A 56,425-nucleotide genomic window follows, 5' to 3' on the forward strand; every position below is an offset into this window, starting at 1 on the left:
ATCGGCGACCCGGTGCTGCCGCTGTTGCTGGAGCACTTTCCCTTCGCCATCGCCGCCGAACGCGCCGTCATCGTACACCTCATCGCCGAGACCGGGCGCCCCGGCAACGAGGAACTGCTCTTCGCAGCACTTGAGGATGACGGCGCCGAGGTGAGGCGCTGCGCGGCAGTGGCCCTCGGGGTGCTGGCGCCGGAAGGGGCCGCGGCACGGGTGGGCCGCCTGCTCGACGATGAAGACCCCCAGGTACACGAAGGTGTCCTGGATGGGCTGCAGCGTCTGGCCGGCAAGGATCCCGACGGGGTGAGCGCCATCTGCTCCGAATTGCTGCGGAGCCGGGACGCGCGCCGGCGCCGCGATGCCGCCATCGTCCTGGGTCCCCTTGGCGACGGCGAGAGGCTTGCCCGGCTGGTGAAAGACGAAGACGCCACGGTCCGTCGGGCCGCAGTCGCCTCCCTGGCGCGCGTGGACCTGCCGCAGGCCCTGGGCGCCCTGGCCCTGTCGCTCTCCGACGAGGAACCGGAGGTGCGCGTCGCGGCGGCCCAGGCGCTCGCCGAAAGGGGAGGGCACGAGGTGCTGGCGCCGCTTAGCGTCGCTTTGAACGACACCGATCCCTGGGTGCAGACCGCGGCCCTCAAGGGGCTCGCTTCTCTGGGCGACCCGGAGGCCCTGCCGGGAGTGACCGCGCTCCTGGAGCAGGCACAGGGGCCGGTGCTGATCGCCGCGCTGTCGACGCTGGGCGCTCTGGGCGGTGCTGACGCGCTCGGGCCGGTGCGCAGCGCGCTTTACAACGGCGACGAGGAAGTGGTGGAGGCGGCCATCGGGATCCTCGCGGCTTACGGTGCCGACTGGATCGACGAGCACGGTCAGGCGCTTTTGGCGCACCCGCACTGGATGGTGCGGCGCTCCTTCGTGCGGGCGCTCGCCCAGTTGCAGGGGGCGGATGCGGTGGCGGTACTGGATCAGGCGTTGGCCCGGGAGTCGGACCCGCTGGTCAAGGGCGAGATTGTAGAACTGCTCGACAGGCTGCGCTGATGCCATACTTTGAACCTGAATTGCAACTGACGGAAGAAGAATTCCGCCTGATCAGGGACCTGATCTACAACCACTGCGGTCTCTTTTTCGACGACGACAGTAAGTACCTGCTGGACCGTCGGCTCGGGCAGCGGGTGGCTCATCACAACCTGTCCGGCTTCCGCGAGTACTACCAGTTCCTGAAGTACGACCGCAGGAGGGACGAGGAGATCGCCGACATCATGGATCTCCTCACCACCAACGAGACCTACTTCTTCCGCGAGGCGTTCCAGCTGAAGGCCTTCACCGACGAGATCATACCCGAGGTGATGAAGCTCAAGCAGCGCGAGCGCACCCTGCGCATCTGGAGTGCCGGGTGTTCCACCGGCGAGGAACCCTACACCATCGCCATGCTCCTGCTGGAGATGGGGTGCTTCCACGGCTGGCGCATCGAGATCGTCGGCTCCGACATCAGCCACCGCGTGGTGCAGCATGCCCGCAAGGGGATCTATACCAAGGCCTCCTTCCGCGCCACCGACGAGCGCTACCTCAAGCGGTTCTTCACCGAGACCGACGAGGGGTACCGGATCTGCGACGAGGTGCGGGAACTGGTCACCATCAGCCAGATGAACCTGTTCGACGCCAATCGACTGGCGCTTCTGGGGAAGATGGACGTAATCTTCTGCCGCAACGTGATCATCTACTTCGACCAGACTTCCAAGAAGCGGGTCATCGAGTCGTTCTACAACACGCTGCGCGGCGGCGGGTACCTCCTCTTGGGGCACTCGGAATCCCTGATGAACCTGTCCACCGCGTTCGCGCTGAAGCACCTGAAAAACGACATGGTCTACCAGAAAACGGATACGACCGGCGGCGGAGTGCCCAAGTGAAAAAGATACGGGTAGTAGTCGTAGACGATTCGGCCTATAATCGGCGCGCCATCACGAGGATGCTGGAGGAGCTTCCGGGTGTCCAGGTGATCGGGTATGCCACCAACGGCGAGGAGGGGATCCGCAGGGTGATCGATCTCACCCCCGACCTGGTGACGCTCGACCTGGAGATGCCGCGCATGGACGGCTTCACCATGCTGCGCATCCTGATGGCGAGTACGCCGGTCCCGGTGATCGTGATCAGCTCGACCTCAGGCGACGAGAAGGTGTTCAAGGCGCTGGAACTGGGTGCCGTCGACTTCATCGCCAAGCCGACCAGCGTCATCTCCGACGAGCTTTTGAAGATCCAGCAGGACCTGCACCAGAAGGTCCAGGCGGTGTTCAAGCTCAACATGGCGCGGGTGCAGAAAAGGGTCGAACCGGCTCCCGCCGCGGCCGCGGTCGCCGTTCCCGCGGCTCCCGTGGGGGTGCCGAGCAACATAGACATCGTCGCCATCGGTTCCTCCACCGGAGGGCCGCCGGCCCTGCAGCGCATCTTCTCCTCCTTCCGGGAGGCGCCTCCCTTCGCCATGGTGATATCCCAGCACATGCCCGCCGGGTTCACCACCGCCTTTGCCGAGAGGCTGAACCGCAGCACCGGGTTCGACGTGCGCGAGGCAAAGGACGGCGACGAGGTACTGCCGGGGCGGGCTCTCATAGCACCCGGCGGCAAGAATCTCGTCTTCGCCAGAATGGGAGACAAGGTGGTGGCGCGTATCGTCCCCCCGGGGCCCAAAGACCGTTACGTCCCGTCGGTGGACGTGATGTTCCGCTCCTGCGCGGAGCTCTACCGCAGCCGCATGTTGGCCGTGGTGCTGACCGGCATGGGCAACGATGGGGCCGCCGGGGTGCGCGAGGCAAAGAAGGTGGGTGCCCAGGTGGTGGCAGAGTCCGAGGAATCCGCCGTGGTGTTCGGCATGCCGCGTGAGGCCATTGCCACGGGGGTGGTGGACAAGGTGGTATCGATGGACGGCATGGTGCGTGAGATAGTGCTTCGTTGCGGCCTGTTGCCGCGATTCGGTTGATCAACTAGACGTAAATTCGGGGTGCGCATGCAAAAGGACGATGAACGACTGGTTCATAGCAGGGGCGAGGAGTTCCTGCAGGTTTTCAAGAAGGGGGCTGAGTTCACCCAGGAGCTTTTAAGGGAGAACGAGCGTCTCAGGTTCCGCGTGCTGGAACTGGAGAAATCCCAGGTGACCGGCGACGCGCCACCCGCTTCCGAGCTTAAGAAGCTCAACGAGCGGATCGCCGATCTGGAGCAGGAGAAGCAGGAAATCCTGGACCGGATCAAGCACGTCGAGGAAGAAAACCAGGATTTCGCCGCACGCTACCTGGAGATCGAGGACGAGAACAACAACCTCGCCAATCTCTACATAGCGAGCTACCAGCTCCACTCCACGCTCGACTTCAAGGAAGTGCTCCAGATCATCACGGAGATCATCATCAACCTGATCGGTGCCGAGGAGTTTGCCATCATGCTGCTCGACGAGAAGAGCGACGAGCTGCAGGCGGTCTCCACCGAAGGGATCGAGCGTAGCGAGATCCCGGCCTTCCGTCTCGGCAAGGGGATCATCGGGAGCGTGGCGCAGTCCGGCGAGAACCATTTCGCCAGCGACTTCGACAGCTATGAGCGTGACTTCAGCGCTCCGATGGTCTGCATCCCGCTCAAGATCAAGGAGCACGTCATCGGCGTCCTGGCCATCTACAAGCTGTTGATGCAGAAAAAGGAATTCGCCGCCGTCGACTATGAACTTTTCACCCTGCTGGCCGGCCATGCCGCCACCGCCATCTTCAGCTCGCGGCTCTACAGCGATTCGGAGCGTAAGCTGTCGACCATCCAGGGGTTCATTGATCTTTTGACGAAATAGCCAGCTGTGCAATGGGGGATACAGTTCAGATGTCAGATTACAACGTATTGATAGTTGAAGATTCACCCACCATGAGGCAGCTCATCGCCTTTGCGCTGAAGCGGATCAGGGGGGTGCGGATAGTCGAGGCCAACGATGGTGTCGACGGTTTGAAGAAGCTTTCTTCCGAGCGTTTCGACCTGATCCTGACCGACATCAACATGCCGATCATGGACGGCCTGAAGTTGGTGAGCCTGGTGCGAAACGACGCCAACTACAAGGCCATACCGATCGTGGTGATCACCACCGAGGGTGCCCAGGAAGACAGGGAGCGTGCCTTGGCGCTGGGTGCCAACGACTACATCACCAAGCCGATCCAGCCGACCAAGATCCTGGACGTGGCCAAGGCCCTGCTCCGGATCGCCTAACCGGTTCCGCCCGGTCCGCACGTCCCCCCCTTGCCGCCCTCCCTTGAGAGAGGTGGGGAAGGGGGCATCCCCGGCACCGTCCATCGTTGCCACAGGTCGTGGTGTCCCCGTGTTCGCAGCTTCAGCCGTTTCCACCGGCTCCACCAGGTCCACCAGGTCCACTAAAGTATCCGCAACCCACGGTTGCAGACATTAAAATATTGCGCGTCCCCTCGGGGACGCTGGAAGGCGGGTTTAATGGAAGAAAAATACGTCCCCTCAGCAGTAGAGGGCAAATGGCAGCAGTTCTGGGCTACCCACAACAGCTTCAAGGCGACCGAAGACGCGAGCCGCAAGAAGTACTACCTCCTGGAGATGTTCCCGTACCCCTCCGGCAAGATCCACATGGGGCACGTCAGGAACTACTCCATCGGCGACGTCATCGCCCGCTTCAAGAGGATGCAGGGGTACAACGTGCTGCACCCGATGGGTTGGGACGCCTTCGGCATGCCGGCTGAGAACGCGGCCATCCAGAACAAGAGCCATCCCGCCAAATGGACCTACGAGAACATCGCCTACATGCGCGGCCAGTTGAAGCGCCTGGGCCTTTCCTACGACTGGGAGCGCGAGCTCGCCACCTGCGACCTCGACTACTACAAGTGGGAGCAGAAGATCTTCCTGGAGATGTACAAAAAGGGGCTCGCCTACAAGAAATCCTCCGCCGTCAACTGGTGTCCCAAGTGCGAGACGGTTCTCGCCAACGAGCAGGTCGAGGACGGCTGCTGCTGGCGCTGCGACTCCCTGGTCCAGCAGAAGGAGCTCGAGCAGTGGTCCTTCCGCATCACCAACTACGCACAGGAACTGCTGGATGATACCTACAAGCTGACCGGCTGGCCGGAGCGCGTGCTCACCATGCAGCGCAACTGGATCGGCCGCTCGGTGGGCTGCGAAATCGATTTCGCCCTCGAGAGCGGTCTCGGCAAGATCAGGGTCTTCACCACCAGGCAGGACACCCTTTTCGGCGCCACCTTCATGTCGCTGGCCGCAGAGCACCCGATGGCGCAGGACCTCGCCACCGCCGGGCAGCGCGCCGCCGTGGAAGCCTTCATCGACAAGGTGAAGAAGACCGACCGCATCAAGCGCTCCGCCGACGACCAGGAGAAGGAAGGCGTCTTCACCGGCTCCTACTGCATCAACCCGGTCACCAACGCGAAGATGCCGATCTACCTCGCCAACTTCGTCCTCATGGACTACGGCACCGGCGCCGTCATGGCCGTCCCGACCCACGACCAGCGCGACTTCGAATTCGCCAAGAAGTACGACCTGCCGCTCAAGGTCGTGATCCAGCCCGAAGGTGAGACCCTCGATCCCGCAGCCATGACCGAGGCCTACACCGCCGACGGGATCATGGTCAACTCCGGCCGCTTCGACGGCATGGGTAACAGCGACGCCAAGGAAGCCATCGCCGACTTCCTCGAGAAAGAAGGGATCGGCAAGAAGACCGTCAACTTCCGCCTGCGCGACTGGGGCATCTCCCGCCAGCGCTACTGGGGCAACCCGATCCCGGTGATCAACTGCGACCTCTGCGGTGTAGTTCCCGTTCCGGAAGCGGATCTGCCGGTCGTGCTCCCCATGGACGCCGAGTTCACCGGCGAGGGGGGCAACCCGCTGGCGCGCGTGGACAGCTTCACCACCTGCACCTGCCCGCAGTGCGGCGAGGCCGCCCGCCGCGAGACCGACACCATGGACACCTTCGTGCAGTCCTCCTGGTACTTCCTGCGCTACTGCTCGCCCAAGTTCACCGCCGGTCCGCTGGACCGCGAACAGGTCGAGCACTGGATGCCGGTGGACCAGTACATCGGCGGCATCGAGCACGCCGTACTGCACCTGCTCTACGCCCGTTTCTTCACCAAGGTGCTCAGGGACTTAGGCTACTGCAACGTGGACGAGCCGTTCTCCAACCTGCTCACCCAGGGGATGGTGATCAAGGACGGCGCCAAGATGTCCAAGTCCAAGGGGAACGTCGTCGACCCCAACGCCCTCATCGAGCGCTACGGCGCCGATACCGCGCGGCTCTTCTCCCTGTTCGCCGCGCCGCCGGAGAAGGATCTCGACTGGAGCGACCAGGGCGTCGACGGGAGCTACCGCTTCCTGAACCGCGTCTGGCGCCTGGTCTACGACGTGCTCCCGGCCGTGAAGGGAGTCGGTGCCGTTGAGGCGGACAAGCTTTCCGCGGAAGGGAAGAAGCTGCGCCGCGCGGTGCACAAGACCATCAAGAAGGTCTCCGAGGATGTCGAGGAGCGCTTCCACTTCAACACCGCCATCGCCGCTGTCATGGAGCTGGTCAACGCCATCCAGGGCTTCGCGGCGAAGGACGCCCCGGAGAACGTCGCCGTGGTGCGCGAAGCGGTGGAGTCCGTGGTGCGCCTGCTCGCTCCCTTCGTTCCGCACTTCGCCGAGGAACTCTGGGCTGAGCTCGGCCACGAGGTAGGTCTCGAGCAGGCGGGTTGGCCCGGTTATGACGCCGACGCCGTCGTCGACGAGGAGATCACCGTCGTGATCCAGGTGAACGGCAAGCTGAGAAGCAAGCTGACCGTCGCCCCGGACGCCAAGGAGGAAGACGTCCGTGCTGCCGCCCTTGCCGACGACAAGATCCTGCCGTACCTGGAAGGAAAAAGCGTCAAGAAGGTCGTCTACGTCCCCGGCAAGCTGGTCAGCATCGTCGTCGCGTAGCAGTGAGGAAGCGTTCCATGACAGTCACCAGGCTCTTCACAAGGCTGGGCCTCGTCGCCCTGCTCGCGACGCTTTTCAGCGGCTGCAGCTACAGCCCGGTAATCCAGCACGGCCCTCTGGCCGGCGCCAACGGCGTCAACGTGGTGCTCTTCGCCAACAAGAGCTACCGCCCGGGCGTCGAGGCGGTCCTGGCCCGGGAGATGATCGATGAATTCAACTTCCGGACCGGCGGCAAGGTCCTTCCTGCGGACCGGGCGGAACTTGAACTCTCCGGCACGGTACTCTCCTACAACTCGGTGCCGGTCTCCTATACCGCCGCCGACGTGATCCGGGAGTACAACGCCATTCTTTCCGTCCAGGCCACCCTGCGCGACGTAAAGGCGCACAAGGTGCTCTGGAAGGGGGATGTCACCGAGCAGCAGGTTTACCCGGTGAACACGAACATCGCTCTGCAGCAGGATGCCGAGGAAGCGGCCATCGAGAAGATCAGCGGACGCATCTCCGAGCGGATCTGGCAGAAGCTCGGCGAGCGCTTCTAGCGGCCTCGACAACAACAGCAAACATTGACGCCGCCCATTCAGCATCTGGCTGGTGGGCGGTTTTTTTGACGTGAGGTCAGTGATGAAACCGGAAGAGTTCAACAAAGCGGTGGAAAAGGGTGAGCTGGCATCGCTGTACCTTCTGTACGGTGACGAGCCGTACCTCGTGGAGCGCGCCGTCAAGAAGCTGCTGGACCGGGCCGTGGATCCCGGTTTCCGCGACTTCAACCTGGATGTCTTCTACGGCAACGAATGCAAGGGTGAGGAGGTCTTCTCCGCCGCGCAAACCCTGCCCATGTTCGCGGACCGCCGCGTCGTGCTGGTGAAGAAGGGAGGTGACCTCTCGGCCCATGCCATGGAGGTTTTGCTTCCGTACCTGCAGGACCCGTCGCCGGGTACCTGTCTCATCCTGCAGGCCGAGAAGGTGGACGGACGCAAGAAGTTCTACGCCGACTTCAAAAAACGCGGTGAAGCCGTCGAGTTCAAGCGTCCCTACGAGAACCAGCTCGGCCCCTACGTGCGCGACGAAGTGCGTGCCGCCGGGAAGAAGATCGAGCCGGCCGCGGCGGAACTGCTCGCCTACCTGGTGGGGAACAACCTGCAGGAGCTGGTTTCCCAGATCGAGAAGCTGTGCACCTACTGCGGCAAGAAGGAGACGGTAGCGGTTGCCGACGTCAAGGCCATCGTCTCCGACACCAAGGTGGAGAGCGTCTTCGAGTTCACCGATGCCCTGGGCAGCAAGGAGTTGCCGCGGGCCTTGAAGATGCTCACCGCCCTGCTGCAGGACGGCGAGGCGCCTCTGCGCGTTTTGGGCGCCGTGGCGCGGCACTACCGCCAGCTCTGGCAGGTGCGCGAACTATTGGATCGCAAGGTGCCCCAGTCCGAGCTCGCCAAGGCATCCGGGATCAACCCCTATTTCCTGAACAAGGTCACGGCGCAGGCGAGGAACTACACGGTAGGGGAGCTGAAGCGGATTTTCGAGCGGATGTTGGAGCTGGACCTGGCTTTCAAGTCCGGCGGTCTGGAAGAGCCCCTGTTCGAGCGTTTCGTGATGGACGCCTGCAGGCGCTAGGTACGATTACCTCCCCCGGAGGGGGAGGGCCGGGGAGGGGGGCTTGTCCCTGCAGAGACAGGAAAGCACAAACTAGAAAAGGGAATCCCCGGTTGGGAATTCCCTTTTTGCTTTCATGTAATCCGCTACCGGACTAGGCCAGGGTGTTGACCAGTTTGGTGAGGCGGGAAACGTTCCTGGAAGCGTTGGAGGAGTGGATGATCCCCTTGGTTGCGGCACCGTCGATGACCGGGATAGCAGCAGCCAGAGCAGCCTTTGCAGCATCCTGATCCTTGGTGGCAACCGCTTCGCGGACGCGCTTGATGAAAGTGCGCAGGGTAGAACGCTCGTGCTTGTTGCGCTCAGTCCTCTTTGCGGTCTGCTTGATCCTCTTCATTGCCGATTTATGATTTGCCAAACTGCACCTCCGGGTATTTTAAAAATGTAGCTTTTAGGTTTTTTGGAAAGAGGAATTATATAACACCCGGGCGGCGATGAGTCAAGCACAAATCCGCCCGCAGCCGAAAATACTTCCCGCCACGCGAACAGGGAACCATACCATTGTTTTTTCAGCAAAGCCAGCAAAAACTGCCGTCCAGGTAGCTCCACCTCGCCCCCGTCGGCCCCTCCGCCCCCCTCGCTGTGTTCCACCAGTTCCACCCTGTCTCCCCTGTCCACCGCATCCCCGGCTTGACATTCGACTTTTTGAATACTATTCTGCCTTACCATCAGAACCGTTGCCCATCACACCGGAGGGAAAAGCATGCAAACAGACAACAGGCGCGATTTCGATGCCGTAGCCGAACAATGGGACCAGGAGCCGCGCCGTCTGAAACTGGCGCAGGATGTCGTGGCGGCGCTCCGAAAGGCTCTTCCTCTCACGTCGAACATGGCGGCATTGGACTACGGTTGCGGCAGTGGCCTCGTCACACTTGGACTGCAGCCCTTCGTCGGCCGTATCACCGGGGCCGACAGCTCGCAGGGCATGCTGGACGTCCTCGACAAGAAGATCCAGGCTGAAGCTCTGCTCAACGTCTCCACTTTATTGCTCGACCTCGAGCAGCAGCGCCTGGAAGGGAGCTTTGACCTCATCGTGAGCAGCATGACCCTGCACCACGTCCAGGACGTCCCATCCCTGATCGCCACCCTGGCCAAGGCCCTGAAGCCTGGCGGCTGGCTCGCCCTGGCCGACTTGGAAAGCGAGGACGGCCGCTTCCACGACGACCCCACCGGGGTCCTGCATCACGGCTTCTCCCGCGAATTCCTCACCGGCGAGTTTGCCGCCAACGGTCTTGCCGATGTCGCCGTCGTAACGGCAGCCGCCATCGACAAGCCGGGAGCCGACGGCACCCCCCGCCGCTACCCCGTCCTCCTCTGCGTCGGCCACAAGTAATCCGTTCGGCGCCGCAAAGCCGGGCCCATTGTCCCACGAAGCGCCGCTCGAGACCCCGCGTCCCCCCCTTGTCACAGGGGGGGGACGCGGGGGATTTGCCTGTAGACCACCCGCAAAAAAAGCCCCCCTCTCACGAGGGGGGCTTTCCTGTCTCAGCAACTTGTAGCCGCGGTCGTCGCCGCTACCAATCTTCCTTCTGCTTTTGCGCCAGTTTCTCCATGAACAGTTCCGGAGAGGTCAGCTTCAGGATCTCCTTGTCGCCGTATCCAAGGTCCTTGAAATTCAGCACGCCGTTGGGGGCATGGCAGTTGGCGCAGTAGAGAGCCTTGCTCTTGGTCACCAGGTGGTTGCTCCCGAAATAGATGGTCTGCCATCCCGGCACCGCCTCCTTGGCGATCTTTTCCGGGTTCTTGAGCCCCAGGGTCTTCGCTGCCGAGAGGACGCCGGCCCGGGTGTTGCCGTCGGACATCGGCTGGGCGAAATCCATGGAGAGCAACTCGCCGGTCTGCTTGTTGTAGTACGCCTTGCCCTGGAAGATCTTGAACGGCGTGATCTTGCTCTTGCCGTCCTTCTTGCTCCCTTTCGGGCCGATGAAGTGCGGCGTGTTCTTCACCGTGCCGTTGTACCAGGCGTAAACCGGGGTGGTCTCGTTGGCTTCCTTCTTCAGCGTGGTCGGTTCATAGAACTTGTCCGGCGTCTGCTCCCACACGGTGAAGTCCTTGGCGAAGGCGCCGCCGGTGCGCGGGATGTGGCAGGTCTGGCAGGCGATTTTGGCGCAGTGACGGTTGAGGTCGGCATCCTTGTGCGGTTTCACGCCATGGCACGAGGTGTCGGAGCAGGAGACGAACAGGCCGTCGTTGGCCCAGTTGTTGGGGTCGTGCCCGGTCGGCATCTTGTGGTTCTTCGCCTTGTGGCAGTCGACGCAGACCATGCCTTTGGCCGCGTGGGCATCGGTGTCCTTGGTGAAGGTGAAGCCGCGCTTGACGATGACGCCGCCGCCGGCCGCTTCATGGCAGACCATGCAGTTCTTGACGGTCGGCTTGCCGATGGCGAGGGCTGCCTTGGTGCTGCGGTCCTGCCCCATCACCACTTCCCCCTTCTCGTTCTTGAACGGCTTTCTCTGCCTGAAGTCGTAGTCGGTGGAATGGCAGACCAGGCAGTCCACGGCAGCCTCGGCCGCGGCGCCGGTGCTGCCGACATCTGAGAGATGGTTGCCGGGGTGGCAGGTGTTACAGCCGGAGAACTTGCTCTTGCCGGTCACCGGGCTTTTGGGAATCTCCTTCAGGTTGTTGACGATGTCGTTGCCGTTGCACATGACGTAGATGCGGTTCTTCATCCCGTACTCTTGCTTGGGGTTGAGCCCGTCCACGTTGGTCACCTTGGAGGCGTGCTTCCAGTGCACGGTGTCCAGGAACCCTTTGGCGCTGCCGGGGTGGCACTCCTCGCAGGTCTCAGATCCTTTGTAGCCGCTTTTCTCGATCGACTCCTTGCCGGGATGCACCCCTGCAGCCAGGGCAGTGGTAGCTGCCAAGGCAAGACCGAGCACTGCCGCTGTGATGCTTTTCTTGGTCATTGAAGCCCCTCCTGTTCTCTGTGGTAGCGTGTTCGTTGTACTTGGATTGTATCGGCAGAACGTGACAATAGTTTAGTGCTTTGCCGAGGTATGTCGAGTGACTGCAGGATAGTATTTTCCGGCGGAGGCAGTGGCAATATGCGCATCGCTGTGAGCTGGCGCTGTCGGCAGCAGGCATCGTTCATTGAGAGACCCAGCACTAGGTTGTCTCCAACGGGAAAAGGGGCGGAATGATCCGCCCCTTCTCTGCTGCCGTCGTCTTACTTCTTGGCCACCTTTTTGGAGGCTTTTGCGAACCTGCCGCCTTTTTGCATCGGGTCGCCCTTGTAGCCGAGCGCCTTCCAGTCCAGACGGTTGCCACCCATGTGGCACTCACCGCACTGCAGCGCCTCTTCCTTGGGAGCCACCTCGTGCTGAGCGGCGATGTAGGCCACCGTGTTCACGAACTGGTACTTGCCGCTGTAGGGGAGACCGGTCCCTTCGGCGCCCAGGCGGCACGCCTTATCCCAGTCGTAGTCGACCCACAGCGATTTGTACTGCTGGAAGATGATCAGGTTCTTGAACTTCGCGTCCATCGGCTGGTCGCCCTTGTAGAGCTTGTACGGGTAGATCTTGGACTTCTGGTCCTTGATGTCGCCGACCGGGCGCATCATCACCACCGGCTTGGTCGGATCCTTCACCTTGTCGCCCACCATGTAGCGCTCGACCATGCCGCTGTTCCAGGCGTACACCGGCTTCACGTTCATGCCCCACACGAAGGTTCCCTTGTGCTTGGCGTAGGTTTCCTTGTCGAACTGCTCCTCGGCGGTGATGTTCTTGCCCACATCGGACCACTTCCATGCCATTTTGGTGGCCTGCCCTTTGGCGAAGAACGGGATGTGGCAGGTCTGGCAGGCGACGGTGGCGAGGTGCCTGTTGATCAGCGCGCCGTTTTTCGCTTTCTGGTGCGGCGCCTTGGCGCCGGAATGACACTGCTCGCAGTTAACGCGGGTGTCGTAGTGGGCCATCATGCTCGAAGCGCCGCCGATCTTGTGATTCTTGGTTACGTGGCAGCTCTGGCAGCTCATGTCCTGGCCGCCGCTTTCCTTGCTCCCCATGTGCACGTCCTGGGACTTCTTGGTCTTCTCCAGGGTGGAGTCGAGGCCCGCGTTCTTGACGGCATCGCCGCCGCCGCCGAAGAAGTGGCAGGCGCCGCAGTTCTTGCGGGTCGGGAGGCCGACGCTCTGGGCGGCGACGTTCAGGTCCATGGCCTTCTTGTCGATGCTCTTCTTGTCGATGTCGCAGCCCACGGTGGCCCTGGTGTAGTTCCCTTTCTGGGCGTGGCAGATCAGGCAGTCGACCTTGCCCTTGTCGGTGAAGTCGAAGTCGGTGCGGGTCCAGCCGTATCCTGCGTGGCACTTGCCGCAGGATTCGTGCACCACCCCGTCCTTGCCCCCCTGGATCGAGGTGCAAAAGGAGTTGATCATGTTGGACTTGCCGTACTTCTTGGTGCTTTTCTCCATCCCCTTGACCATGTTGGGCGTACCGGCCCAGGTCCAGTGGGTAGTCTTCATGAAGTCAGCCGCCTGCTGCTCGTGGCACTCCAGGCAGACCTTGGTGACTTCGGTGCCGCTTTTAAACGGACCCTTTACGAATTCGGAATGGTCCACCGCCGCCATCCCCTGCGCGGCCGTCGCCAGAAGCGCGATCCCCGCCAAAATTCCCAGAATACCTTTCATTCAACAACCTCCCGTAGTGAATCGGCTTGCGCCGCTTGCAGTAATATCTAAGCCTTCATATATACCGAAAACAAGATGTAAAAAGTCAAAAAAGAAGCGCTGCAATCGTGAAATCTACAGCGCGACCTACGCGGAACCGGACCCGGCCTAACAGCCTGCGGTCTTCCTGAACAGTTTGGAGAGATTCTTGCCGTCGATCACCTCGTACTTGCAGCGGATCTCGTCGCCCTCGACGATGCGGTGATCCTTGAATTTGTCCAGGGTGAGTTCGTCTTCCACCGTGATCACCACGAGCTGCTCGGTCTTGTTGTCCTTCAGCGTGGCGGTGGCGGTTTTGGCGTCCTTGCCGGCGATCTCGATCTTGGTGATGACGCCGACCATCTTGATCTCTTCGCCGGCGCTGGCGACGCTGCCGAAGCAGAAGATGGTGAGCGCTGCCACTGCTACCAGGACCATTACCGAAACTGCTTTTTTCATCTTCTTTCTCCTTTTGGGGGTGGGGTGGCAGCATCGGCTGCCACCCCGCTTTGCGCTGTACCGCGTCTGCGATACGGGTTCTAGAACTTCACTTCGAAGGTCGCGTAGATGTCACGCGCATACTTCACCGGGGTCAGCATCATCATGCGGTTGTTGACCTCGGAGATTTTGACCGGAGCGCCTACCCAGTTGTTGCTCCCGGTGTAGTCGAAGTCGTACCACTGGAAGCCGACCCTGAAGAAGGCCTTGGAGAGGAAGGAGGAAACCGGCTTGGAGTCCAGTTCCTGGATCAGGTAGCCTTCGTACACGTTGCCGCGGGTCCCAAGCTTGGTGGTCCACATGTCGTCGGCCGCCGGGGCGAAGGTGATCCAGTTCTTGGAGCCGTGGTTGTACTCGACACCGATCTTGGTCTTGGTCGGGGTGTAGTCGTAGCGGGCGCCGACGTAGGCGGCCCAGCCGGTCTTGGTGCTCGGTGCTTCCGGATTGAAGAACCCGCCGGTCATGAGGCCCTGGAAGCCGGCCTGTGCGGAGACGTTGTCGTTGGGATGGGCCACGCTCATGCCGACGTCGCCGAAGAAGTTCAGGTTACCCGGGCCGACCTTCTTGATGGTGCTCATGGCGCCAGCGCCGTACCAGTCGATGGCACCGAGGTCGGTGGACGGGTAGGTGTTGCCGAAGGCGGTGTCCTTCATGGCCGGGAAGTCGAAGATGTTGAAGCCGCGGTTGTACTGCAGCCAGATGCGCAGCGGGTCGGTATCGATCGGGATGATGGCGAGACCCAGCATGTCGGTGTCTTTGAGGTTGTTGGTGGGGTTCTCGAACCCGCCCTCGAAGCCGCGGCCGTAGCAGATCTTGGCGTATGCGCCCGGGAGCCCATCGATGTCGGGGGCCCAGCCGATGGTCATGCCGTCAAAGGCGTAATCAACCAGCAGTGCCGGGGTGCCGCCGTTGCCGGGGCGCTCGTTGTTGGTGCGCAGGTTGCTCGGTGCCCCATCGGTGGAGGGACGGCGACCGACGGAGAACCAGATCGGCTGGTCGGCGATGTTGCTCCAGGTGGCGTAGGCGCGGTCCACGTTCAGCAGGCTGCTGGAGGGGACGTGACCCAGGGTGCCGTCGAAGGTGCCGACGCGGTCGGCGAAGAACGGGGTGCCGCCGTTGTTGGTGACGGCGTTGTCATCCTGGGAACCGAATACCTTGTAGGCGAGCAGGCGGACGTTGACGGTCACGTCCTTGGTGGCCTTGGCGTGCATGTTGATGCCGAGGCGGTTGGTGTAGAGGGTGTCGTTGTTGGGTTTGTACGAGGGAACCTGGGCGGCGAAGGCGCCAAGCCCGCCCAGCATCTGCTGGGTGGCCGGGTTCTGGAGGAATTGTCCCGCCTGGGAGAAGGTCCTGACGTTGGACATGTTGTTGGAGAAGTTCATCAGGCCGTTGAGCATCGCCGCGTTCATGCCGGATCCGGCGGGGCCGGTCGGGTCGGCGAAGAAGGCGGACTGCAGCTGGTTGGCTGCGTTGGTGAAGGTGCCGTTGGCATCGGTGTAGCCGACGGTGCGGCCGTTCAGGTTGTCGAGCCTGAAGCGGTAGTCGCCACCGATGGTGAGCCACTTGCCGAGAGACTTCTCTTCGATCTTGTCGACCTTACGGGTCAGATCCTCGATCTTCTTCTGATCGGAGCCCTTCTGCTGCTCCTCGAGCTTCTGCACCTTTTTGGTGAGCTCATCGATCTTCTTCTGCATCTCCTGATCGTCTGCCTGCGCCACGACGGGGGTCGCCAGGGCACAGACGGCGGCGCCAATCAACAGCTTCTCCAGTTTTCTCATTCACTTCTCCTTTTTGTTTCGCTGGTTTTTACACCAACCTTCGGTCGAAGATTATTCCATCGGCACGTCGGCGTACCGGTGCAACTCATTAAATGCTGGGCGTTACTGCTCTAATCGGCGTATTCACCGGTAGTTTTAGGGAAAATGTGTTGGTTTGGAATTTTATAATAGAAACGAGGTGCCCTAGTCGTTAAAAGTATTTAGCTTTTGGAGAGGTGATGTGTCTGGGCGGACTTGTGACGCCGGCCCGGAGGGCGGTCATCCTAATGAGTCTTATAGATCTTCATGACGCCATATGTCAATATCTTTTTTATTGCATATATCGGTAGGTCAATGATTTATCTGGGTTAATGTTGGTTGTCGACTGGGAGGCTGCTGGGGCGGCGGGGCAGCTAATAGGTGTTGACTGCAAGCGCCCAATTTTCGTACTATTCAACCATTTAACCATCAGGATATAGACGTGAATATGGCGAAAAAGCTTTACCTGGAAACGTTCGGTTGCCAGATGAACGTGAGCGATTCCGAGAAGATAGTGGCGTTGATGAAGGGGATAGGGTACCAGCAGACCGCCGATCCGGTGGAAGCGGACCTCGTTCTTTTGAACACCTGCAGCATCCGGGCGACCGCCGAACAGCGGGTCTACGGACACCTGGGCAAGTTCAAATCGATGAAGAAAAAAAAGCCGGCCCTGATCATCGGGGTGGGGGGCTGCGTCGCGCAGCAGGAAGGGGAGCGGCTCCTGCAGAAGGCCCCTTTCGTGAACCTTGTGTTCGGCACCCATAACCTGCACCTGTTGCAGAAGATGGTTTCCGGTGCCGAGCAGGGCAAGCAGAGCGTCGCCACCGATTTCCTGGACGACGAGAAGCGTTTCGACCTGTTCCCGCACGCCGAGAGCGAGGGGGGCGTCTCCCGGTTCGTCACCGTCATGCAGGGGTGCGACAACTTCTGTGCTTACTGCATCGTTCCGCACGTGCGCGGCCGCGAGATCAGCAGGAGTGCGGCCAAGGTGGTCGAGGAGGTCGCCGCGCTGGCAGCCGCCGGCGTTACCGAGGTGACCCTGCTCGGCCAGAACGTGAACTCCTACGGCTTCAAGGAGCCCGGCGCCCCCGACTTCGCAGACCTGCTGCGCATGGTGGCCCAGGTGGAGGGGATAGAGAGGCTCAGGTTCACCACGTCGCACCCCAAGGATATCTCGCCGAGGCTGATCGCCTGCTTTGCCGAGATCCCCAAACTGGCGCCGCACATCCACCTCCCGGCCCAGTCCGGGAGTGATGCCGTCCTCAAGAAGATGAACCGCGGCTACACCCGGGCGCAGTACCTGGAGAAGGTGCGCGCACTCAGGGAAGCCTGCCCCGAGATCCAGTTCACCGGCGACATGATCGTCGGCTTCCCGGGTGAGGACGAGGCCTGCTTCGAGCAGACCATGGAGCTGATCGAGGAGGTGCAGTACGCCGACCTCTTCTCGTTCATCTATTCGGCCCGCCCCGGCACCAAGGCGGCCGAGTTCCCGGACGAGGTGAAGCGGGGCGAGAAGCAGGCGCGCCTGGAGCGTCTGCAGGCGGCGCAGAAGAAGATCACGCTCGCCCGCAACGAGAGTTTCGTGGGGAGCGTGCAGCAGGTGCTGGTGGAGGGACCCAGCAGTTCCGGTGATTCACTCTTCGGCAGGACCGGCGGCAACCGCGGCACCGTCATGGATGGGGATCCCGCCCTGGCCGGGCGCCTGGTCGAGGTGAGGATCACGGAAGGTCTGCAGACCCTGCTCAAGGGAAAAATCCTGCATGTCTGACAACGGGAGGGATGGGGCACACATGTACGTTGAGATGAAGGTATTCGGCTTCGCCCTGGACGCCATCGCCCAGATGCCGGTCGTCATACTGAAGGACGCCGAGGAGAAGCACGCCGTCCCGGTATGGATCAACGCCTCCGAGTCCGTCTCCTTTGCCGCCCAGTTCGTCGGGCGCGAGATGAGCGCGCGCAACAGCCGCAAGGACGTGTTCACCGCCCTCATCGAGCGGCTGGACATGACGGTCGCCGGGATCTACGTCGAAAGTCTGCACGACGGCGTCTTTACCGCCTCGGTACGCCTGAAGCCGGCGCAGGGGGAAGAGCTCAGGCTCGAGGTTCACGTCGCAGAGGCCATGCTCATGTCCCTTAAGTATCATTTGCCGGTGCAGGTGAACGATGAGGTGCTGACCCGGGCTTCCAGCCTCGATATGAACGAGGAAGGCTTCGCCCAGGAAAACAACGCCCGCCGCTTCGTCGATTTCCTCGACCACATGGACCCCGCCGCCATGGGCAAGTACCCGATGTAACTCCCCCCCGCATTCCACCACCTGTAGGGGCGAATGATCATTCGCCCGTCCACTCGCCCCCCCGCAGAGGGTCTCTCCGGGCGGCGGGTGCGGGTGGTGCCACGGACAACCCGCTGGCGCCAGGTGGCGTTGAAAAAAATCACCATTGAGGGTAGTGTGAGAACAGGCCCTGCGCCTTCTTAATCTTTATCTTTATCTCAATATCAATCTGTTCTTATGAGGTTCCGACATGCGCGAAGCATCCTTTGACTTTCTGCAGCAGCTCCTGGCCGCGCCCAGCCCCTCGGGGTACGAACAGCCGGCCCAGCGGGTATTCCGCTCCTATATAGAACCGTTCTGCCAGGTGGCCACCGACGTCATGGGCAACGTCTTCGGGATGATCCAGGGTGAAGGGAAGAACCGCCCCCGCGTCATGGTGGTCGGGCACTCCGACGAGATCGGCCTCCAGGTGCGCTACCTGGACGACAACGGCTTCATCTACTTCTCCGCCATCGGCGGCGTCGACCCGCACATCACCCCGGGCATGCGGGTGCACGTGCACACCTCCCGCGGCAGGCTAAACGGCGTCATCGGCAAGCGCCCCATCCACTTGATCGAGCCCAAGGAGCGCGACACGGTCATCAAGCTGGACGCCCAGTACATCGACATCGGCGCCGCCAACAAGAAAGAGGCCCAGGAGTGGGTGCGCGTGGGCGATCCCATCACCTTCGCCAGCAACCTCGAGCGCCTCTTCGGCGACCGGGTCAGCTCGCGCGGCCTGGACGACAAGGCTGGGAGCTTCGTGGTGGCCGAGGTGCTGCGGCGGGTTTCCGAACTTCCGGCTCCGCTCCCGGTGGATCTCTACGGCGTCTCCTCGGTCCAGGAGGAAGTGGGCCTCAGGGGGGGCACCACCAGCTCCTACTCGGTGAACCCCGACGTCGGCATCTGCGTTGAAGTCGACTTCGCCACCGACCAGCCGGACGTGGACAAGAAACACAACGGCGAGGTGGGGCTGGGCAAAGGGCCGATCCTGCCGCGCGGTGCCAACATCAACCCGGTGCTCTTCGATCTCCTCTCCGACACGGCGACCGACAACAACATCGCGGTGCAGTACACCGGCATCGCCCGCGCCACCGGTACCGACGCCAACGTGATGCAGATCTCCCGCGGCGGCGTCGCCACGGCCCTCGTCAAGCTGCCGCTGCGCTACATGCACACCCCGGTCGAGACCATGTCGCTCTCCGACCTGGACCACGCAGTCGACTTGATCGTCGCCTCCCTGAGCCGCATCGAGAGCAAGGACGCCTTCATCCCGATGTAGCCCCGTTACTAGGTACCTCTCCTCCTGCCGGTTGCTCCTTCCCCCGGAGGGGGGAGGCCGGGAGGGGGGGGCTTCGCCCCCGGGAGAGGGGCAGGGGTGAGGGCAGTCCCCCTCGCCCTCCGGGAGAGGGGCAGAGGTGAGGGCAGTCCCCCTCGCCCTCCGGGAGAGGGGCAGAGGTGAGGGTGCTTTCTCCTTGCTGCACAGCGAATAACCGCGCCCCATGAGCCCCGGTTGTGTAGACGCTAAGGCTGGGAAACCGCTACGGTTTTATCTCTGTCATTAGCCTAATTTTAGTTGACTTGCCTTCCTCCTTGTAATAAGTTTTCCGGTTAAAACCTGCCTCGAAACAACAAAAGGAGTTTCCCTAATGTTAGAAAGCAGCCTTCCCGAAGGTCTCACGTTTGACGACGTCCTGCTTCTCCCTGCCCACTCACTCATCCTCCCCCGCGATACCGATCTGAGCACCCGACTGACCAACAACATACAGCTGAACATCCCGCTGGTGAGTGCCGCCATGGACACGGTCACCGAGTCGAGGGCCGCTATCTGCATGGCGCGTGAAGGGGGCATCGGCTTCATCCACAAGAACCTCACCATCGCCGAGCAGGCCATGGAAGTGGACAAGGTGAAGAAGAGCGAGTCCGGGATGATCGTCGACCCGATCACCATGCGCCCCAACCAGCGCATCCGGGAAGCGCTGGAGATGATGGCCAAGTACCGCATCTCCGGGGTACCGATCACCAAGGCAAACGGGAAGCTGGTCGGCATCCTGACCAACAGGGATCTCCGTTTCGAGACCGATCTCGACCTCCCCATCTCCGCCCGCATGACCAAGAGGAACCTGGTCACCGTGCCGGTGGGTACCACCTTGGAGCAGGCCAAGGAACACTTGAAGCACACCAGGGTCGAGAAGCTCCTGGTGGTGGACGAGGAGAAGAACCTCAAGGGCCTCATCACCATCAAGGACATCGAGAAGATCAAGAAGTACCCCAACGCCTGCAAGGACTCCCTCGGTCGCCTGAGGGTCGGCGCGGCCGTCGGCCCGACCCCGGACGTCGACGCCCGCATCGAGGCGCTCATGAAGGCCGGCGTTGACGTCGTGGTCATCGACACCGCCCACGGCCACTCCCAGGGCGTCCTCGAAGCCATCGCCCGCATCAAGAAGACCTACCCGACCCTTGAGCTCGTGGCCGGCAACATCGCGACTGCCGCTGCCGCCGAGGCCCTGATCAAGGCCGGCGTCGACGCCATCAAGGTCGGCATCGGACCGGGCTCCATCTGCACCACCCGCGTCGTCGCCGGCATCGGCGTCCCGCAGATCACCGCCATCGCCGAGTGCTCCAAGGTTGCCAAGAAGCACAACATCCCGCTCATCGCCGACGGCGGCATCAAGTACTCCGGCGACCTGACCAAGGCCGTCGCGGCCGGCGCCGACGTCATCATGATCGGCTCCCTCTTCGCCGGCACCGAGGAATCCCCGGGCGACACCATCCTGTACCAGGGGCGTGCCTACAAGAGCTACCGTGGCATGGGCTCCATCGGCGCCATGAAAGAGGGGAGCAAGGACCGCTACTTCCAGAGCGACGTCGACGCCGATGTGAAGCTGGTCCCGGAAGGGATCGAAGGCATGGTACCGCTCAGGGGACCGCTCTCCGCCAACGTGCACCAGCTGATGGGGGGACTCCGGGCCGGCATGGGCTACACCGGCAGCCGCACCATCGTCGACCTGCAGCAAAACGGCCGCTTCGTCCGTATCACCGGCGCGGGCCTGAAAGAATCCCACGTGCACGACGTCATGATCACCAAAGAAGCCCCGAACTACCGGGTGGAGAAATAATCGCAAACCTTCAACGCAAAGCCGCGGAGGCGCGCAGACGCCGAGGAAGACTCCTTCCCGGTTTCTCGCTCCTCTCCGCGGCTTTGCGACTTTGCGCCTTTGCGTTACAGCCTTTGACTTTCAATAGATAAGGAACCAAGACAATGACCGTAGATATCCACTCAGAAAAGGTGCTGATCCTCGACTTCGGCTCCCAGGTGACCCAGCTCATCGCGCGCCGGGTGAGGGAGCAGAGCGTGTACTGCGAAATCCACCCCTACAACATGGCGCTCGAGAAGATCAAGGCCTTCGCCCCCAAGGGGATCATCCTCTCCGGCGGCCCCTCCAGCGTCTACGACAAGGACGCCCCGCACTCCGACCTCGGCATCTACGACCTCGGCATCCCGGTCCTGGGCATCTGCTACGGCATGCAGCTCATGACCCAGCAGCTGGGCGGGCGCGTCGAGCGCTGCGACAAGCGCGAATTCGGCCGCGCCACCCTGGTCCTCGACGGCGAGAGCGAGATCTTCTCCGGCTTCGAAGGGGGCGCCGAAGTCTGGATGTCCCACGGCGACCGCATCGAGCAGATGCCGGCCGGCTTCAAGCTGATGGCCCACACCACCGGCTGCCCGGTGGCCGCCATGAAGGACGAGAAGAAGAACTTCTACGGCGTCCAGTTCCACCCCGAAGTGGTGCACACCCCGCGCGGCGACGAGATGCTGGGCAACTTCCTGTTCAACGTCTGCGGCTCCAAGCCGACCTGGACCATGGCCAACTTCATCGAGACTGAGATCGAGGAGATCCGCAGGAAGGTCGGCACCGGCAAGGTGCTGTGCGCCCTCTCCGGCGGGGTCGACTCCTCGGTCGTCGCCGTCCTCATCCACAAGGCGATCGGCGACCAGCTCCAGTGCGTCTTCGTGAACAACGGCCTCTTGCGTAAGGGCGAGGCCGAGAAGGTGGTGAACCTCTTCACCAAGCACTTCAAGATCAACCTCGACTACGTCGACGCCACCGACCGCTTCCTCAACATGCTGGACGGCGTCTCCGACCCCGAGCAGAAGCGCAAGATCATCGGCAACGAGTTCATCTACCTCTTCGAGGAGGAGGCCAAGAAGCTCGGCCAGGTCGACTACCTGGCGCAGGGCACCCTCTACCCCGACGTGATCGAATCCGTTTCCACCAAGGGCCCCTCCGCCGTCATCAAGAGCCACCACAACGTGGGCGGCCTCCCCGAGAAGATGAACCTGAAGCTCCTCGAGCCGGTGCGCGAGCTCTTCAAGGACGAGGTGAGGCTCCTGGGCAAGGAGCTGGGCATGCCCGACGAGGTGGTCTACCGCCAGCCCTTCCCGGGCCCGGGGCTTGCCATCCGCTGCATCGGTGAACTCTCCGTGGAGAAGCTCGACATCCTGCGTGAGGCCGACGCCATCGTCATCGAGGAAATCCGCAAGGCTGGGTTATATCGCGACATCTGGCAGTCCTTTGCCGTGCTGCTGCCGGTGAAAACCGTCGGCGTCATGGGGGATGCCCGCACCTACGAGTGGACCGTGGCCCTGCGCGCGGTCAACTCCCTGGACGGCATGACCGCCGACTGGGTCAAGCTTCCCTACGAGCTTTTGGGGAGCATATCCTCGCGAATCATCAACGAAGTGAAGGGTGTCAACCGCGTGGTGTACGACATCAGCCAGAAGCCCCCGGCGACCATCGAGTGGGAATAATTCCCGTCCGTCCTTTTTAGAAGGTTCGTTTATTGCACAAAAACACCGCGGTGACCGGCGCAAGCCGGTCCCGCGGTTCTTTCGTATCAGGGGCCGAGGGGACTGGCTCCGCAGGTGCCTGTCCCCTTTGCCTCTGTCCCTTCAACGCTGGAGTGACCAATGGATCCCATCCGCCTGCTCATCTTCGACCTGGACGGCACGCTGATCGATTCCCTGCCCGACCTGACCGACGCCACGAACCTGATCCGCGAGCGGCACGGTCTGCCGCGCATCGAAATAAGCGATGTGCGCAAACTGGTGGGGCAGGGGGCGCGCTCCCTGGTGGAGCGGGCGCTACCCGGCGTGGGCGGGCCCGACATCGAGCGGGCGCTGGAAGAGTTCCTGGCCTACAACCTGGCCCACATAGCCGACAAGACCCGTCCCTATCCCGGCGTTCCCGAGACCCTGCTGGAGCTTTCCGGGCTGGGGATCCCGATGGTGGTCCTGTCCAACAAGAACGTGGCCCTGTGCCGGGAAGTGCTGGCGAAACTGGGGCTGGAACCGCGGTTCACCGACATCTTCGGGGCCGATTCCTTCCCCTGTCGCAAACCCTCTCCCGAGCCGGTCCTTGCCGTGCTGAAGGAATTCGGCGTAGCCGCCGGCGAATGCATCATGGTCGGCGACAGTGTCAACGACATTGCCGCCGGAGGCGGAGCGGGAGTGTGGACCGTCGGTTGCAGCTACGGTTACGGTGATGCCGTCGAGCTCGCAGATGCCCATTACCGCATCCCCGACTTTCCCTCTCTGCTAGATCTTCCGTTTGCGCAAGGAAAAAACGAGTCGTGATGAAAAAAGGCTAAAGTTATTGCAAAGGGTGTCGAAACGGAAGTAAACCTACACCTACCTGACCAACTGGGGGCGAGAACAGATGAAAGTAGAAGACCTCAATTCCAACCCGGCCGTTTCCCATCTTGCCGTCGTGCGTAACGACAAGCCCGATACCGGCGAAGTGCAAGCGGAAGCGGCCAAGCAGCAGGCAGCCGCCGACAAAGTCGAACTGTCCAGCTACATGCCCGTAGTTCCCACCTCCAAGCAGAGGCGGGAAGATATCCGGGTGGACCGGGTCGAGGAATTACGTACGCAGATCAAGAGTGGCACCTACCAGGTATCCAGTCAGGACCTGGCCGAGAAGATGCTCAGCAAGCTCGTAGTGAAGTAGAGTCCGGCCCGAGTCTTCGTCTTCAGGTGCCGTGGTGAAAAGGGGCGGCCGTCTCCCGCCCCGTACCAACCCGTCCACTGTCCCATCCACTGTCGAACCCAATAAAACCATTGACAAGATCCGTCCGATGGGGTAAAAGTTTTCTTCCACCAAGCGGGAATAACTCAGTGGTAGAGTGTCAGCTTCCCAAGCTGAAGGTCGCGGGTTCGAATCCCGTTTCCCGCTCCAAAGAATTCAAGGGCTTAGCCATTTAAGGCTAAGCCCTTTTTCGTTGCTTCTTGCCATTTGCAACCGTTTTGCAACCGTTTTGCTGACAAATATCCAAACTCTGGCTGAGCTTCACAGAGCACCGCGCCTTTCTTTTGCAGTGACCCTTGACAATAATCCATATACACTTTACAACATTATTTCATATGGATTGTAGTGCAACAAATCATATGAGTTGTCTAGCCGCAATTCATATGGATAGGGCGGTGCAGAACATAGAGAAAACGAGGCCAGGGGAAATCCCCTTTAACCTTGAAACGAGATGGCGACGCGCGATGCTGTAAAACGGGGGACACTTTAAGATGTTCCGTGGCTGCGTGTTGCCGCTTACCGGCGATAAACGTTATTGCGAAGAATCCGCCCCCCGGGGACGCGGTAGAGGAAGGAGCTTCAAGTGAAAGTGAGTCCGGGGCAGAGGCTTTTTTCGGATGCCCTGCAGGCGCTCAAGGCGTTGCAGGATGCAGGACGGACGGTGTTGAAGTCGGAGGAACTCAGCCGGCAGCAGCGGGAAGTTCTGGTCAAGAACGGCTTCCTGCGTCAGGTCGTCAGGGGGTGGTATATGCCGTCACGCCCCGACGAGGCGCCTGGTGATACAACCCCTTGGCATGCGGCGCTGAAGAATTTTGTCCGGGAGTACTGTGACGGCCGCTTCGATGAGCTGTGGCACGCCTCTCCGGAATACTCCGTGGCGCTCCATGTGGGGGCGACGGTTCCTCCCCGACAGATTGTAGTCTGGTCGCCCAAAGCGAGCAACGGTATCCTGCAGCTTCCCGATGCCTTCTCCTTGCTCGACTACAGAAGGGACATCGATCCCGGCCGGGTGGAACTGGTGTCGGGGGTGCGGGTGATGCCCCTGTCGCTTGCCATGATCAAGGTTCCAGAGGCTTTCTTCCGCAGTTCAGTTCGGGACGCACGCATCGCACTGCACCAGGTCGACCCGTCCGACTTGCTCAGGGATCTGGTGGAAGGTGGGCACTCCGCCATCGCCGGCAGGCTCGCCGGAGCGCTCCGGGCCGTGGGGCGGGGGCAGGTGGCCGATGAAATCCTTTCCACCATGCGCGCGGTGGGATATGCCGTTACCGAGACGAACCCTTTTACCGTTCCCCTGTTAGAATTCCACCTCGGAGAGGCGAAGTCGCCTTACGTACTCCGCATGCGGCTCATGTGGCAGGAGATGCGCGGGGCGGTGCTGGATGCCTTTCCTGGCGAACCGGGGCCGCCCGCAGACGTGGTCGAATTTATGGACACCGTCGAGGAAGCCTACGCGAGCGATGCCTACCACTCCCTTTCCATCGAGGGGTACCGAGTCTCCGACGATCTGATTCGCCGGGTAGCCGGTGGGGGATGGAGTCCCGATACTGCTCCGGCTGACCTGGAGGCGAAGAACGCCCTGGCGGCACGGGGGTACTGGCTGGCCCACAACAAGGTGAAGGAGACCATGGTCCGGATGTTCTCAGGCGAGAACCCGGGAGACGCCTACCGCGCCGACCATGCGGGGTGGTACCAGAGTCTTTGGGAGCCCTGTGTCGCTGCTGGAATTCTGAGGCCGGTCGATCTCGCCGGCTACCGGAGTCACCAGGTCTTCATCAAGAACGCGAGCCATGTCCCTCCCTCGAGAGAAGCAGTGCGGGAGATGATGCCTGAACTGTGCGCCTTGCTGAAGGCGGAGGAGAGCGCGGCGGTGCGTGCGGTCCTCGGGCATTTCATGTTCGTGTACATCCATCCCTACATGGACGGCAACGGCAGACTGGGGAGGTTCCTGATGAACGCCATGCTCGGGTCGGGAGGATATCCCTGGACGGTAATCCGGGTGGAGCGGCGTGGAGAGTACCTGGACGCGCTCGAGGCGGCGAGTTCGCGCGGGGATATCGCACCCCTGGCTCAATTCATCAGCAATTGCATGGAGGGGGGACTCCAGCATTAGTCTGCACACCGATGTACAAGGACTTGTATGAAAGAGTACAAGTCCCTGTGCGCTTGAATACAAAGTTTTTTACGCGGATCCTTCCTCTTCTTTCCCGCTCCAAAAAAAGGTTAAGGGCCTAGCCAGCAACGGCTAAGCCCTTTTTAATTCACTTGTTGCGTAAAGCTTTCGTTTATTGTGGTCACGGCTTTTGGGCACAGAAGGTACATGTCTCAAAGTTGCTGTTCAAGTTTGTGAAGACTCAGTCGCCCATCAGCGTTTACAGCCTCGCTTTCACATGCGATTGTTCCCTTTTGCGTCAATACAGGACTGCGGCAGTGTTTAATTTCCTCCATCTTTTTACCATCCATGCTAAAAACCACCACCTTGTGTAGCAGTTCGTCCCCCGCCTGCTCGAGTGCACATTGATATGCAAACATCTCTCGCCTCACCGTGAACTTCTCCGGGGTTACACAGTTTTCCTGCAAAAGGTGACGTTGCCCCTTTTGGCCTACCAGGACTACCCGCTCTCTTCTACCTTCCAGTGCATCCTCTATAGTTCCGCTGTAGTAACGTGAGATGATGATATGCCGGTTACCTTGCAGCGGTTGAATTGTCGAAACTCGATCAATATCTTCCCAGTTCACAGTGGAGGACGGAACATCTGCAATTGACGGATCGACGGCGGTTTCCCTAAAGGCCAATAGAGTCCCTGCCTTGACACTGCATTTCTTTACATAGCCCCCACTAAGATGCGATGCTTTGAGTGACTTGGCTGCGGCTGCAGCTGAAGGCTCAAGGTGTGCAGCCCACACGAAGATATTTTTGTTATCACCACAGTCACGGGTCTGCACGACGATTCCTTGGCCTTCGCCAGATCTTTTCCACTTCCGTGCGATGCCGGCAGGCGTGGAGTCGCTAGCGCCAATGACAAGCCATACATTTTCAGCCAGCGCCGGAGAGGACGCTAGGATTAGGCACACCATTACCATCCATTTCATAACCCACTCTCCTGTTTGATGCTCTGTAAACGCGAGTTCGGCAGTAATTGAACATGAGCAACATCGCGGAAACTGCTCCAATCCCCACCCCAGATTAAGCCGAGCGACTTAGCGGCATTGCCGAGGGCACTCCAGAACCCTGCAATCTCGGCTTGGCCGGTCCACCCAAAGCGTGAATCGATAATGTCTGCTGCATAAGAATTGGGAGTGCCATCGGGCAGTTGTGCATTATGGAAGCTGAATTTAACCTTTGACCGGCCCGAAGAATACAAAGCAAGCTGAACGGATACGGACCTCCATCCGTAATAGATATGGGGGCGGAACCCTGCTGAGTGTAGGTGCTCCAGGACTGGTTGAAGTTTTGACCGGAGGTTGGGGGCAACGCTTTTCAACTTCTTTTCCTGCGACCATTGCGAACTGTCTCCGCTCCATTCAAATAAGGCGTGGCTTGCATCGCTCAGTTTTCGCAAACTGTCACTGTACGGTTCTATCAGGCCTGTAGGATGAGCCATAAATGAAGCTTGAAATTTTTTTATGGCAGCAATGGTATCTGCACCACAGATACCGCGACCTGGCGCGAGCCCGTACCCTTTAGACTTCAGGATCGTTTGTACCCTCAGGACATCGATGGTGTAGTTTCGTCCTCCCTCGCCGACAGAGTCCACCAAATGTACCATCTGCCCCTCCCGGACCATTCGATTGTATGGAATTAAAAAATACCAATCTTAAATCTGAAGTCAAACCTGCTACTGACCTTAAATAAGGGCCTCTTGCATCTCTCAGATGTCCTCAGATTTTCTCCGTGGCCAATGGTTTCTGGTTCGTTTACAACTTGCCACCGCCCGCGCCTTTCTGTTACAACATCCACCTACTATATTTCTCAGGGCGGGTTCCCAAGGGACCCGCCCTTGCTTTTTTTTCGGGAGTCTGCATGAAGGTAGTTTTCGGCATCGATTTTGGAACCACCAATTCCGCACTTTCCATCTATCGAGAGGGCAAGGTCGACGTCGTCGACATCGACGAGTCCAGCGCCAACGCCTCGCTGATGCGCTCCGTCCTGTACTTCAACGAGGATGACGCGATCTTCACCGGTCAGGAAGCCATCAGCCAGTACGTTGGCGACGGCGCGACCGGCCGTTTCATGCAGTCGATCAAAAACTTCCTCCCCAACCGGAGCTTCGAGGGGACCGAGGTCTTCGGCAAGAAGTACGGCATCGAAGACCTGGTGGCCATCATTCTCAGGAGGATCAAGGCGAAGGGGGAGGCCTATGTCGGCGTTCCCGTGGACAGCGTCGTCCTGGGACGCCCGGTCGTTTTCTCGGAGGACCCGGAAAAGGATGCCCTGGCGCAGCAGCGTTTGGAGAAGGCGGCGCGCAAGGCGGGCTTCCGCCACATCCATTTCCAGTTCGAGCCTGTTGCCGCCGCCCTCTCGTACGAAGAGACCCTTCCCGCCGGGGCCGAAAAACTGGTCTTCATAGGCGACTTCGGCGGCGGTACCTCGGACTTCACCGTGATCCGTGTCAAGGGGGGAGCGTTTGCGCGGGCCGACCGGCGCGCCGACGTCCTCTCCATCGGCGGGGTCTATACTGCCGGCGACAAGTTCGACTCGCAGATCATGTGGGAGAAGGTGGCCAGGTATTTCGGCCGCGGCGTGCAGTACAAGGGGATGGGGAAGGACGAACTGTTCGACATCCCGCACAGCATTATCTACACCCTGTGCCAGTGGCACCGGATTCCGCTTTTGCGCGCGAGAAAGACCCGTGAGCAGATCCGGCTCATCAAAAACGCCGCCACAGACAGGCAGGCCCTGGAAAACCTGGAGCACCTTATCAGCGACAACTATGGTTTCTTCCTGTTCCAGTGCATCGAGAAGGCGAAATGCGAGCTGTCGCAGCGGGACGCCGCGCAGGTGATTTTCCAGGAGCGCGGCCTGACCATCGAAGAAGGGATCACGAGGGCGGAGTTCGAAAGCATTAACCGGGACAACCTGGGCCGGATCTCCGGCTGCATAGACGAAGTGGTCAGCAGGTCAGGAGCAAGGAGCGAGCAGATCGACACCGTGTTCCTCACCGGGGGCACCTCGCGCATTCCGATGATCCGGCGCCTTTTCCAAGAGCGTTTCGGTCCCGACAAACTGGAGCACCGCAACGCTTTCACCAGCGTCGTTCACGGCCTGGGGGCGAGCGTGCCGCTTTTTCATGCAGGCAGTTAGATCGCTGTAGATTCAGCGGGAAGAGCCGGACAGCGAAGCTGCCCGGCTCTTTGATTTTCCACTGGCGGCGGGATCAGCCCCTTGCCCTGCGCCGGCCGTAAATGGCAAGTCCCATCAATCCCGTCCCCAACAGGAGGAAGGTACCAGGTTCCGGGACCGGGGCCAGTTCCGCATTGAAGCTCGTCGCCCCAAAACCAGTGTGGGTGATCTCCAGCGCCTCGGTGAGGGAGTAGGGAACATCCAGTCCCACAGCGGCAGCGGTGTTGATGTCGCTGAAGATGGGGCCGCTGTACAACTCCTCGGTCAGAAGGGTATCCATGGCAAAGGGGATGTTGCCGGCATCGAAGTAGGTACTGTACTTGACCGTTCCACTGCTGGTCCCGCCGATGGACGCCGCAAAGCCGGGGTACGCCCCGGTAAAGCCGGTGTCCGTCAAGTAGACGTAGAGTTTGTTGGTGCCGTCGGAACCGCCGGACACGTCGATGGAGCCCAGATCCAGCCGTGGATAGGCCGGGGTTCCCAGGATGGGATAGGAAAATCCCGTGGTCACGTTGGCTATGTAGGCGCCGATGCTACCGAGGTAGGTGACGGCCCCCGTCATGGGGTTGATGTCGCCCACACCGTTGTCCGCAATGGTGACGGTATTGGCGCCTCCGTCGGTCAGCCTGATCGATAGTGCGTGTGCAGATGTGGTCATCAGCGCCAGGATGAACGTGATGACCGCCAATGCTCCTGTTGTCCTCCGCATGGGATTACCCTCCTTTTAAGGTGAGCCTTCCTGTAAGCCTGGTTTCCCATCGCATTATGCGTGCCCGTATTATAAAGAAGCAGTTATTCCAGTATCTTATACCGTGCGTTTCGTCCACACTGTTTCGCAGGATACGCTCCGGTCTTTGTGGGGTGTCGCGCATCTGGGGAAAAACATAATGAAAACAGTGAGTTTTGTGTCCATGGCTTCGCCCGTGCTGGAGATGACTTCCGCAGCATTTGACGCCAACGCCCTTTACACTCATTCTTTACACATCGGGCGAATGCAGTAACCACCTGACCTTACGTCGCTTAGTTGTGTCGATAATCCATACACCGTTGACGGTGATGGTAGCCAACCACAGACGGGAATGGCAGCGGCAATTACGGGAAGAGCAAAAACGGCAACTTTCACGAGGAACTTCCCAGCCAGTAACGCACAAAGTATCCCCCGCTGCGAGTCCAACTGAACAGGATTTGTGCGGTTAATAAGAATTTGAAAGCACCGGCGCCTGCACGCCTATCTCGATCTTCTCTCCCCCGAACCTTGGAGCGGTACTTAAAAGGCAAACATCCAGCACCGTCCTGACCCGCGCCAGCTGTTCGCGGCACCTGGTCCTGAAACTGTTGTAGGCGTCGACGTCGGCGGCATTGTAGCCAATCGCATCGATGCCGTTGTGCATGCCGATGAAGATGGCCCGCTCGTTATGGAAACGCTGCGAGATGACGGTGATCTCGTCCTGGCAGAAGACCTCCCTCGCCCTGATCACCGAGTCCAGGGTCCTCAGTCCCGCGTAGTCGCAGTAGATGCGCTCGGCAGGGACTCCCGCCTTGATGAGCGCCTCCCTCATGTCGCCGGCTTCGTTGTACTCCTTGCGACGGTTGTCGCCGCTCACCAGCAGGTAGTCTACTTTCCGGGCCCGGAAAAGCTCGGCGGCGGCCTCAACCCGGTGGGCGAAGAAGAGGTTCGCCCTGCCGCCGGAGAGCATCCGGGAGCAACCCAAAAGCAAACCGACGCGCCGGTGGGGGATCTTTTCGATACTGTCGTAGGTGAGCCCCGCCGTTGCCAGCCCTATTATCGCTGCCGCGCCGGCCATGACCGCGAGCGAGACAAGTGCCGCGACAACCACTATTTTCAACCGCCTTCTCAATCCTTCCATTTCGAGGTGTCACCTCCCATCGCATGCTTGGTCAACTCGGCGCCCGGGTCGAGGTAAAACATCCTGTCGAAGCCGTACTTCCCGCCTCGCCACTGCCTGACGTGCGGGATCTGTGTCACGATGGCGTAATGCAGGTGCGGCGGTTTTCCTGCCGCATTCCCGGTACAGCCCACCGTTCCGACCTCCACCCCCCGGTGGAGGAAGTCGCCGTTTTTCACCGCGATCTCTTTCAGGTGGGCGTAGTAATGAATCCGCCATTTCGGCCCCAGTATCGATACCACGTTCCCGCCAATCGTGTCGTATCCGGCGTACACGACGATCCCCGGGGAGGCGGCCATTACCGGTGTCCCTTCTTGTGCGAATATGTCGATCCCCCTGTGCACCCCCGACTTCCCCCAGGGACTGCACCAGAAAGATTTCGGATTCCAGTCGGCGCTGCTCGCCCCCTTCACCGGCATCGCGAGCCTGTCCGACGGGACGAAACCAAGGAACAGCACGAGAACCGCCACAAGGCCTGCCAGTATCAACCTTCTCCACGTGCGTTTCATAACGACTCCATCTTCAAAACCATTAGCCACGGAGGGCTCGGAGCAAAATCAGAGAGGGGCAAAAACGGGTACGGGTTTAAAACTTTTAGCGCCTTTCTCCGCATTTCTCAGATTTTCTCCGTGGCTAATGGTTGTAGGTTTAAGGTAGGTAATCTTCCTCTTGAGAAATGGTCTCCGTCGTTTCCTTTGTCTCCACAGGGCCTTTTTGCGGCCCTTTTCTCCTGATCCAGAAGTACGCCCCCGTTCCGAAGAGTGCCGCCCAGGGCCCGATGGTGCCGGCAATGACGATGAGGGCGTGGATGGAGTCGGCCAAACCCTCAAGGGCCGTTCCGAAGGCGCTCTTCAGCGGAGTCCAGAGGCGGCGCGCGGACGGCAGCCCGTTAGATGACTCGCAGAGGCGGATCTCGATGGTCGCCATCTCCACGAGGAGGTCCCAGTTCTTCCTCTTCGCCTCGAACGCCTCGATATCGCCCCGCACGCGGGTCAGCTCCTTTTCGACCTCCAGCACGTCCGACAGCTCGCCCGCCCGCTGGTAGAGGGAGAGCAGCCGCGCCTCCGATGCCTTGGCGTTTCCCAGGCGAGCCTGCAGGTCCACGTAACCTTCGGTGATGTCCTCGGCGCTCGCGGTCTCTTGCGTGATTTTCCCCAGCCCTCCGATCTTGCGCAGGACGTTCCCGGTCTCCCCGGCCGGCACCCGCAGCCCCACTTCGCCGGAGGTGACCCCGTCGTCGCTTTCCCTGCTGCTCTTGAACAGGTACCCGCCGCTCGACTCGGCGAGCTTCGTCAGGGCGTCCAGCGCGACCTGGTAACTCTTGACCTCCAGGCTCATCTCGCGGCTCACGATCACCTTGCGTTTGGCCTGCCGCGGTGCGCCTTGCGCGGAACTTTCCCCTTCCGGCGCCGCCGACTCATTCTTGGCCGCAGGCGCTGCGGCACTTGCGGGGACCGGCGCCGGCGCCTCTTCCTTCTTCTTGCAGGCCGTGAGCTGACAGGCGAGGAGCAGAAAAACGAGGCTCATGACGATCCGGTGCGACAAAGGTTTCTTGCAGCTCATCTGGGGTCTCCTTTGGTGATGTTCATCGATCCTGCTCCCGTGTGCCGGCAGGTGGGCATACCTTACGATTCGGTCGTGGCGACAGGATGGAATCCCCATGGAGATGTCATGAAGAATTTGTGCAGATTGTGTGCAAAGGGCTTGGTTTTTGGAAAACGACAAGGTAGATTGTCGACTCGCAAGGGTGAGAACGGAGAACCAGGAGCGGAACATGGCGATGCAACCTTTGGTGCTGGTAGTCGATGACGATCCCCATATCAGGGAGGTGGTGCGCTTCGCCCTCGAGAAGGGCGGGGTCCGGGTCGCCGAGGCGGAGGACGGGAGGCAGGGACTCGACTTCTTTCACGAGATGGAACCGGACCTGTTGATCCTCGACATAACGATGCCCGAGATGGACGGCACCGAGGTCTGCCGCGCCGTGCGGGCAGGTTCCGATGTCCCCATCATCTTCCTCTCCTCCAGGGATGACGAGATCGACCGCATCGTGGGGCTCGAGCTCGGGGGGGACGATTATGTCACGAAGCCGTTCAGCCCGCGCGAGCTGGTGGCCCGGGTGAAGGCCGTCTTGCGCCGCAAGGTGGTGATCAAGGAAGTGCCCCTGCAGGAAACTCCGGCCGCCGCGGGAAAGGTCGTGCACGGCCTGCTCAGTCTGGACGTCGACCGGTTCGTGGGGCGCTGGGGGGGGACGGAAGTTGTCCTGACCGTCACCGAGTTCGGCCTCCTGCGCACGCTTCTCGGCTATCCCGGCAAGGTCTTCTCGAGGGAGGAGCTGATGAACGGGGCTTACCAGCACGATACCTTCGTCACCGACCGCACTATCGACAGTCACGTGAGACGCATCCGGCAGAAGTTCTGCGCCGCGGGGGGGGACCCGGTCGAGACGGTCCACGGGGTGGGATACCGGCTCGGTCCCTGCCTGGCGGGGGAGCGATGAACTGGAGACCGCGGCTTGGCACCATCCTGCTGATCATCAACCTGGGGATCCTCCTGCTGCCGCTCGGGGGGATCAGCGTCCTGCGCCTTTACGAGAGCGAACTGGTCCGGCGCACCGAAACCGAGCTGATCTCCCAGGGCTCCTTGATCGGTGCGGCCTACCGGGAGGAACTGCTGCGAATCGCCGCGGAGAACGCCGGAACGGAAAAGATCCTCAACTACGGCATTCCCGCCAAGGCGCGACCCTCCCGCAGTGACCCTTCCGAAAAGTACCATCCCATCAACGCGCGACTGAACCTCCCCGACGAGAAGATCCATCCTCCCGCTCAGGCTGCGGTCCCCGCCCGCACCGCCATCGACCCATTTGCACTTGAAGCCGGCAGCCGCGTCTCATCCATCATGCGCAGCAGCACGGACAGCACCCTGGTCGGCGTACGTGTGGTGGATATCAAGGGGACGGTGGTGGCGACGACGGGCGAGGAACGTCACCTTTCCCTTTTGAACCGGGAGGAGGTGCGGCGGGCCCTTGCGGGGGAATACGTGAGTCTTTTGCGCGAGCGGCTGGATTGGGATAGTTCGGCCCGGCGCGGGAACCTGGTGCGCGTCTTCGTGGGGATGCCGATAATCCATGAAGGGCGCGTCCTGGGGGCGGTGATCCTCTCGCGGACCCCTCTCGACATCGGCAAGGCCCTCTACCTGGTGCGTGGGCAGCTGGGGATCGCCGCGGCAGTCCTTTTGGGACTGGTCATCGTCATCACCATTCTCACGTCCGTCATGGTCAACCGTCCCTTGCGTGCCCTGGTCAGCCAGGCCAAAGAGGTGCAGCACGGCACGAAGCGGGAGATGCCGGTAACCGGCAGGTTCGGCATCCACGAGATCGCACAGCTCTCCGACGCCATCTCCGTGATGGCGCGGACACTCGAGGAGCGCGCCGATTACATCAGGACCTTTGCGGCCAACGTCTCCCACGAATTTAAGACCCCATTGACCTCGCTGCGCGGCACCGTCGAACTCCTGCATGACCACCTCCAGGAGATGTCCGAGGACGAGCGGGACCGGTTTCTCACCATCATCGCCAGGGACGCGGAGCGCATGGAGCGGCTGGTGCGCCGGCTTCTCGATCTGGCCCGTGCCGACACCCTGACGGTCGGGGAAGAGCGGACCGACCCGGCAGGTGCGCTGCGGGCAATAGCCGATCGCTACGGGGAGGCCGGGGTAAAAGTGGTGGTGCGGTGTGAAGAGGACGTTGTGTCGGTGAGGATGGGGCACGAGACCTTCGACTCGGTGGTCTCAAACCTCATCGAGAACGCGCGGCAGCACGGAGGGGACGGGGTGCAGGTGGAGATCCGCGGGCTCCTGGGGGAGCATCCGGAGGGATGTCTTTTCGAGATGGAAGTGCACGACAACGGCCCGGGGATTTCGGACGGGAACAGGGAGAAGGTTTTTCTTCCCTTCTTCACCACGGCCCGGAAGACGGGGGGGAGCGGACTCGGGTTGTCTATCGTGCAGGCGCTGCTTGGTGCCCACGGAGGATCGATCTCACTGGAGCAGAGCGAGCAAGGTGCGCTCTTCAGGGTCATGGTTCCGGCTATCCCCGCGCAGGGCGGTGCCAGGTCTTGAAAAATAACTATTTATGGAGGTTACTGCTAGGGCCGGGACGTCAGCGCGCGTTGTCACGAGAGGTAACGTCGTCGACCGTGAAGGGGAATTCTGAAGTGGGCGCGCCATGGTGTGGGATCGTAGCAGCAAAACCTTATATTTCAAGACCTGGCACCGAGCCTGCCGAGCCTGGGCACCGAGCCTGGCACCGAGCCCCCCGATATCAAATCGTTCTGCCAGCCATCTTGGGGGGAGCGGGCGGGGTGGATTCGAATCCCGTTTCCCGCTCCAAAAGAAATCAAGGGCGTAGCCAACTAAGGCTGCGCCCTTTTATTTTCTTCACCCGTCGTATTCGCTGATCAGTACAACGGTTCACCGACATGGCTCTGCCCGCCCCTCACGCACCAGACGTGGTACTCCATGTACATTGGCGCGCCCGCGACCTCTCCTGTGACGAAATTGACCTGGTAGGCTGCCCACGGCGCGCCTGGATACGGCGATGCAGTCCAATAGGGGTAGCGTCCCCATATCAAGCCAAAGGGATGCCCATCCGGCACCATCTTGCCGGAGGTACTGGTTCTGTCGATTAAGCTCGTCAATTGCTCCACGGTCGGGAGGTGCCAACCCATCCGCCCCCCCACATCGATCAGGTTGCATTCAGCGCGCGCCCCCTGGTAAGTCCAGAGGCTGTTGTACGGCGACTGTTGCCATACCAATCCTGTTTCTTTGTCTAAGACAGCTGCTCCATTGAGAACCAGCTCGAACCTAAGGTTGGCCGGCAGGGCTCTACTCCAGGTGGGGGGGAGATTGTCCAGGATGGGCGGGGATACTTGGCTGCCACCTTCTGCCGCGGTGCCAGAAGCGGGAGTGAACACTAGAGAAACCGCAAACACAATGACTGCGCCAACAACGAAAAAGTTACTTTTACGCATGGCCGAGCCTCCAATCGTGTTAGGTGGTTCACCTGTTGTCGTGGTAGCTGGGAAAACCTTTCCGCCTCCTTTCAGGGGAATTGTGCACCGATTTTGGGGCAGTTCGTGTCTATCAGGTTGTTTGGGGGACGATCAGGCAGGTGGGCTAAGTCAGCAGGTTCTTGAACTCCTGTTGCGGTGGGATGCTTCATCACATTGTCATGATTCGTGCGGTGTTGTCGCAAGCCCTCCATTCAGTAATGGTAGAACTGTTAGTTCCGTTGTCAACGGCAATGACATCCCGGTCATTTCACATTCCGGACACCGGTGCCAGGTGGCACCGAGGAGCGCACACATTTAATCCTGCATCAGGTCGTCGACTCGCTCTCGCATCCGCTTTTCAATCCAGGTGGGGGCTGGCTGCTGACGTCCGGTCTTCCATTCCTAAGTGCTTAGATCTTGACAGGAGAAGTTTGGTGGGTAGATTTTAATTTTTTCCCGCACTCAGGTGAGACTATGGCCAATTCGGATCAACCCCACCTAAGACGTGACCCTTTTCAACGCCCGTCCCTTACTCCCGGTCCGCTCGGACACAATGATTCTGCCGCGCCAAATACTCCTATTATTTATCCACGGCCTACCCCGGGGCCGCTTGGCGTAAATGACCACGCTACACCTGAGGCTGTAGCGGCCAGAGCTGTCAAAACGAATCCGAGTCACTACAAAGGTTCTCGTATAGGAAGCCAGCTGCCGTTGGGCATGCGAATTTCAGATGACGGTGTCAGGTTCATATGGAGCGAGGAGTATGCTCCTGATGTTTCAGAACGCTTACATTGGCCTGGTGGCGCAAGTGGAGTGACTCTGGGCGCTGGTTATGACATGAAGACAAGATCAAAGCAGCAAGTGTTAACAGACTTGCAGGAAATAGGGGTTAGTCGGGACCTGAGTGCAAAGGCAGCGTGTGGCGCGGGCCTCTCTGGGGAGGCAGCTGAATCTTTCGTGTTGTCGCACCGCAAGATGCTAGTGCTTGGTGAGCAACAGTCTATAGCGTTGTTAAGGTTGATACTCCCGAGCTATGAGAAGGTAGTAAGACAAGGAATACGGGTTCCACTTTTACAGCATGAGTACGATGCACTTGTCAGTTTTTCCTATAATCCTGGTGGATGTTTTAGAAAAGTAGCATCTTGTATAAATGAAGGAAGAATTGGTGACGCCATGTGTTTCATAACTTCCGCCAACAAATCTGGAGGCAAGGTGTTGAATGGTTTAGTTAAAAGAAGAAAAAGGGAGACGCAGTTGTACCTCCGTGGGAAGTATATATGAACAGAATCCCAAAGAGCACCAGCAATCTTGTTCTGGGGGTATGCGTTCTTCTATTCCTGCCTGTGAAAGCGGTGGCTCAAACGAAGCCGATAGAATTCTTAGCCGGCGCATGGCGGGTAACGGGAGTGCGTCTTGATGAGACCTTAACGAGAACCCCTCACTATAACTACAATGATGCAGATCTGATGGGAAGTCTGATCACCTTCACCACTAAGAACGTGCAGGCCAAGATGCCGGAAAAGGTTAATTGCAGAAATCCTGTCGTGAACACAGAGATTATGACTATGGAGACCCTTATCGACCGCACAATGCTTCGAACCCGAGACCTGATTTCGCGGAAAAACCGCTTCGCTCTTCCTCTGGATACTTCCAAGTCCATTGAAGTCCTGTGGGTCACCTGCGGAAAAGGGCATGTAGGTCCAGACGACCCACGTGGTCCTGAGGGGTATAACTGGATAGCCAAACTGTCGGGAAGCAAGATCGCCATGCGATGGTACGATAACACGATATTGCTCCTGGACCGAAAAACCAAGCGCAGGCTTCCATGAGGACATTGTAAGAGACTCGGCGCAGGCGAGTTATAAGGAGCGTGGGCACCCAGACCGGGCACCCAGACCGCGAGCTTTCCCCGTGGTCTTCCCAAATCCTCTCGCTGCAGTTCACGTCGCACCTTATATTTCAAGACCTGGCGCCGCCCCCCGCCGAAAGTTACCCCTCTCTTCCTTGAGCGTTGCAACATGTTGTCTTCTTTTGTCTGCCAAGGCGCCAAAAGATTATTCCTTTACCAGTTGTAGGCGCTGGGATAGAATACCGCGAGGAACCGCAGGAGGCAGCGCCCTCAAGCGGCGCAAAAAAAGAGGAGACGATGCCAACTTGTTGGATTATTGCGGGTCCGAATGGAGCAGGTAAAACTACCTTCGCGTTGGGGCACCTGCCGAGAGTGGGGTGCAGCTATTTCATCAATGCCGACCTAATCGCTGCCGGCTTGTCACCGCTTGCTCCAGAAAGAGAACTGGTGGCAGCGAGCCGGATCTTTCTGAAAGAGATAGAGGATCGCATAGAACAAGGTGAGGACTTTTCCTTCGAAACCACCTTGTCAGGTCGAACCTATCTGCGGTTGCTCCAACGCTTACGCGCCGACGCGTGGCGGGTCGAATTGCTGTACCTTGCCCTTCCTAATGTTGAGATGTCGACGCTGCGTGTAACAGAACGGGTCACGCACGGCGGGCACAACATTCCGGCTTCAGACATCCAGCGACGATTCTCACGCAGTCTGAATAATTTGTTCAACGTATTTGGCCATCGCGTAGATCGTTGCCTCTGCTTTATGAACGACGGTGAGGCGCCAGTGCTGGTCTTTGAACAGATTGGTGAGACCAGAGAGGTTTTCCACGTGGAATATTATCAACTTTTGCAAGGGGAGACTGTTGTATGAATGCGACCAGAAAAAGTACTGCATCTACAGAAGCTCAGCTTGTGCTGGAAAACCTCAAGGAGGCGGTAGCGCAGGCGCTGGAGAAGAAGAGACGACTGGGGCAGTACGCTGTGACCTGGAAGGACGGCAAAGCGGTCCTGACTGGTGACGATGCACCGAGAGCCGAACCCAAGGAATGACGGTCTGCTCCACGTAATGAAGCCAAAGGATCAGACTAGGTGAGAAAGATCGCCTCGATCAGTGTAAATGATGACTGGACTCTTGATGTCCGTTTCGCAAACAGCGAAGTCCGCAGATACGATGTAAGTCCCCTGCTGCAAAGAGAGGCCTTCCGAGGGCTGGAAGATGCCGCAATGTTCAAAACCGCCCGTAATGGTGGCTACTTCGTTGCCTGGGACAACGATGCCGACCTGAGTGCCGACACCCTCTACCTGGAAGGTGTACCCCTTGCGTCCACGACTCATCCCACCTAATCCCCGCCTGCCGTAGCCTTTAGATGCACCCTCAGAATTCTCCGTGGCTCTTCCCAAATCCTCTCGCTGCAGTTCACGTCGCACCTTATATTTCAAGACCTGACCCCGAGCCTTTATGGTCTGGGACAACGATGCGGACCTACGTGCCGACATCCTCTACCTGGAAGGCGTACCCCTTACGCCAACGATTCATCCCACCTGATTCGCACCACTCACTTTAGCTGGCTATCCTTGCTACCTCTCCGGTTGTAGAGGGCTGCTGCCTTCTCCTTCTTTTCAAGCTCTGATTGGCAGCCAACACAGTATCTAACTCCTGGAATTGCCTTGCGACGCGCTTCAGGAATAGGAACCTCGCACTCCTCGCAATGGGTGAGGCTTTCGCCTTTAGGCAGACGACTCTTAGCCCGTTCGACTGCGGATTCCACCGTGGCATCTATCTGTTCCTGGACCGCTCCATCTCTCGACCATCCAACCGCCATGGCTTGTTCCTCTGTTTCTCATATGACTGCACGTGAAGGCCGATTGGCCTCCGACTCAGTATACTCCTTCCTCCCCTGTTTGGGTTTGAATCCGGTGGAGCCCACCCAGTGATGCCCTGGCCCATTGACCCCAGACTCCATTCGCCTCTCTCGGATTTCCTCGATTTTCTCCGTGGCCAATGGTTTGGGGTGTTCTAATTTAAAGTCTTTCTCAAAACTTCAGCATTTGCTATAACAAATGCGTTTTTCAGAGGTATGCCACCTCCAATAGTGAGCCTGGAGAGGACCGTGTATGGCAGTGAGACACGAATCAAAGATGAGCGGTGCTTTGGGTAATGTATTAGGCATTGTAATATTCGTAGTCGTGGCAGGTTCAGCGCTTCCCAACGTCAACCTCACCAGTCTGATCTTTGGAGTCGGAAACCCTGCTCCGCCACTTGCTCCAATTGTAGTGAATCCTATACAGCCGGCAAAGGTAAAAGTTGAACAACCGGTTCCACAGGCGACTTCGGATGGGTACGAGCGTTACACCGACAAAAATGGAAACGAGGTGGTAATCGTACCCGCTAGGTACCAGGCAAAAAACGAATCAGCCCCTGTTCAGACAGCCCCGGTGCCAGACCATTCAGCAGTTTCCCCGGCAGCGTCCCCACCAGTAACGCAGAAGGTGAATGTGCCTGTACAGGCCTCACCACCGCCAAATCTCGCTGTAATTGCCATGAACGCGGCGGCAAAGGCGCATACAGGAATGAATGTGTTTGAATCGTGCCGATGCAATAACGGCCTGGCTACGAAAGGTGACTCAAGGCAAGAGGTGTTAGAGAAGTGCGCACAGCCTGCCGGCCGATTCGGCGGTGACAGGGATTGCCCCGAGATCTGGGTGTACAACTTCGGCCCAAATGAATTTATGCAAGGGGTCTGTTTTGACCGCAGCAATCGCGTCACCAAAGTCCTCAGCCTCGACCACGGTTATTGACTGTGCGCGACACGGAGCGTAGACCTGAGTGCCGACACCCTCTAACTGGGAGGCGTACCCGTTTCGCCCACGCCTCATCCCGCCCGATTCCCGCCTGCCGCATATATCGGTCCCTCAGAATTCTCCGTGGTCTCCCCAATCCTCTCGTTGTGTCTACGTGCCTGTTATATTTCAGAACCTGGTGCCGGGCCACAGAAGATATCCTGTTTTGGGATATTTGATGTGTTGTGCAATATTGCGCGTCATGACGACTATATATGATTCCCGATACGTAATTATTGTTGAGCAGTTGAAGAGGGTCCGTGTTGAAAAGAAGGTCACTCAGAGAACTCTTGCAGGACTTCTTGGGCAGCAACAGTCTTACGTTGCTAAAGTTGAGGGGGGAGAGCGAAGGCTAGATATTCTTGAGCTGTTCGATTGGCTTAAAGCACTGAGGGCTGACCCTCTCATTTTCCTCCGGGAGATTGGCTGGGTCGCACAAGAACGTCCTGGCAACATACCCGCCCTGCCTTTGCCTGGCCATGTCGAGGAGGTACATGGAGGTCTAAATCTCATCATGGCATGGCAAGGTGAAAAGAAAATAGTCTTTTTGCAAGATGCCAAGCCCCATGATTACCTAATTGTGGAGAAAGAAATTACAGCAATTTTTCAAGAGTTGAATAACCACAAATCAAAAACTATGAACAGAGAAGCGATCTGCAAAGCCTTCCAGCTAGCATTTGAGTTGCTTCCGGCGGTTAATCCTAGTGATGTATACCACCACATCGTGTACCGTCTCTATCTACGTGAGTACACTAAGACCAACGCTGAGCAGAGTTGGGTAAGGGCAGGTGGCGAGGCGGTCGAACTTTTCGTTGCAAGGCACTATGCTGACCGCCTTGCCGCGAATGGCATAGAGATAAAGGCCTTACTGAGCCGTGGTGAAAAAGCCGCTGCGTTGGCAGAAATGGGGTTAGCGGGTACTGTGGGGGATTCTAAACTTGACATAAGCCTTTATGGCGTAATAGAAAGGAAACGTTACATTTTCGGTGGCATTCACTGCAAAGCTTCGTTTGCTGAGAGGGTGTCAGATGACGTTCCTTGCAGCGAAGCTATGATGCGTAGTGGCCTGACGAGCCTGCTCTTTACGTTTGATGCCAAATCCTTTCCACCGCCGGCAGGAGATCTAATCAACCGCGGAGAGCTCGGCACACACGAAAACCCCTCAGACAAACGGAGATACATCGAGGAACATGGTTCCTTTGATGCCTGCTTTTGCTACAATCTGAGGAGTGTACCTAGTAAGAAAAAAACGACTAGCGGCAAAAGGATTTATGTCTGTAAGTTTGACGAAGATGACGTTTTGCCACAGAAAGTGATTGAGGCGTGGCAACAGTACAAAGTGAAACATAAGCTCTGACTCTAACCATCATAAATAGAAAAGTCGCTCCAATTACGGAACGACTTTTTTGCTCCCCCCAATGGCTTCGTGTGCGACTAGTTATAGTTAAGATGCGTTGTAACTTCTTTAGCTAAAGCAGCGGCAAGTTTGGGGGGGACTGCGTTACCTATCTGCTTGAATTGCTGAAATTGGGAGCCATCAAAATAATAGGTATCTGGGAATGACTGCAATCGCGCCGCCTCCCGCACAGAAATGAACCTATCTACCTCTGGATGAACGAAATCAGAACAATCTCTTGCCATATGAGCTACCAATGTATGAGATGGTGAGTCCCAATTTAGTCTTCGATACTTATTAGCAAAACCGCCCGCATCAAACTTCTTGAAGAAAGCCTCCATGTCGAGTAGGCCGCTATCTAGCATCTGCCTAAGTTCCATCTCTTTTTCGATGTCTTCTCGCCGACAACCGTCTAAGTTACGTAAACCTTTTCCGCCTAATAGCTCATTAATGAGTTCTTCTTCAAAGAGCTTTTCGGAAAGTCTAGCTCGTAATTCGCGACCATAATCTCCGGGCTTCATTAGTGCAAGCCTGAGGCGTCTTATGGCAAGCATCTGCTTTGCAGAATGATGCAGAATGACGTCAGAGCCGCTTCGCATTTCTGTCTGATACTGAGATGGGCGCACCATCGGCGGGTACGGCAGCGTGACATGCGTGTCTTTAGGTAGCAGGACTTCGAGAGGTAAGTCAGAGATAGCATCTCGCACTGTCAGCGCAGGAGGCAGCTTGTCCCTTTTCGGTATTTCATAGAACGACAATTGCTCACTGCGGTCTTCCTCACTGCTAGAACCGTTCAAGTATTCATGGGTAGGCTTAGGCTCTTTAACTGCCATTTTGTCAATACCACCAACTATGAACACCCTTTTCCTGCTCTGAGGGACACCGTAATTGGCAGCATTCAGTACGAAAACTTTCGTGGCGTACCCCATTTTTTCCGTTTCCTCAAGAATGTTATCAACTACTTTTCCATCCATTAGGGTAAGGATGCCGGTGACGTTTTCCATAACAAACGCCTTTGGTCTAAACTCTTCAATATAGCTAAGGAAGTGTTGATATAGCTGATTTCTTGGATCGCCTGGATCACGCTTCCCATAGGTGGAAAATCCTTGGCAAGGAGGCCCCCCCAAGAGGATATCTAATGCCCCCCGTTTAAGCGCGAGTTCTTCGCGAACTTTTGCAGGATGAAGACTCTCTATAGGATCACTATTACATTTTGTATTTGGATGATTTCTGCCAAAAGTTTTTATAGCGTGTTTATCAAAATCATTTGCATATAAAGATGTCACTCCCTCTGCCTTAAAACCTTCGGTTAATCCTCCAGCGCCAACGAAAAGATCAATTGATTTCAACAGTACCTTCCTTTTTTATAGCTGTAATTATTGTGCTGATGCATAAATTTAGCTGTTTCCTTACATCATGTTCCCAAAATCTGATGACAACCCAGCCCTCTTCCGTAAGTTGTGTCGTGTTATGAAGATCACGTGCTTTGTTGTACGCAAGCTTTTTCTCCCAAAAAAAAGAGTTCGTTTTGGGCTTCCTATAGCAAATCGGGCAGCCATGCCAAAAACAGCCATCGACAAATATGGCAACCTTTTGCTTAGTGAAAACAATATCGGGGGTTCCTGCGATCCTCTGGGTGCACAGACGATACCCTCGTATCCCAGACGCCCACAGGGCTCTTCTGAGAGTCATCTCAATTTCAGTATTCCGACTGCGAATCGCTTGCATGTTTCGGCTGCGGGCCTCTTTACTGATCCTATCCATGCCTTGAAAATACCAAACGCAGCCGGCAAACTCCATTTAGAAGTGGATAATGAGGGTAGTAATGGTGCAATACGGTAGGAGACAGCATAGCAACCAGACGTGACAGGAAATGTCGCATTTGGCTGCGTCCTTGCGGTGCCGTCGGTGACAACTGAACACGGCTTGTGGTATTTTGGGTTTAGGTGTAGATGCTCCTGGTGCCGGTACGAGGTGTTTGTGTCCTCGAAGGAATAGCAGAAATCCGATGTGAAATCCATTGAAAAGGTGTGGATAAGAACCATATAACGCTGTGGGGTAAGTGGCAACAGAGGCAACCGGGGGCCGTCCTGGCAACCCTGTGGGACCTTGATGTTTAGATATTTGAACTAGCAAAATTGCAGTGGGTACTTTCGCTTTCGTCCTCAGGTACAAACAGCCGCGTTACGGGCTTCGCTGGGGACTCCTACCTTGCAGGGGGCACATCCGGCAGGAGCCTCCACTCCACGTTCTTTTGCAAGACTGACTGAGTCGGGAGCATAGCTGAAGATCATGCAGCGGGTTTCGTCGTGGCCTGAAGTTAAGACGGCTTATGCGGGGCAGCGGCGGATGCAGGCGCCGGACAGTCGCCCCGATGATGCCGGGTGGATGCTGGCCGGGATCGAGCACGGCATCGATCACCGCGGCGGGGGAGGTTTGAAGGGGCCGTTTTACTGTTTTCTCAGATACATCGACTCTTCTGACAGGTAACAGCCGGGACTACACTCCGTTGATTCCCGAATTGTTGCCTGTGTCCACTCTCCTTCATCTATCCAAAAACTGATGGTGCACTTGCTGTTTTTGCGGTAGGTGTACTCCTGCACGGCAATTGCTTCTCCTACCTCATTTTCATCCGTCTCTGCTCCTAATCACCAGAAAGCCGCGATTCTGGCTTTCCCGTGCTCATGTCGACTGCAGGTCCCAGACTTCGCAATTTTGAAGACGACGGTCTTGGGATCGAGGTAGGTGACTTCCTGTGACTGCCGCTCCTTTCCTTTTACCAGGGAGAAACGCAAGGGGACTGGGGAGGATGTGGCATGGCGCGTTGAGGCTCCTGCTTTCGGGAGGGATGTGCCGCACCAATGCTGAACCCCTGCACCGAAACGGCAATGGCCAGAAAGGTAATGGCGGGAATCTTCATGTCTCGCATTCAGGGGGCAGGGGAGTCGCGTTCGAGGTCCCGTTAGCCTGGAGAAGAATAGTAAAGCCCGACCGGCATCCCGGTCGGGCTTTCGGTGTTCTCCTGTGGGCTGCTTTACAGCGAGATGATGCTGAAGGGAGGCGACCAGACACCGGGGCCGGCTGTTCCGATGCAGCGGGCGATCACGGAGTAGGTCTGGCCGGGTGTGCGGCCGGGGATGTTGATGTTGGTCCCACGGGCAAAGGTGCCGAAGGGACTGTAGTTTGCCGCTACGGTCGGGTCGGTATCGGTGATGTGGAATTCGTAGCTGGCTGCGCCTGGTACGGGTTTCGCGCTGGCAACGAGGACACCGCTCAAAGTTCCGTGCTTCACGGTGAGCACAGGTGCAGGAAGCGGGTGGGTGAAGCGCGGCTTGCTCGATTTCTCCTGGGAGATCTCGAACCCTGAATTCTGCAGCATGGCGACATCGCCGTTGGCGGCAAGTTCCACGTGCATTACCAATCTCTTCAGGATTGCCACTACCTCATCCCGCACCTTGTCCCTATACGCCATCTTCTGCGAGTCCCTGCTTTGAGCGTCGTCGCAAGCTCGTTGCAGGCGGTCGATTCCTTCCCCCAGCCTTTGTAGGTCTTGGCTGAATTCCGCTGTCTTGACCTGGAAAAGGGGACTGTTGTTCAGGTTTGTGTTCACTTTGCGCGCGACATCAAGTACCTGCTTGGCGTTCTTCGAAAAGGTGGTTTTGAGCTTGATCATCCGAGCAATCACCTCCTTTGGCTTATATAGCTTCCGCCGATGCAGTGAATTGTAAATCTTTAATCTTAAATCTCAACTGCGGGCCAAGCTCATTCGCATTATTTCTGGCAACGTGGCATGTTCATGAGCCTCACGCCTCCGATCGTGGCCGCCGCTTAGGTAGCATCATCCGTCCGACCTGAAAACATCATCGGAATTTTCGCAGCTAGGTCTTGTTTTCGATCCTGCAACGGGCTGTAATTCCTGATGGTTTCAGCGTGGGCAAAAAGACAGGCCTTGCAGCGGGAAAAACAGGTATCGATTTTGGGCCGGTGAGGATGGCCACGAAAGAGCTAACTCAAGCATAGGCTTGTTGCTTTTCCTGCAGATGTACTTCCGAACGGCTATAGCTTCTTCTGCCTCCTTTTCTCCTTCCTGCGACTAACGACCAGTTTTTAGATCCTCGTCCCCCCTTGTTCCTCTCGGCCTCCACATCTTGGAAATGGAGCCCAATCTTCTTAACATCGTCCTCCTGATTTTACGACCCGGGCAACCGGGGACATCCTTCATACCTCAGTGACGATTGCCAGGGATGCAGGCTTCGCACGGGACGCCCACTTGGCACAGGGCGCAGCCGGCGGGGCCCTCCACACCACGTTCTTTGGCAAGGCGGACCGAGTCGGGGCCGTAGCCGAAGATCATGCAGCGGGTTTTGTCGTGTCCTGCTGTTGAGACGGCTTGTGCGGGGCAGCGGCGGATGCAGGCGCCGCAGGCGCCGGTTTTGAAGTGGAGACAGTCGGCGCGATGGTGCTCGGCGGTACGCTGGTTCGGATCGAGTACGGCGTCGATGACAACGGAATTGAGCACGATGGCCATCCCTTTGACGCTGAGAAAGGCGCTGTTCAGGCCGAAGGTGCCAAGCCCTGCCGCGTATGCTACGTGCCGGTCGGACCAAGGGGAGGTCTTGCCGTCGGGGGCGTCCATGATGCGGAACCACTCTGCATCGGCCGGAGCCACACCACGCACGCCGTGCCGCTCCATCTCCTGCAAGAGTTCTCGCCGTACCTCCTTTTGGAGCACCTTTGCGCACAGGTCGTAGGCCTTGGTCCACTCGACGGACGGCCGATCGGTACAGCGACGGTTGCTGTCCCGTAGCGCCTTGCTCCAGGGCATCGCCCAGCTGACCACGGTGCCGCCGCGCCAGCTCTCCTCGCCGTGCACGGCTTCATAGGCCTCCAGGGGCGTCTTGTGCCAGGGACCGATGATCTCTTTGAACTCCTCGAAGATCGGATCGTCGCCGCCGGCAAAATTCACCAGCGGCTCTTCGAAGTAGCGGTTCGCCAGTAAGTCGGACCAGTTCCCCTTGTGGTCGATGATCGAACGCGTGATCACTTCCCGTATCAGCTCCTTCATTTCACCCTCCATTTAACGCGCCGAAAAACAGACGTCGGCGCAAGCGGCAAAGCGCAAAGCTTTGCGATGTTGTATATGCAACTTTGCGGACAAAAAAAATGCCGATTAGCGACGGAGGGGACTGGCTCCGCTAGGTGCCTGTCCCCTTCAGCTTCTGGCCGTTGGCTGGGCTGAAAGGGGCGTTCCGCTAAAGGGACAGGCACCTGACGGAGCCAGTCCCTTCTGATCCGCAAAAAATCAGCAGTTTACTCTGAGACGATCGGCGATGGCCTTGAGGGAAGAAGCGCCTTCTTCGCCTAACAACGCCAATGCGCGTTGCTGGGCTTCCTGCCACTGTTCATGGCAGTCCACCATGAGCTGCCTGCCGCTTTCGGTGACCCGGACGGTCTGTCCCGGCCCCTTCCCTGACACCTGGATCCAGCCGCTGTTAACCATCCGGTCGATGGTACGGCTCACGGTCGACTTTTCCATCTGCAGGCGCGCACCGATCTCACCGGGACTCGCGTCCCCGATGGTCAGCAGGCACACCAGAATGCTGGCCTGGTTGATCTTGATGCCGTGCGGCTGCAGCGCCCTGTCGTAGAGGCCGGTGATGACGCGGTTCAGACGCCTGGCCCGGCCTGCTATGCACTGTGCTGCAACAAGCTCGGCAATCTCGTTTGCGGACTTCCCTGGAATGTTCATGTTGCATATACAACATGAACGGTGTCGCGATGTCAATTTTTTTGTTTGAAAGACGTGGGATCGTCAGAGAAAAGTAAAGCCCGACCGGATATTCGACGAACCATTTTTGCATTTGTGCGAAAAAGGTGGGCAAATGGCCGAGGCGGATGCAACGTGGCGAAGTGGCGTCGCTTTCGCCGGTGGGGCCGCAGGGGGGGCGTTCTTTCATTTGCAGATCTGCAAATAATAGGCTGGACGCGGCATGGGGCGGTGGCAGTGTAACTGCCCGGAAATTTACCGTTCTTTGGGCGGGGCGCAGGTCGGGCGGTGGCGGTATGGATATTGCGTATACAGAATGGAAGGCGACGTGATATCGCAATGCAAACAGGAGGGTAACAATGAGTAATGTGAAACTGGGAAATCCTGCGGTAGTCGGTCTTGCTGGCTTCGGGCTGACGACATTCGTGCTGCAATGCCACAACCTGGGCTGGTGCGGTATCGCTCCCGTGCTCTGGCTCGGTCTCTGCTTCGGCGGGACGGCGCAAATGATCGCCGGCCTGATGGAGTTCAAGACCGGTAACAACTTCGGCTTCTGTGCCTTCACCGGCTACGGGGCCTTCTGGATCTCGCTCTGTCTGATGATCATCTTCGGCAAGAACGCGGATCTGGTGAAAGCGTACCCGACCCTGGCGTTCAACGCCAACGACCTGGGCTTCTACCTGGTGGCCTGGACCGTGTTCACCTTCATCCTCTTCATCGCCTCGATGAAGCACCACGCGACGCTCGCCTTCATCTTCCTCACCCTGCTGCTGGGCTTTATCGGGCTGGACGTGAAGGAATTCACCGGCAGCGCTCTGGCCGGGACCTTCGCCGCTTACGACCTGCTGGTCTGCGCGTTCTCCGCCCTGTACCTGATGACCGTAGCGGTCTACGCCGAGTCCGGCATCAACCTGCCGGTGGGCGAGCCGTGGATCAAGGAAAGTGCGGCAGCCGAAGGGGTGCTCGCGGCTGAGAAGGTTAAGGCTTAAGGCGCAAAACCAAAAGCGGTTACGCAAAGAACTCAAAGTAGTCGCGAAGGACGGTAAGAGAAGCTTTTTAGGGTTTTACTTCCTGAAATCTTTGCTTCCCGTTCTTTGCGGATACTCGGCGTGCTTCGCGTAACTGCTTTTTTGTTTGGTGTACAGCTTTCCAAAAGCAGTTACGCAAAGAACTCAAAGTAATCGCGAAGGACGGTAAGAGAAGTTTTTTAGGGTTTTACCCCTGAAGTCTTTTCTTCCCGTTCTTCGCGGATGCTCGGCGTACTTTGCGTAACTGCTTTTTTGTTTGGTGTACAGCTTTTCAAAAGCGGTTACGCAAAGAACTCAAAGTAATCGCGAAGGACGGTAAGAGAAGTTTTTTAGGGTTTTACCCCCTGAAGTCTTTTCTTCCCGTTCTTCGCGGATGCTCGGCGTGCTTTGCGTATCTGCTTTTTTTGTTTGGTGTACAGCTTTTCAAAAGCAGTTACGCAAAGAACTCAAAGTAGTCGCGAAGGACGGTAAGAGAAGTTTTTTAGGGTTTTACCCCCTGAAGTCTTTTCTTCCCGTTCTTTGCGGATACTCGGCGTGCTTCGCGTAACTGCTTTTTTGTTTGGTGTACAGCTTTTCAAAAGCAGTTACGCAAAGAACTCAAAGTAGTCGCGAAGGGCGGTAAGTGAGGCTTTTTAGGGTTTTACCCCTCTGAAGTCCTTTTTTCCGGTTCTTTGCGGATACTCGGCGTGCTTTGCGTAACTGCTTTTTTGGTTTGGTTCTACCAAAGATAAATGGACTTGTTGTCGAAGCGGTCGCGGTGGAAGTAGAGGAAGACGTTGAGGAGCAGGAACAACAGGAAAACGCTGAAGGCGGTGATGCGGTAGCCATAGTCGGGGACGAGGGCTCCGGTGGATGTGACGACCTGCTGCAAAGGAAGCATGAGGAGGTTCGCCATGCCGCTGGCGCTGGCTATAAAATTATAGGCGATCAGCAGCCACAGGGTGAGCCGCTGCCGTTTCAATATCCCGACGATGAGGTACAACGAGATGATGCAGTTGGCGAAGATCAGTTCTTCGGCTTTGTCTCCTGAATAAAGCCGCCCCATGAAGGGGAAGCTCCCCCCCAGGTCGGTGAGGGTCACCAGCATGGCCAGAAGGTAAATGCCGGTCAGCGGAACCAGCACGAAACTCCTTTTCCTATCATCGCCAGATGGCATTACCCTGTCCGTTTCTTTCAATCGATCCCCCGTTGCCCACCGTTTTCTGGAGCGCCGACATAGTAGCAGGAGGGGCGTTCAATTGACAATTGATAATTGACAATTGACAATCGGAACACCAAAGGCTTTAACGCAAAGGCGCAGAGACGCGGAGACGCTAAGAGAACCAACAACAATAGGGTCCCCGACAGTTAATCTTTGCGCCTTTGCGGCTTTGCGTGAGGAAATGCTTTAGGTTAGACCCAAAAGCACAGAGGCGGAAAAGCTGATTTTTAACGTAATGACGCAAAGACGCCAAGAGAAACAAAGGACTATTGGGTACCCCCGCATAATCTTGCGTCTTGAGCCTTTACGTTACAGGTTTCGATTTATCCCTTTTATCCCCTTTATCCCTGTTTGAATGTTTTTAGCTGTTCTTTGTGCCTTTGCGACTTGGCGGCTTTGCGTGAGATAGAAGGTGACGTTGGCATTTGGCCTTGCAAAAATCTTCGGTAGCGGGTACGGATGCTGTCATGGGAAAGCTCTCCGACAACATCCGCAAGCTGTACCTCTTCTCCTTCCTGCAGATGACGCTGTTCCCCATGGCGATCATCACGCTCTTCTGGAAGGACCACGCCGGGCTGTCGCTCACCCAGATCCTGCTCTTGCAGAGCATCTTCTCGGTGGCGACGCTCGCGCTCGACTACCCGGCCGGGTACGTAAGCGACCGGCTCGGCTACCGCTGCGCGCTCAATATCGCCTCCGTCCTGGGAATGGTGGGCTGGGGCATCTACATCTGGGCCGATTCGTTCGCTACGGTGCTGCTGGCTGAGATCATCCTGGGGATGTCGCTTTCCTTCATCAGCGGCTCCGATAGCGCGCTCCTCTTCGAGACGCTGCGGGCACAGGGGGAGGAGCAGTCTTACGCGCGCCACCAGGGACGCATGCATGGCTTCGCCCAGGCGGGCGAGGCGGCTGGGGCGGTCCTGGCCGGCGTGATCTACGCCTTCCAGCCGAGACTCCCCTTCATCCTCCAGGTCGCGGTGTGGGGCGCCGGCCTGCTGGTCACCAGGCAACTGGTGGAGTCCCCGAGGGCACACGCCCCGCTCCGCTCCCACCTCGCCGAGGCCCTCGCCACCGCCCGCTACGCCTTCCTCGACAATCGCCATCTGCGCTACACCATCCTGCTCAATACGGTGCTCGGGGTGGCGTCTTTCTACCCGGTCTGGCTGATCCAGCCCTACATGCAGCACGCGGGAGTGCCGGTGGCCTGGTTCGGACCGGTCTGGGCCGGCGCCAACCTGACGGTGGCCGTGTGCGCCCTCGCCAGCCACCGGATGCACAACCGCCTGGGGGACCGGGGCATGGTCCTGCTCTTTTTGTTGCTGGTGGTGGTTGGCTACCTGGGGCTGGGGCTTGCCGGCGGGATCTGGGGCTTTCTCTTCTACTACCTCCTGACCTGCATGCGCGGCCTGCGCGGGCCCATGATGCTCGCCCACACCCAGCGCGAGTCCGCGAGCGCCAACCGCGCGGCGACGCTGTCGCTGCAGTCGGTATCGTTCCGGCTCCTGTTCGTGGTCACCGGCCCCCTGGTGGGGAAGCTCGCGGACCAGGGGGGCGTCGGGCACAGCTTTTACCTGCTCTTCTACGCGTTTTTGGGGACCCTGCCGATGCTTGCGGTTCTCTTTCTGAGGCATGCGCCGCGGCGGTGAAGGTAGAGGCAAATGCCCGGGTGAACTTCGCGAGACGGGGGCATGAAAAAAGCTGGCCCCGGGATGGGTGCCAGCTTTATGCCCGCTCAGACGCGGGGCGTGGCTGATTCAGCTATCACATGCTGCGGCCTTTGCGACCGGAGTGGATCTTGCCATGATGGGTGATGACGTGGACGTTGTGGTTGGGCTCACGCCGCATCATCATTTCGTGCTTGGGCGGCACCAGGGACTTCTTACCGCTCCGCTCCCGCTCCATCATGACTTTCATCTTCGGCGTCATCGGCGTCTTCATCTCTCTCATAGCCGACACCTCCTTTCTCTCTGCAACAAGTATAGCATGGCTGAAAGGAAAGGTTCAAAATCCCCTCTGTCCCCCTTTTACAAGGGGGGACGCGAGGGGGGCGCTGTGCTTTGGGCTGTGCTCGCCTGTGAGTATCGGCTGCGGCGCAAAGCCTCAACGCAAAGACGCGGAGCCGCAAAGGCGCAAGGAAAAACAGGTACGGTTCTAAACCACAACCCAATTCCCCGTATTCGTCACAATCTATTTATGGCTCCCCCGAATTCCCAGATGAACCCCCGCAAAGACGTAGGCTCTGTAATGCTTCGTGGATGAGCTCGCTGCAGCCCGCAGCATTTCTGGCAGAAGGTAAAGAAACGTCGACACTCAATGCAGCGGTCTCTGACAGAGACCGCGAGAGGATTTTTGTTGAAAGATCAACTTTCCGAGCCATAATGGTTCACTGTCTACATGGAATGAATCCGATTCAAGGAGGAACTGTATGAAGCGCAATCTGTTGTTTTGTCTGTCGGTGCTGGTGTGCTTCGCCCTGTCGGGCTGCGTGACGAGCGGCACCTACCAGAAGAAGGAGCTCGAGGCCCAGAACCTGGAGAAGAGCCTCCAGGAGCAACGGGGACAGTACAACATCCTCATGGGCGAAAACGACCAGCTCAAAAACGACATCAAGAAGCTCACCACGGAGCTGGCCGCCATGACCGGCGAGAAAAACGCACTCATGGCGGACAAGAAGGGGCTGGAGGAAACACTCAAATCCACGTCCGACGCCAAGAACCAGAAGATCGGCGAGCTGAGCCAGAAGGTGGGAGACCTGACCCAGAAGACGGCCGACCTGGAGGCGGAGAACAAGCGCCTCAAGGACGAGGTGGCCCGTCTGCAGAAGCAGAAGGAGGAAGTCCAGAAGACCAGCAAGACCTACGGCGACCTCCTGGAGCAGATGAAGGGGGAGATCGCCAAGGGACAGGTGACCATCTCGGAGCTGAAGGGAAAGCTGACCGTGAACATGGTCGACTCGGTGCTTTTTGATTCCGGCAAGGCGGAGGTGAAGCCTGAGGGGCTGGTCGTGCTGCAGAAGGTCGTCGACATCCTGAAGACCGTGAAGGACAAGGCGGTCAGGATCGAGGGGCACACCGATAACGTCCAGATCGTGGGGCAGCTCGCCAAGCGCTATCCCACCAACTGGGAACTCTCGGCGGCGCGCGCCATCAACGTGACCCGCTACCTGCAGCAGCAGGGGCTCGACCCGGCACTCCTCGGGGCGGTGGCCTACGGCGAGTTCAAGCCGGTGGCGTCCAACGACACCGAGGAGGGACGCGCCAAGAACCGCAGGATCGAAATCGTGCTGGTGGCGAAGGAATAACCCGGCTCACGCAAAGCCGCAAAGACGCAAAAAAGGCGCACCCCATCCCCTTCATCCCTGTTTGATTTGGTTGCGCCTTCCTCCTCTGCCGGCACAAAAGGCTCACCACAGAGGACACGGAGGTGCACAGGGGGCTGAGAGAAAAGGCGACTTCAAGGGAGAAACAAGACATTCCTTTTCCCCCGGTGTCCTCCGTGTTCGGCTTTTCAGGCTTTGAAGACGGTGGTACAACTAAGGGAAGATCGTTAACTCGGAACGCTAAGGAGTTTCATTATGACGACCCCGGCGGAAACGTCCTTCCTTCATACCCTGTCGCTTGCCGACGACCTCCCGCTGCGCCGCCGCTTCATGGTGGTGGACGAGGACCTTTTGGGCAACATGCGCTTCGGGATGCTCCTTGAGATCCTGGACAAGGTCGCGGAGGAGACGGCGCTCAGGTACGTGAACCGGTTCTACCCCGAGGCGCGGGTGGTGACGGCGGCCATCGACAACATCATCGTCCGGCACGTCGCGGACGTGACCCGCGACATCGTCTGCGAGGCGCGCATCAACCACGTGGGGCGGTCGTCGCTGGTGATCGGGATCCGCGTGGAGCAGCCCGGCGAACCGGCGAACCACGTGGCTTCCTGCTACTTCACCATGGTGGCGCGCTCGGGTATGGGGGAGGGGGCGGTCAGCGTGGCCCTGCCCCCTCTGGAGTACATAACGGAAAGGGAACAGGCTCGGGCACGGAAGGCGGGGGCGCGCCGGGAGGAGTACCGGCAGCAGCAGGCGCTCACCTCGGAGCCTCCCAGCAGCGAGGAGTACCGGATGCTGGCCGCGCTGCACACGGCGCAGGACGAGCCGGGGTTCCAGGGGCTCCTGGCGGGACGCCTGGTGGCGGATTCGTGGGAGAGGATGTATCCGGAGTTCGAGAACGTGCCGCAGAAGATCTTCGGCGGCTACCTGGTGCGGCGGGCCTACGAGCTGTCGTCCATCTGCTCGGAATTGGTTGCGCCGGACCGGTCGGTCATGGCGGCGGTGAACCGGATCAACTTCTTTCACCCGGTGCGCATGGGCGACAAGCTGCACTACACCAGCCGCGTCGTGTTCACCTGCGGCAGCTACATCTGCGTGGAAGCCAACATCGAGCGCATCAGCCGCGACCGTACCAGCAAGGCGCTGTCCAACTCGTGCCTGTTCACCTTCGTCAACGTGGACCGGGAGCTGCGCCACAAGCCGGTGCCGGCTGTTTACCCCACCACCTACGCCGAAGACGCCAGGTACTTGGAAGCGGAGCGGAGCTTCAAGGGACTGTCGGGGCACATCCACCTGATATAGAAAGGTGGTTCGCCAAAGATTTAGCGTGGCAAAAGGGGGCGGCTTCGCAGCTTGCGCACATCGAAGGGATGCCGCGGGCGCAGGCGATCTGCACGGCCCGCTCCTGCACCTCGCCGGAAACGCCTTCCGACGCGATCACCAGCGCGTCGACCCCCTCCATTCTTTCCAGTGTCGCGACCAGATCCGGATGCACCATGCGCAGGTCGAAACCCGCCCGTGCCGCCGCCGTCATCCAGTCCCACCCTACCGTTTTTTCATTGCCTACAACCGCTATGCACATCGTTCCCCCCTGTGTGAACCAGCGCAGCCCCCAGTCACGGCGTTTCGGCGTTTGGAAACTGAATGTTGTTTTCAATAACATTGTCCGGCGGTTTTTGTCAACGGGAAAACTGAAGCGGCGCGGTGGAGGAGGATGGGGAGGATGGGGAGGATGGGGAGGATGGGGAGGATGGGGAGGATGGGGAGGATGGGGAGGATGGGGAGGACGGGGGATTTTTGCAATCCTGCGAGACGGGCTTTGCGGTTTCGCGAAATGGCCGGCGTGCGAGATCGGTTTTAGAGACGGGGAATGCCCCTCTTAACAAAAGCTCCTGTGGAAAACTTAAGAGGACTTGGAACACGCCATTGTGTTAAAGTTGCGCATCTTGCGACATTTTTGAGCATTACCGCGCGGTGGTTTCACCACTGCCGCACGTGATGCCGCACATTTGGGATGTGCCCGTCCGGTTGGTATACATCATGCTATTTCACGGACACACCACTTTATCACTGCTTTACTGACGGAGCAGAATCGAGGGCTCGAGATGGACACTTACACGATCGATGTCGAACTGGAACACTACTACGGCGACCGCATGGCAACCAGCAGCAGGGAGGCCTGCCGCCGTTTCTACCTGCGCGCGGTGTCGCGCTGCAACGGCGCGGAACTGGAGCGGTACCTCAAGCTGGTAAAGGCACACGCTTCCGTGTACTCCTCGGTCCATCACATGTTCCGCTCGCCGTTCAAGCACGTCGAACTGCCGCTGCTGCTGACGAGCCTGGTACTTCTCATCTCCAGCCTGGTCATGGTCTTTTCCGGTGAAACCAGCGCCCTCATCGCGGGCGGCACCTCCGCCGGGCTGATCGGGGCCCTGCAGTGCATGAGGCAGTTGATCAGGAATTGGCAGCAGCACTCGGTGCGCGAGGCGGTGTTCACCGAATTCGCCGAGTTCCTGCAACGGGAAACGCTGCAGTAACAGAAACCAAAAAAGCAAACCATTGGCCACGCTTGCGGGCCATAGCGCCTTAGCGCGACGGCTCGGAGAAAATCTGAGGACGTCTGAGAAAACCTGAAACCCTTACAGCCGTTCGGGTTACCCCTTGAATCTTTTGCTTCTCTCGGATTTTCTCAGATGTTCTCTGTGGCAAATGGTTTTAAGGTTAGGTATAGTGTCCCCTGCCTGTTGCGGCATATCATCCCAACGATGGAGGTAGGAAACATGAAACGCCTGATTCTTCTCAGCTTGATTCT

General features: G+C 58.8%; 54 protein-coding genes and 1 tRNA gene (2 of these 55 cut by a window edge). 34 read left to right on the plus strand and 21 right to left on the minus strand.

Going from position 1 to position 56,425, the window contains the following annotated elements; all coding sequences use genetic code 11:
- From KP004_RS21225 to holA, 8 genes are all read left to right on the plus strand, one after another.
- Positions 1–1,032: the 3' portion of a HEAT repeat domain-containing protein gene (locus KP004_RS21225; RefSeq protein WP_216800904.1), read on the plus strand. Its footprint begins 906 nt before the window's first position; only the last 1,032 of its 1,938 coding nucleotides appear in the window; its start codon lies off the left edge, out of view; it ends in the stop codon at positions 1,030–1,032.
- Positions 1,032–1,901, plus strand: coding sequence for a CheR family methyltransferase (locus KP004_RS03040; RefSeq protein WP_216800905.1), 870 nt, complete (start codon positions 1,032–1,034; stop codon positions 1,899–1,901). The genes KP004_RS21225 and KP004_RS03040 overlap by 1 nt, the downstream gene beginning before the upstream one ends.
- On the plus strand, positions 1,898–2,965 hold the full coding sequence (locus KP004_RS03045) for a protein-glutamate methylesterase/protein-glutamine glutaminase (protein ID WP_216800906.1): 1,068 nt from the start codon (positions 1,898–1,900) through the stop codon (positions 2,963–2,965). The genes KP004_RS03040 and KP004_RS03045 overlap by 4 nt, the downstream gene beginning before the upstream one ends.
- A gap of 27 nt (positions 2,966–2,992) precedes the next feature.
- A complete protein-coding gene (locus KP004_RS03050; protein WP_216800907.1) occupies positions 2,993–3,811 on the plus strand; it encodes a GAF domain-containing protein in 819 nt (272 codons plus the stop codon).
- Positions 3,812–3,840: 29 nt separating this feature from the next.
- The gene (locus KP004_RS03055; protein ID WP_216800908.1) at positions 3,841–4,218 is read left to right on the plus strand and encodes a response regulator; all 378 of its coding nucleotides are present in this window, start codon (positions 3,841–3,843) and stop codon (positions 4,216–4,218) included.
- Between the two features lie 237 nt (positions 4,219–4,455).
- Positions 4,456–6,930 carry a leucine--tRNA ligase gene (leuS, locus tag KP004_RS03060; RefSeq protein ID WP_216800909.1) on the plus strand — a complete coding sequence of 825 codons (2,475 nt, stop codon included), beginning with the start codon at positions 4,456–4,458 and terminating at the stop codon, positions 6,928–6,930.
- A gap of 17 nt (positions 6,931–6,947) precedes the next feature.
- Positions 6,948–7,469: an LPS assembly lipoprotein LptE gene (lptE, locus tag KP004_RS03065; RefSeq protein WP_216800910.1), complete on the plus strand. Its 522-nt coding sequence runs from the start codon at positions 6,948–6,950 to the stop codon at positions 7,467–7,469.
- An 82-nt stretch (positions 7,470–7,551) separates the two neighbouring features.
- Entirely contained in the window at positions 7,552–8,541 is a 990-nt protein-coding gene (gene holA / locus KP004_RS03070) for a DNA polymerase III subunit delta (RefSeq protein ID WP_216800911.1), read from the plus strand.
- A gap of 133 nt (positions 8,542–8,674) precedes the next feature.
- On the opposite strand, the gene rpsT is transcribed toward holA, so the two are convergent.
- Positions 8,675–8,938, minus strand: coding sequence for a 30S ribosomal protein S20 (gene rpsT / locus KP004_RS03075; protein WP_199389438.1), 264 nt, complete (start codon positions 8,936–8,938; stop codon positions 8,675–8,677).
- A 345-nt stretch (positions 8,939–9,283) separates the two neighbouring features.
- Between rpsT and KP004_RS03080 the strand changes: the two genes are divergently transcribed.
- The gene (locus KP004_RS03080) at positions 9,284–9,913 is read left to right on the plus strand and encodes a class I SAM-dependent DNA methyltransferase (RefSeq protein WP_216800912.1); all 630 of its coding nucleotides are present in this window, start codon (positions 9,284–9,286) and stop codon (positions 9,911–9,913) included.
- A gap of 181 nt (positions 9,914–10,094) precedes the next feature.
- On the opposite strand, the gene KP004_RS03085 is transcribed toward KP004_RS03080, so the two are convergent.
- The 4 genes from KP004_RS03085 to KP004_RS03100 form a co-directional block, all read right to left on the minus strand.
- On the minus strand, positions 10,095–11,486 hold the full coding sequence (locus KP004_RS03085) for a cytochrome C (protein WP_216800913.1): 1,392 nt from the start codon (positions 11,484–11,486) through the stop codon (positions 10,095–10,097).
- A 260-nt stretch (positions 11,487–11,746) separates the two neighbouring features.
- Positions 11,747–13,204, minus strand: a complete 1,458-nt coding sequence (locus KP004_RS03090; protein ID WP_216800914.1) for a tetrathionate reductase family octaheme c-type cytochrome — start codon at positions 13,202–13,204, stop codon at positions 11,747–11,749.
- Positions 13,205–13,351: 147 nt separating this feature from the next.
- Positions 13,352–13,681, minus strand: coding sequence for a hypothetical protein (locus KP004_RS03095; RefSeq protein ID WP_216800915.1), 330 nt, complete (start codon positions 13,679–13,681; stop codon positions 13,352–13,354).
- Positions 13,682–13,761: 80 nt separating this feature from the next.
- Complete coding sequence (locus KP004_RS03100; RefSeq protein ID WP_216800916.1) at positions 13,762–15,498, minus strand: DUF3373 domain-containing protein; 1,737 nt, start codon at positions 15,496–15,498, stop codon at positions 13,762–13,764.
- 460 nt (positions 15,499–15,958) lie between these two features.
- Here KP004_RS03100 and miaB point away from each other — a divergent pair, with 460 nt between their 5' ends.
- The 9 genes from miaB to KP004_RS03145 all read left to right on the plus strand — a co-directional run bounded on the left by miaB (position 15,959) and on the right by KP004_RS03145 (position 26,030).
- On the plus strand, positions 15,959–17,284 hold the full coding sequence (gene miaB / locus KP004_RS03105; protein WP_216800917.1) for a tRNA (N6-isopentenyl adenosine(37)-C2)-methylthiotransferase MiaB: 1,326 nt from the start codon (positions 15,959–15,961) through the stop codon (positions 17,282–17,284).
- Positions 17,285–17,306: 22 nt separating this feature from the next.
- Positions 17,307–17,810: a bifunctional nuclease family protein gene (locus KP004_RS03110; protein WP_239026911.1), complete on the plus strand. Its 504-nt coding sequence runs from the start codon at positions 17,307–17,309 to the stop codon at positions 17,808–17,810.
- 229 nt (positions 17,811–18,039) lie between these two features.
- Positions 18,040–19,110 carry a M42 family metallopeptidase gene (locus tag KP004_RS03115; RefSeq protein ID WP_216800919.1) on the plus strand — a complete coding sequence of 357 codons (1,071 nt, stop codon included), beginning with the start codon at positions 18,040–18,042 and terminating at the stop codon, positions 19,108–19,110.
- Between the two features lie 367 nt (positions 19,111–19,477).
- Positions 19,478–20,947 (plus strand): IMP dehydrogenase, encoded by a 1,470-nt coding sequence (gene guaB / locus KP004_RS03120; RefSeq protein WP_216800920.1) that lies wholly within the window; start codon positions 19,478–19,480, stop codon positions 20,945–20,947.
- Between the two features lie 143 nt (positions 20,948–21,090).
- Positions 21,091–22,641: a glutamine-hydrolyzing GMP synthase gene (gene guaA, locus KP004_RS03125; protein WP_216800921.1), complete on the plus strand. Its 1,551-nt coding sequence runs from the start codon at positions 21,091–21,093 to the stop codon at positions 22,639–22,641.
- A gap of 159 nt (positions 22,642–22,800) precedes the next feature.
- Positions 22,801–23,466, plus strand: a complete 666-nt coding sequence (locus tag KP004_RS03130; protein WP_216800922.1) for an HAD family hydrolase — start codon at positions 22,801–22,803, stop codon at positions 23,464–23,466.
- A gap of 82 nt (positions 23,467–23,548) precedes the next feature.
- Positions 23,549–23,839 carry a flagellar biosynthesis anti-sigma factor FlgM gene (flgM, locus tag KP004_RS03135; RefSeq protein WP_216800923.1) on the plus strand — a complete coding sequence of 97 codons (291 nt, stop codon included), beginning with the start codon at positions 23,549–23,551 and terminating at the stop codon, positions 23,837–23,839.
- Between the two features lie 153 nt (positions 23,840–23,992).
- Positions 23,993–24,067 (plus strand) — tRNA-Gly (locus KP004_RS03140).
- A 433-nt stretch (positions 24,068–24,500) separates the two neighbouring features.
- Positions 24,501–26,030, plus strand: coding sequence for a Fic family protein (locus KP004_RS03145; protein ID WP_216800924.1), 1,530 nt, complete (start codon positions 24,501–24,503; stop codon positions 26,028–26,030).
- A gap of 212 nt (positions 26,031–26,242) precedes the next feature.
- On the opposite strand, the gene KP004_RS03150 is transcribed toward KP004_RS03145, so the two are convergent.
- Together KP004_RS03150 and KP004_RS03155 are read right to left on the minus strand one after the other, a co-directional pair.
- Positions 26,243–27,010 carry a hypothetical protein gene (locus KP004_RS03150; protein ID WP_216800925.1) on the minus strand — a complete coding sequence of 256 codons (768 nt, stop codon included), beginning with the start codon at positions 27,008–27,010 and terminating at the stop codon, positions 26,243–26,245.
- On the minus strand, positions 27,007–27,687 hold the full coding sequence (locus tag KP004_RS03155) for a M15 family metallopeptidase (protein ID WP_216800926.1): 681 nt from the start codon (positions 27,685–27,687) through the stop codon (positions 27,007–27,009). The genes KP004_RS03150 and KP004_RS03155 overlap by 4 nt, the downstream gene beginning before the upstream one ends.
- A gap of 254 nt (positions 27,688–27,941) precedes the next feature.
- Here KP004_RS03155 and KP004_RS03160 point away from each other — a divergent pair, with 254 nt between their 5' ends.
- Positions 27,942–29,222, plus strand: coding sequence for an Hsp70 family protein (locus tag KP004_RS03160; RefSeq protein ID WP_216800927.1), 1,281 nt, complete (start codon positions 27,942–27,944; stop codon positions 29,220–29,222).
- Positions 29,223–29,295: 73 nt separating this feature from the next.
- Here KP004_RS03160 and KP004_RS03165 read toward each other — a convergent pair whose 3' ends face one another.
- From KP004_RS03165 to KP004_RS03180, 4 genes are all read right to left on the minus strand, one after another.
- The gene (locus KP004_RS03165) at positions 29,296–29,970 is read right to left on the minus strand and encodes a PEP-CTERM sorting domain-containing protein (protein ID WP_216800928.1); all 675 of its coding nucleotides are present in this window, start codon (positions 29,968–29,970) and stop codon (positions 29,296–29,298) included.
- Positions 29,971–30,454: 484 nt separating this feature from the next.
- Complete coding sequence (locus KP004_RS03170; protein ID WP_239027031.1) at positions 30,455–31,099, minus strand: SanA/YdcF family protein; 645 nt, start codon at positions 31,097–31,099, stop codon at positions 30,455–30,457.
- A gap of 17 nt (positions 31,100–31,116) precedes the next feature.
- Positions 31,117–31,677, minus strand: coding sequence for a M23 family metallopeptidase (locus KP004_RS03175; RefSeq protein ID WP_216800930.1), 561 nt, complete (start codon positions 31,675–31,677; stop codon positions 31,117–31,119).
- Positions 31,678–31,816: 139 nt separating this feature from the next.
- Entirely contained in the window at positions 31,817–32,731 is a 915-nt protein-coding gene (locus tag KP004_RS03180) for a DUF4349 domain-containing protein (protein ID WP_216800931.1), read from the minus strand.
- Between the two features lie 211 nt (positions 32,732–32,942).
- Here KP004_RS03180 and KP004_RS03185 point away from each other — a divergent pair, with 211 nt between their 5' ends.
- Positions 32,943–33,665, plus strand: a complete 723-nt coding sequence (locus KP004_RS03185; RefSeq protein ID WP_239026912.1) for a response regulator transcription factor — start codon at positions 32,943–32,945, stop codon at positions 33,663–33,665.
- Complete coding sequence (locus tag KP004_RS03190) at positions 33,662–35,284, plus strand: sensor histidine kinase (protein ID WP_216800932.1); 1,623 nt, start codon at positions 33,662–33,664, stop codon at positions 35,282–35,284. Before KP004_RS03185 ends, KP004_RS03190 begins: the two co-directional genes overlap by 4 nt.
- 338 nt (positions 35,285–35,622) lie before the next feature.
- On the opposite strand, the gene KP004_RS03195 is transcribed toward KP004_RS03190, so the two are convergent.
- Positions 35,623–36,195, minus strand: a complete 573-nt coding sequence (locus KP004_RS03195; protein ID WP_216800933.1) for an Lcl C-terminal domain-containing protein — start codon at positions 36,193–36,195, stop codon at positions 35,623–35,625.
- 738 nt (positions 36,196–36,933) lie between these two features.
- Here KP004_RS03195 and KP004_RS03200 point away from each other — a divergent pair.
- The 5 genes from KP004_RS03200 (at position 36,934) to KP004_RS03220 (ending at position 39,405) form a co-directional block, all read left to right on the plus strand.
- Positions 36,934–37,497, plus strand: coding sequence for a DUF8812 domain-containing protein (locus tag KP004_RS03200; RefSeq protein WP_367620763.1), 564 nt, complete (start codon positions 36,934–36,936; stop codon positions 37,495–37,497).
- The gene (locus tag KP004_RS03205; protein ID WP_216800936.1) at positions 37,494–38,045 is read left to right on the plus strand and encodes a hypothetical protein; all 552 of its coding nucleotides are present in this window, start codon (positions 37,494–37,496) and stop codon (positions 38,043–38,045) included. The genes KP004_RS03200 and KP004_RS03205 overlap by 4 nt, the downstream gene beginning before the upstream one ends.
- A gap of 317 nt (positions 38,046–38,362) precedes the next feature.
- Positions 38,363–38,932 (plus strand): ATPase, encoded by a 570-nt coding sequence (locus KP004_RS03210; protein WP_216800937.1) that lies wholly within the window; start codon positions 38,363–38,365, stop codon positions 38,930–38,932.
- A gap of 41 nt (positions 38,933–38,973) precedes the next feature.
- On the plus strand, positions 38,974–39,111 hold the full coding sequence (locus KP004_RS03215) for a hypothetical protein (protein WP_239026913.1): 138 nt from the start codon (positions 38,974–38,976) through the stop codon (positions 39,109–39,111).
- Between the two features lie 39 nt (positions 39,112–39,150).
- Positions 39,151–39,405 (plus strand): DUF2442 domain-containing protein, encoded by a 255-nt coding sequence (locus KP004_RS03220; RefSeq protein ID WP_216800940.1) that lies wholly within the window; start codon positions 39,151–39,153, stop codon positions 39,403–39,405.
- Between the two features lie 212 nt (positions 39,406–39,617).
- Here KP004_RS03220 and KP004_RS03225 read toward each other — a convergent pair whose 3' ends face one another.
- A complete protein-coding gene (locus KP004_RS03225) occupies positions 39,618–39,884 on the minus strand; it encodes a DksA/TraR family C4-type zinc finger protein (RefSeq protein ID WP_216800941.1) in 267 nt (88 codons plus the stop codon).
- A 292-nt stretch (positions 39,885–40,176) separates the two neighbouring features.
- Between KP004_RS03225 and KP004_RS03230 the strand changes: the two genes are divergently transcribed.
- Together KP004_RS03230 and KP004_RS21385 are read left to right on the plus strand one after the other, a co-directional pair.
- Entirely contained in the window at positions 40,177–40,860 is a 684-nt protein-coding gene (locus tag KP004_RS03230; RefSeq protein WP_216800943.1) for a DUF2845 domain-containing protein, read from the plus strand.
- A 244-nt stretch (positions 40,861–41,104) separates the two neighbouring features.
- Positions 41,105–42,259: a BsaWI family type II restriction enzyme gene (locus tag KP004_RS21385; RefSeq protein WP_216800945.1), complete on the plus strand. Its 1,155-nt coding sequence runs from the start codon at positions 41,105–41,107 to the stop codon at positions 42,257–42,259.
- Positions 42,260–42,336: 77 nt separating this feature from the next.
- On the opposite strand, the gene KP004_RS03240 is transcribed toward KP004_RS21385, so the two are convergent.
- The 5 genes from KP004_RS03240 to KP004_RS03260 form a co-directional block, all read right to left on the minus strand.
- Entirely contained in the window at positions 42,337–43,647 is a 1,311-nt protein-coding gene (locus KP004_RS03240) for a DNA cytosine methyltransferase (RefSeq protein WP_216800946.1), read from the minus strand.
- Positions 43,634–44,098 carry a very short patch repair endonuclease gene (locus KP004_RS21440; RefSeq protein ID WP_216800948.1) on the minus strand — a complete coding sequence of 155 codons (465 nt, stop codon included), beginning with the start codon at positions 44,096–44,098 and terminating at the stop codon, positions 43,634–43,636. Before KP004_RS21440 ends, KP004_RS03240 begins: the two co-directional genes overlap by 14 nt.
- Before the next feature lie 1,234 nt (positions 44,099–45,332).
- A complete protein-coding gene (locus KP004_RS03250; protein ID WP_216800949.1) occupies positions 45,333–45,971 on the minus strand; it encodes a hypothetical protein in 639 nt (212 codons plus the stop codon).
- Positions 45,972–46,523: 552 nt separating this feature from the next.
- Positions 46,524–47,363 (minus strand): epoxyqueuosine reductase, encoded by an 840-nt coding sequence (locus KP004_RS03255; protein WP_216800950.1) that lies wholly within the window; start codon positions 47,361–47,363, stop codon positions 46,524–46,526.
- A 237-nt stretch (positions 47,364–47,600) separates the two neighbouring features.
- Positions 47,601–48,047, minus strand: coding sequence for a MarR family winged helix-turn-helix transcriptional regulator (locus KP004_RS03260; protein WP_216800951.1), 447 nt, complete (start codon positions 48,045–48,047; stop codon positions 47,601–47,603).
- A gap of 377 nt (positions 48,048–48,424) precedes the next feature.
- Here KP004_RS03260 and KP004_RS03265 point away from each other — a divergent pair, with 377 nt between their 5' ends.
- On the plus strand, positions 48,425–49,054 hold the full coding sequence (locus KP004_RS03265) for an acetate uptake transporter (RefSeq protein WP_216800952.1): 630 nt from the start codon (positions 48,425–48,427) through the stop codon (positions 49,052–49,054).
- 757 nt (positions 49,055–49,811) lie between these two features.
- Here KP004_RS03265 and KP004_RS03270 read toward each other — a convergent pair.
- Positions 49,812–50,216, minus strand: a complete 405-nt coding sequence (locus KP004_RS03270) for a hypothetical protein (protein WP_239026915.1) — start codon at positions 50,214–50,216, stop codon at positions 49,812–49,814.
- A 545-nt stretch (positions 50,217–50,761) separates the two neighbouring features.
- Between KP004_RS03270 and KP004_RS03275 the strand changes: the two genes are divergently transcribed.
- Positions 50,762–51,940 (plus strand): MFS transporter, encoded by a 1,179-nt coding sequence (locus KP004_RS03275; RefSeq protein ID WP_216800954.1) that lies wholly within the window; start codon positions 50,762–50,764, stop codon positions 51,938–51,940.
- Positions 51,941–52,055: 115 nt separating this feature from the next.
- Here the strand turns inward: KP004_RS03275 and KP004_RS03280 are convergent, their stop codons facing one another.
- Positions 52,056–52,241: a hypothetical protein gene (locus KP004_RS03280; protein ID WP_216800956.1), complete on the minus strand. Its 186-nt coding sequence runs from the start codon at positions 52,239–52,241 to the stop codon at positions 52,056–52,058.
- Positions 52,242–52,719: 478 nt separating this feature from the next.
- Between KP004_RS03280 and KP004_RS03285 the strand changes: the two genes are divergently transcribed.
- Both KP004_RS03285 and KP004_RS03290 read left to right on the plus strand, forming a co-directional pair.
- Positions 52,720–53,595: an OmpA family protein gene (locus KP004_RS03285; RefSeq protein WP_216800957.1), complete on the plus strand. Its 876-nt coding sequence runs from the start codon at positions 52,720–52,722 to the stop codon at positions 53,593–53,595.
- A 273-nt stretch (positions 53,596–53,868) separates the two neighbouring features.
- On the plus strand, positions 53,869–54,915 hold the full coding sequence (locus KP004_RS03290) for an acyl-CoA thioesterase (protein ID WP_216800959.1): 1,047 nt from the start codon (positions 53,869–53,871) through the stop codon (positions 54,913–54,915).
- Here the strand turns inward: KP004_RS03290 and KP004_RS03295 are convergent.
- The gene (locus KP004_RS03295) at positions 54,881–55,195 is read right to left on the minus strand and encodes a hypothetical protein (RefSeq protein ID WP_216800961.1); all 315 of its coding nucleotides are present in this window, start codon (positions 55,193–55,195) and stop codon (positions 54,881–54,883) included. The genes KP004_RS03290 and KP004_RS03295 overlap by 35 nt on opposite strands.
- A gap of 523 nt (positions 55,196–55,718) precedes the next feature.
- Between KP004_RS03295 and KP004_RS03300 the strand changes: the two genes are divergently transcribed.
- Both KP004_RS03300 and KP004_RS03305 read left to right on the plus strand, forming a co-directional pair.
- Positions 55,719–56,150: a GSU0071 family protein gene (locus tag KP004_RS03300; RefSeq protein WP_216800962.1), complete on the plus strand. Its 432-nt coding sequence runs from the start codon at positions 55,719–55,721 to the stop codon at positions 56,148–56,150.
- A gap of 243 nt (positions 56,151–56,393) precedes the next feature.
- On the plus strand, positions 56,394–56,425 hold the 5' portion of the coding sequence (locus KP004_RS03305) for a hypothetical protein (protein ID WP_216800964.1). The gene runs 430 nt beyond the window's last position; 32 of the gene's 462 nt are visible here — the first part of the coding sequence; the start codon lies at positions 56,394–56,396; its stop codon lies beyond the right edge, outside the window.

The organism is Geomonas oryzisoli, assembly GCF_018986915.1.
Classification (GTDB): domain Bacteria; phylum Desulfobacterota; class Desulfuromonadia; order Geobacterales; family Geobacteraceae; genus Geomonas; species Geomonas oryzisoli.

Excerpts from the sequence above, each read along its gene's own strand:
- KP004_RS03040 (WP_216800905.1), top strand. The coding sequence starts at position 1,032 with ATGCCATACTTTGAACCTGAATTGCAACTGACGGAAGAAGAATTCCGC.
- KP004_RS03050 (WP_216800907.1), top strand. The coding sequence starts at position 2,993 with ATGCAAAAGGACGATGAACGACTGGTTCATAGCAGGGGCGAGGAGTTC.
- KP004_RS03055 (WP_216800908.1), top strand. The coding sequence starts at position 3,841 with ATGTCAGATTACAACGTATTGATAGTTGAAGATTCACCCACCATGAGG.
- leuS (WP_216800909.1), top strand. The coding sequence starts at position 4,456 with ATGGAAGAAAAATACGTCCCCTCAGCAGTAGAGGGCAAATGGCAGCAG.
- lptE (WP_216800910.1), top strand. The coding sequence starts at position 6,948 with ATGACAGTCACCAGGCTCTTCACAAGGCTGGGCCTCGTCGCCCTGCTC.
- holA (WP_216800911.1), top strand. The coding sequence starts at position 7,552 with ATGAAACCGGAAGAGTTCAACAAAGCGGTGGAAAAGGGTGAGCTGGCA.
- KP004_RS03080 (WP_216800912.1), top strand. The coding sequence starts at position 9,284 with ATGCAAACAGACAACAGGCGCGATTTCGATGCCGTAGCCGAACAATGG.
- KP004_RS03085 (WP_216800913.1), bottom strand. The coding sequence starts at position 11,486 with ATGACCAAGAAAAGCATCACAGCGGCAGTGCTCGGTCTTGCCTTGGCA.
- KP004_RS03090 (WP_216800914.1), bottom strand. The coding sequence starts at position 13,204 with ATGAAAGGTATTCTGGGAATTTTGGCGGGGATCGCGCTTCTGGCGACG.
- KP004_RS03095 (WP_216800915.1), bottom strand. The coding sequence starts at position 13,681 with ATGAAAAAAGCAGTTTCGGTAATGGTCCTGGTAGCAGTGGCAGCGCTC.
- KP004_RS03100 (WP_216800916.1), bottom strand. The coding sequence starts at position 15,498 with ATGAGAAAACTGGAGAAGCTGTTGATTGGCGCCGCCGTCTGTGCCCTG.
- KP004_RS03110 (WP_239026911.1), top strand. The coding sequence starts at position 17,307 with ATGTACGTTGAGATGAAGGTATTCGGCTTCGCCCTGGACGCCATCGCC.
- KP004_RS03115 (WP_216800919.1), top strand. The coding sequence starts at position 18,040 with ATGCGCGAAGCATCCTTTGACTTTCTGCAGCAGCTCCTGGCCGCGCCC.
- guaB (WP_216800920.1), top strand. The coding sequence starts at position 19,478 with ATGTTAGAAAGCAGCCTTCCCGAAGGTCTCACGTTTGACGACGTCCTG.
- guaA (WP_216800921.1), top strand. The coding sequence starts at position 21,091 with ATGACCGTAGATATCCACTCAGAAAAGGTGCTGATCCTCGACTTCGGC.
- KP004_RS03130 (WP_216800922.1), top strand. The coding sequence starts at position 22,801 with ATGGATCCCATCCGCCTGCTCATCTTCGACCTGGACGGCACGCTGATC.
- flgM (WP_216800923.1), top strand. The coding sequence starts at position 23,549 with ATGAAAGTAGAAGACCTCAATTCCAACCCGGCCGTTTCCCATCTTGCC.
- KP004_RS03150 (WP_216800925.1), bottom strand. The coding sequence starts at position 27,010 with ATGAAATGGATGGTAATGGTGTGCCTAATCCTAGCGTCCTCTCCGGCG.
- KP004_RS03155 (WP_216800926.1), bottom strand. The coding sequence starts at position 27,687 with ATGGTACATTTGGTGGACTCTGTCGGCGAGGGAGGACGAAACTACACC.
- KP004_RS03160 (WP_216800927.1), top strand. The coding sequence starts at position 27,942 with ATGAAGGTAGTTTTCGGCATCGATTTTGGAACCACCAATTCCGCACTT.
- KP004_RS03165 (WP_216800928.1), bottom strand. The coding sequence starts at position 29,970 with ATGCGGAGGACAACAGGAGCATTGGCGGTCATCACGTTCATCCTGGCG.
- KP004_RS03175 (WP_216800930.1), bottom strand. The coding sequence starts at position 31,677 with ATGAAACGCACGTGGAGAAGGTTGATACTGGCAGGCCTTGTGGCGGTT.
- KP004_RS03180 (WP_216800931.1), bottom strand. The coding sequence starts at position 32,731 with ATGAGCTGCAAGAAACCTTTGTCGCACCGGATCGTCATGAGCCTCGTT.
- KP004_RS03185 (WP_239026912.1), top strand. The coding sequence starts at position 32,943 with ATGGCGATGCAACCTTTGGTGCTGGTAGTCGATGACGATCCCCATATC.
- KP004_RS03190 (WP_216800932.1), top strand. The coding sequence starts at position 33,662 with ATGAACTGGAGACCGCGGCTTGGCACCATCCTGCTGATCATCAACCTG.
- KP004_RS03195 (WP_216800933.1), bottom strand. The coding sequence starts at position 36,195 with ATGCGTAAAAGTAACTTTTTCGTTGTTGGCGCAGTCATTGTGTTTGCG.
- KP004_RS03200 (WP_367620763.1), top strand. The coding sequence starts at position 36,934 with ATGCGAATTTCAGATGACGGTGTCAGGTTCATATGGAGCGAGGAGTAT.
- KP004_RS03205 (WP_216800936.1), top strand. The coding sequence starts at position 37,494 with ATGAACAGAATCCCAAAGAGCACCAGCAATCTTGTTCTGGGGGTATGC.
- KP004_RS03210 (WP_216800937.1), top strand. The coding sequence starts at position 38,363 with ATGCCAACTTGTTGGATTATTGCGGGTCCGAATGGAGCAGGTAAAACT.
- KP004_RS03225 (WP_216800941.1), bottom strand. The coding sequence starts at position 39,884 with ATGGCGGTTGGATGGTCGAGAGATGGAGCGGTCCAGGAACAGATAGAT.
- KP004_RS03230 (WP_216800943.1), top strand. The coding sequence starts at position 40,177 with ATGGCAGTGAGACACGAATCAAAGATGAGCGGTGCTTTGGGTAATGTA.
- KP004_RS21385 (WP_216800945.1), top strand. The coding sequence starts at position 41,105 with ATGACGACTATATATGATTCCCGATACGTAATTATTGTTGAGCAGTTG.
- KP004_RS21440 (WP_216800948.1), bottom strand. The coding sequence starts at position 44,098 with ATGGAGTTTGCCGGCTGCGTTTGGTATTTTCAAGGCATGGATAGGATC.
- KP004_RS03250 (WP_216800949.1), bottom strand. The coding sequence starts at position 45,971 with ATGATCAAGCTCAAAACCACCTTTTCGAAGAACGCCAAGCAGGTACTT.
- KP004_RS03255 (WP_216800950.1), bottom strand. The coding sequence starts at position 47,363 with ATGAAGGAGCTGATACGGGAAGTGATCACGCGTTCGATCATCGACCAC.
- KP004_RS03260 (WP_216800951.1), bottom strand. The coding sequence starts at position 48,047 with ATGAACATTCCAGGGAAGTCCGCAAACGAGATTGCCGAGCTTGTTGCA.
- KP004_RS03265 (WP_216800952.1), top strand. The coding sequence starts at position 48,425 with ATGAGTAATGTGAAACTGGGAAATCCTGCGGTAGTCGGTCTTGCTGGC.
- KP004_RS03275 (WP_216800954.1), top strand. The coding sequence starts at position 50,762 with ATGGGAAAGCTCTCCGACAACATCCGCAAGCTGTACCTCTTCTCCTTC.
- KP004_RS03280 (WP_216800956.1), bottom strand. The coding sequence starts at position 52,241 with ATGAGAGAGATGAAGACGCCGATGACGCCGAAGATGAAAGTCATGATG.
- KP004_RS03285 (WP_216800957.1), top strand. The coding sequence starts at position 52,720 with ATGAAGCGCAATCTGTTGTTTTGTCTGTCGGTGCTGGTGTGCTTCGCC.
- KP004_RS03290 (WP_216800959.1), top strand. The coding sequence starts at position 53,869 with ATGACGACCCCGGCGGAAACGTCCTTCCTTCATACCCTGTCGCTTGCC.
- KP004_RS03295 (WP_216800961.1), bottom strand. The coding sequence starts at position 55,195 with ATGTGCATAGCGGTTGTAGGCAATGAAAAAACGGTAGGGTGGGACTGG.
- KP004_RS03300 (WP_216800962.1), top strand. The coding sequence starts at position 55,719 with ATGGACACTTACACGATCGATGTCGAACTGGAACACTACTACGGCGAC.